This is a genomic window from Clostridioides sp. ES-S-0010-02 (genome assembly GCA_020641055.1).
In the GTDB taxonomy this organism is placed as follows: domain Bacteria; phylum Bacillota; class Clostridia; order Peptostreptococcales; family Peptostreptococcaceae; genus Clostridioides.
Genome location: CP067345.1, coordinates 2,158,502 through 2,216,172 on the forward strand (window position 1 = coordinate 2,158,502; position 57,671 = coordinate 2,216,172).

Sequence of the window (57,671 nt, forward strand, 5' to 3'; positions counted from 1 at the left end):
ACATAATCATCCATATTTGTAACTTTTGCAGGATAACAATCCATTCTATACTGATCTAATTTATCTGTTAAATTAACTCCAGGTTTCATATTTAAATTTATGATATACCATAAAATTGTATCTTTTTTGTAAGGTAGCATCGCTTTTGCAGTCTTACCACCATATGTAACATCTTGATAAATGCCACTAACAGTGAGAATTAGTTCATTATCTTCTTCTGAAAAAATGGATAAATTATCTCCAACACTTTTCCCTAGTTCATCAGCATTTATAACAGATAGAGCAATCTCATTTTCATTTGTTGGTGCAGAACCATTTACATATTCAAGTGGAAAAGTTGAAAAATCTCCATTTTCTATTTTCATGTTTTCTATCGCCCCATCCTGATTCACTACCTTATAAGAACTCGTTATAAAGGAATCATATTTTTCAACATCATCATCACTTTCAATCACATTCAATATAGAATTAAGATGGTTTTGAGTTTCATTTGTCTGTTGCAAATCAATGCGAATATCGCTTTGACCAGCTCCCATATAAGTAATAAATTCTGGAGACTGAATAGTATTTAGAAAATTAAGTGGTACAATCATGAGGAAGGTGCAGACAGCATAAACAAAGCAGAGTAAGCTATAAATGGTAAATCTTCCAGTTACTTCATTTAATCCTAAAAAGAGATTAACATTTGTTATTTTGCTTTTGTACAGTTTTATATTATATCTGTTTTGTTTAGTGGTCATTGAAGTACCTGTTTTTAATGCTTCTACTGCTGATATTTTATTAAATCTTTTGAGTATTAGATTACAAAAGAATATAACTGCTATAAATACAATAACTGCACCAATTAATGGGATAAAGACACTAAAAGTATTTTTTTCTACTGTACCCATATAAAGATTGATATTCTCTGTAAAAAAAGTTCCAATAAATAATGAGGTTATATAACCAAAAAAACTTGCTAAAGATGCAATCAATAGATATTTTGCAAGATACAACTTTCGGATATTAACACTTTGGATACCAATTGCTTTCATAACACCAATTTCACGATAATCTTCTTCAATAGTTGTAATTAGTGTAAATCGTAAGCATAAAGTAGAAATTATAATAAGTAGAATACTAATTAATATAATAATTGCAACTAAAATTCCATCAGATAATGCATTTAGTACTTGATAAAGAGAATAAGTTATTGATGTTCCTGTTTGTGGAAGATTAGTTGATTGATATAACGTTTCAAATTCACTAATTTTATTTATATCATTTAATAGAAATTCAATAAGGTACTCACTTTCACCTAAGTTAGCATGTAAAGTATTCCAATCATCATTACTGATTAAGAAACGCTTTGAAGTAACAAGGGAAGGGTTCATTTGTACATCACGCACAAAGTCTTTTATTGTAAATTCCATGAAGAAATCACCATTGGCTATTTGTATCTTATCTCCAATATTTAAATTATTTTGTTTCATGTAATAGACAGGAACCCCTATTTCTCCATTTTCTACTTTTAATATAGCATTATTCATGTCTAACAAAAAATCGAACTTACTATTTTGCCTCACAAAACTATTTTCTAAAACACTGTCAGATTGGCTTTTTTTCTCATTTCCTAGAAAAATATTTCTTCCATTGATATTTAGAAGTTCAACCGTTTGTTGTTCTTTTACAGACGGAGTTGAAGATGTAAATTCATTGATTAATTTTTGGTTTAATTCTCCAGAATACATTTGAACATAGTGAGGTGCATGAGATTGTCTAAACAAGGAAGACATAGAACTAGTAAGTTCTATAATGATATTTGTAGCACTAGATACCAACATAGCTGCCAGGAAAATAAATATGAATAATGTGGCTGTTACTACTTTATTTCTTGCTAAATCTTTTTGTAATATTCTTTTTAACATATTTCATCCTCGTTTCTTAAAAATTTTAAAAAATTAAAAATAGCATAAGTATAGCAATGTAAATAACTAAAGTAAGTGAACTGAGTTGAATATAAAAAAACTCAAGAAAGTGTATCATAAGTGATTTTTTTATTAATGTTATATATTGATAAGAGATAACAATAGTTACCACTATTTTCATTAAAATTTTTATTAGTTAGTCTTTATGTACTTTCATAATCATACAAATATATGTAGATTTTATACTTATATCTATTCTATAGACTGACCGTCGGTTTATATTAATGATACAGTGATATACCTTTTTTGTCAAGTAAGCTTTAAAAAATTATGATACCTAAATAGTGTTCAATAATCAAAAAAGAGATATAAGGTATAAGAACCTGTATGAATACACACAAACTTTTTTGTTAATATATATTTATAAAAGTTCCTGTATTAAAGATATAAGAAATTATGAATTTGTCTTTATATCTTCATATTCTTAATATAGAAAAAAGTTTGTTATAAAAAATTATATGTTAGGTAAATTACTATTTTATAGATGATTCATAGAGAATAATACTTTATTTAGTAATATAAAGATATTTTTTATTTATTATTAATTAAAAATTGAATTTATATTTAATTAATATAAAATTTGAGGGAATATTATTTTGTAAATATTTAATTTGTGTTATTATTCAGATATAGGCAATATTAGATAAATCTAATGACGCAAAGCTATAGGGACTAAAATCTTTATATAATAAAGGTCATGTCAGCCAGTTGCCAAAAAGATAATAATTCTTTTTGTTAAATTTATTTTTTAAGAGTTAGGTATTTTTAATAACTTAAAATTTGGCAAGAGGAGGATTTTAAATGATATCTGAATTAATGTTAAAAAACTTTGATGAATCTAACATCAATTTTAAGACTAAGATTAAATTGAATTTAAGAGAGAAACCAGATATAAACAGTATGAAATTAAAAAGCATACCAGAAGGAAAAATGGTTAAGTTAAATTGTGTAAATGGAAAATGGGCAGAAGTTGAAAGTAATTATGACAAAGGTTGGTTACTATATAAATATTTAGAGAAATTGAGCAATGCTAAAAGTAATAATATTCTAGAAAACAGAAAAAGAAATTACATAGGAAATATAAAAACTAATGGTTTAAATCTAGAATTAAGAAATGACAGAACAACAGATTCAAAAATAATAACTACAATTCCTGATGGTTTTAAAGTTGAAGTCTGTTATAGTGTTGGAAAATGGACAAGAATCAATATTCACAAAAATGGGAAAAGATATTCTGGATATGTATATAGTCAGTATGTAGAAGAATATTCGACTTTGACATAATCATATATAATAAACTTTATAAAAAAGAATCCTAATAAATGCAAGATGTCATTCATAAGGGTATATGAAAATATATTGAGAAAAAAGTTTTATACAATAGTTAAAGGTAATAACTAAAAATGAATATAATATAGATAGGCACTTCATATGAGGTGCCCTTTCTATATCTATGAAAGAAGAGTAAATAAAATAAATACAAAACAGTAAACTATGAATTATATGTGGAAAGCCATTATCTACAGTTTTTGCTTAATCCTTACAAACAGTTAATAATTTTTTTGTTCCAGAAATTTCTGCTAATACTATATCTATCATACGTTTTACATTAGCAACATGAAATTCACTAACTTCTTTTTCCCAATCATCATCATCTTTTTGCTTAATTCCTGTTAGATATTGATTTAAAACTTCTAATCGTTTTTCTAAAAGCTTCTTTCTTTCTTCTTTTCCTAGGTATTCAATAAAGAATGCTGTAATAGAAAAAATATTAGTGTCATAATCGAATTTCAAAATAGAATTTCTCAAAGTATCATGAAATTCTATACTTCCTTTTTCTGTGATTGTGTAAACCGTTTTGTCTGGCATATTACCATCCTTTTTAACAGTACCTAAAATCAATCCTCTTTTTTCTAAAGTCTTAATTGTAGTATATACGGTTGAGTCTGCGATATTAAACCAGTACTTTACATTCATGTATTCTAGCACTTTTATAATTTCATAGGCATTAAGAGGCTTTTCATTTATTAGACCTAAAAGCATTGTTGCTGGTTTTGATAACATTATAATTCACTCTCCTTTGTAATATTTATTATTACATAATTATATATATATTAGTTTTATATTAAACTACTACTATTATCTAGCAGTATTATTGTATCATGGAATTTTAATGAAAGAAAGTATGAATATAGATTATGTTACAAATTAATAAATGTATAAAGTTTAAATTAATTATTTCAAAAATTTAAGTAATAAAAACTGATTTATAAGTTTAATTTTCTACTTAATCCATTTAGGAAGGAATATAAGAGACCTAAAGATAACAAAGCAATTGTATATGGTATGAATAATATGATAGATGTTAAAGTATGATTTTTATATGTTGATGTGATAAAATATGACTAACAAATAAATTGAACTTTGAAAGGAAAAATGAATGAAAAATATTTATATTATTGGTGGGACAATGGGAGTAGGCAAAACAACAGTATGCCAATCTCTAAAATTAATCTTGAAAAATAGTGTTTTTCTTGATGGTGATTGGTGTTGGGATATGCATCCATTTCAAATTACTGTTGAAACGAAAAAAATGGTTCTTTCAAATATTTGTTCATTGTTGAATAACTTTATAAAGTGTAGTACTTTTGAAAATATTATTTTTTGTTGGGTAATGCATGAACAAAGTATTATTGATACTATTATATCTTGCCTAGATATATCTGATTGTAGAGTAATAAATATTTCCTTAATTTGTGATGAAACTGTATTGAGAAAAAGGTTGAAGACCGATGTAGAGGAAGGTTTGCGTTTTACTGATGTAATAGAAAGAAGTGTTAACTATTTACCCATGTATGAAATATTAGCAACAACGAAAATTAATGTTTCTAATAAATCTGTCAAAGAGATTGTTGAAGAGATATCTAAATTGTAAAATTTTAGTTTTTAATTTAAAGTTAATGACATTATAGTATTGTTGAACATTCCACTGTTGATTGATAAATATAAAAAAGGAATGCATTGCTTAATTCTATTTGTGTAATTCCTATTGTTCCAGTTAGATTAAGAATAAGGACGAAAAAATATAGTCAAATTTTAATATTCTTCTGATATTATAAAAAATATCTAATATAAAAAAATTAGAAATTTGAAAAAATTTGTAGTTTTTGAGTGAGTATATATTATAATAAAATAGATATAAATTTTTTATGAGGGGAAAGTAAATGAAAAAAAAGAAAAAATTGATTAGGATAATTATATGTTTTTTGCTAGTAATCAGTATTGTAAATCCGCTACAAGTAGAAGCTGAAATTATTAACGATTTTAGTACATCTGTTTACTCAACACAAACGAACTATACATCTACTAATGCTAAGTTTAAGACTATTAAATCTAGAAAAAGACATAGAGGTAGTAGGTCAAATAAAAGTAAAATAAAACTAAAAAAACGAAGTACAAGTAATAAAAGGTATAGAAATGGAATTATAAATAGACATAGTAACAGAAGTATAAAAAAACACAATATAATATCAAAGTTGATATTGTTAGTAATAGTGATATTTATCATTATAGCTATAGTAATAGTAATATTAATTAAAAGAAATAAGAAAAGATTTTATTAGAATATAAAAATAGAATTATTAAAGCCTTATTAAGACTAATTCAAAAATTACATAAAATAGCTAGATAAATAATAAGAAAATAAATTAAATTATTGAAAATAAAATTTAAAAAGTTTGAATTAGGTATAAAATTTTAAGAAAGAAATTAGTATTGATTTTTATTAGTATTATTTTAAAAAAATAGTTTTAAAAGAAGTATATTTAAAAAGCTATAAAAATATATTGACATTTTTTAGAAAAAGTAATATGATTATTTCAATGGCAAAACAATATATAATAAATTAAATCCTATGACAAGGAAGAGTAGTTAAATTTAGGTTCAATATAGAGAGCCAAGGATGGTGGAATCTTGGTAAGAAAAAATTTGATGAATGGGCCTTAGAGGAGTAAATCGAAATCATATTTTTGAGAGTAGACTTTATCGTTAGTCGTACGTTATAGCGAATAGGGTATGTAAGTACCTGATAATGAGATATATAAAAATTGAGTTTTATATTAAGTTTTTATATAATTTAGGTGGCAACGCGGATAATCTCCGTCCTATTAATTTAGGACGGAGTTTTTTATTTTACGAAAAATTCGATATGTAGAAGGTGGTGAAATAGATGTTATGAATTTCTAAAGCTAAAGATGATGATTTAGAAAACTGGCAAAAAAATAAATTGAAAATTAAAAAAATTAGGAGGAAATACAAAAATGAAAACAAATACAAAAAAACTAACTTTAAATGCAATACTTTTAGCAATGGGATTATTAATACATCAAATTACACCTGCTATAGGATTACCAATGAAACCAGATGTACCACTAGCAATGCTGTTTGTGATATTAGTTTTAAATAGAGATGACTATAAAACTTGCTTAATAGCAGGAATAGTGACAGGTATATTTACAGCACTTACATCAAGCTTCCCAGGAGGTCAAGTTCCTAATATAATAGATAAAACTCTTACAGCCAATATAGTATTTTTATTAATATATGTTAGCTATAAAATGCCTTTTATAAAAAACTTATCTAAAAAAACACAGGATACTATAGTAGTTGCAATTATAATGCCAATAGGAACACTTGTAAGTGGAACAATATTTTTGTTAGCTGCTCAAGCTATAGTTGGTCTTCCAGGAGCTTCTTTTACAGCGTTATTCTTAACAGTAGTATTACCAGCTGTTTTAATAAATTTAGTTGCAGGAATATTTTTATTCAAGATTGTTAATTTATCAATAAGAAGGGTTAGTTACCAAAGTTAAAATTTGATTAGATATATGGCTTATAATATTTAATTTGAGATATACTTGATATAATAAAAAGTTTATTTTATAAAGATATTATGATTATTTTATTTTCTTAAATAAGATTAATTTAATGTACTTGTATAGTATAAACTTAGTAAATTATTAGATATCAATAGAAATATATTTTGTAGAATTGTAAATGGATTGATTTAAAATCTATTTTTATATAAAAGTAAAGTATAATATAATAAAGGACAGCGATTTGGCTGTCTTTTATTATAGTTAAAACTTTAATAATACCTTTAAAAGATTTTTCTTATTTGATATAATTAAGGTTATGTGTAATATAAGAAATTAACTAGGAGGAATAGAAGTGAGCAAAAGAAAACAAGTAACAATACCTATAGAGAAAATACAAGAACAAGATAAATATATAGAACAAATACACAGACAAAATGAAGAGTACTTCAACAGAACTGGAAAAAGAAAACTCGTGTTTACTCAAACCTTTGGATGTCAAATGAATGAACATGATTCAGAAAAACTTTGTTCAATGTTAGAAGAAATGGGATACCAAATGTCAATGATAGTTGAAGAAAGTGACCTAATAATATATAATACATGTGCAGTAAGAGAAAATGCAGAACTAAAGGTGTATGGAAATTTAGGTCAGTTAAAGCATCTAAAAGGAAAAAATCCAAACATGAAAATAGCTGTGTGTGGATGTATGATGCAACAACCACATGTTGTAGAGGAACTAAGAAAAAAATACAAACATGTAGACCTTGTATTTGGAACACATAATCTATATAAATTTCCACAATTACTTACAGAATCAATAAATTCTGACAAAATGTTAGTAGATGTATGGGATGTAGATGGAGAAGTAATAGAAGGCCTTAGAAGTAATAGAAAATTTGAATTAAAAGCATTTGTAAATATAATGTATGGATGCAATAATTTCTGTACCTATTGTATAGTTCCATATACAAGAGGAAGAGAAAGAAGCAGAACACCTGAAGATATAATTAATGAGATAAAAGAGCTTGTTTCAAATGGAACAAAAGAAATAACTTTGCTTGGACAAAATGTAGATTCGTATGGCAAAACACTTGAAAATCCAGTTGCATTCTCAGAACTTTTAAGAAAAGTTAATGATATAGAAGGAATTGAAAGAGTTAGATTTATGACATCTCATCCTAAAGACATATCTGATGAGGTGATATATGCAATTAGAGATTGTGATAAGGTGTGTGAATTTTTACATTTACCAATACAATGTGGAAGTAGTAGTCTTCTGAAAAAAATGAATAGACATTATACAAAGGAATATTATCTAGACATAATAGAGAAAGCTAAAAAAGAAGTGCCAGATATTGCTTTTTCAACGGACTTAATGATAGGTTTTCCAGGAGAAACAGAAGAAGATTTAGAAGATACTCTAGATGTGGTTGAAAAAGTTAGATATGATTCAGCATTTACATTTATTTATTCTAAAAGACAGGGAACTCCTGCTGCTAAAATGGAAAATCAAATACCAGAAGAAATAAAACATGAAAGATTTAATAGAGTATTAGAAGCAGTAAATAGAATCTCAGCAGAGATAAATAATGAATATAAAAATAGAGTAGTTGAAGTTTTGGTCGAAGGAAGAAGCAAAAATAATGAAAATAAATTTGCTGGTAGAACTAGACAAAATAAACTTGTAAATTTTGAAGGTGGAAGTGATGATTTAATTGGAAAATTAGTTATGGTTAAAATCACTGAACCTAGAACATTTTCATTGAATGGTGTACTAGTAAATGATTAGAACTGTATAAAATAATAAAATTATGTAAACTGATTGGAATAGATGTACTATAAAACAAAATATATTAAATTTTTAAATTTTAAGAACATATCATATATATTATGATAATTTCAGTTTCTATTATAAATAAAAATAAATTTGATATAGGATGTAAATTAATTGTACATCTATTTTTTATTCTATTTTATCAAAGCTTACTTAACTATATTTAGTATTTATTATATATTAAAATATCTAATAGACATAAAAAAGCAGTCAATCTTTCATAATTAACTGCTTAACTTACTAATTTTTATTTTTTACATTTCTTGTTAGAGTAATAGATATTGAAAAACACGCTAGCAAGTATAACTATTATAAATATTACAGCAAACGGAAGCATTTTTTTTTCATCCATTTGTCCACTCTCTATTCTATATCCCAAAAATGACATGATAAATAACATTATAGATACGATAAAAGTAACAATGCTAGAACTTCTACATAGTTTTTTTACATCATATCGAGCTTTTTCTTTATCACTCATAGTATTATAACCTGCTAATAGCATACTTGCTTTTCCATTAAATAACAATATACTTAAAATGAAAGAGGCAATTGCAATTATAACTGTGAATCCTACTGCAAACATTATAAGCACCTCCAGATACTCTGATTTATCAGTTTACTTAATTATTAATATTTTACCATAAACATACATTAAAATCATTTATTTCATAGATTAATCTTATTAGATATATTATCATATTATAATTTATTTATAATGTGGTGTTAATACATAGTGCTTAGCTTGAAATTGTATTAAAAATTGTGTAACAATAATTGAACAATAATCAAGCATAAAAAATATTATAAAACATAATTTACTATCTTTTTTAGAATTATAACATTTTAAAGTTAGAAAATTTTAAAAACTTCTTATATAAAAATTTGAATATTTGATTACAAGTATTATTCTGATAAGAAGTTTAAAAAATTTTCTAATATTTTTGCTGTTATTCCCCAAATTACATAATCTTTATATTTATAAAATAGAACAGGGTAACTTCCACTTTCAAATTTATAATCTTTTTGATTTGGAATTGAACCATATGGAAGATTTTCATCAGGAAAAACTTTGACTGTATTATTATAGGTATTTGGAGGATTTTCTAAAAGATATTTTATAGGTACCAAAAAAGTATGGTCAACTTCATCTTTATTTATATTTAAATTATTGATGTTTTTTATATATCCTAAGTAGGGATGTATTATAAATTTTACAGGAGTTATAAGTAAGTCAAGACTTGCTATAACTTCTATATTGTCATTAAAAGTTCCAAGTTCCTCACATGTTTCTCTAATAACGGCTTCATAAGGAGTTTCGTTAGACTCTATTTTTCCACCTGGAAAAGAAATTTCATTGGGTTGATGCTTTAAATTTTTTGAGCGAACTTCAAATAATATATGATGTATGTTATTTATTTCTACTATTGGAATTAATACAGATGCTCTTTTCATATTTTCATAACCGTTTATATATGGTTTGTAATCTTTAAATTTATTTTTAATATTGTTTATCATTTTTTCCTCCTAAAATAATATTATTAAAAAAATGTAGAATTAAATTTTGACAATAACAATATATACGTAATTATATTTATCTAATTCAAGATATAGTAATATCTATATTATTATATAATAAATCAATAAATATATATTAACAAGTATTAACAAATACTAAAGTATTTAAGTTTAGTAATGTTTAAACTAAAGTATTATAAAATAATTTTGTGACCTTTAATTGAAAAATATATTTCTATTTTAACTGACATTCATTTTTTTATTTTTACAATCTCATTAAGGTGAATTTTATTTTAGAATCATCATCAAAAATAAAAAAGTGAGTATTTATAAAAAAGTAAAGTGGTAAGATAATCTTACTGCTTTACTTTTTTATGAATAATTTATCTAAAATATTTATAAATTAAAAATAGAGTAAATTCTATTTTTCTAACTCTAAATATTTCTTAATAACTGACTCTGCTAAACATTTTGACGAATCAATAATGTTAATTGATGGTTGTATATTTTCCAAGACAACATTTAAATCAGTGCAAGCAATCACTATGTTTTCAATAGATTCAAATTTTATACTTTCTAGAAGTTCATTCCAAATATTGATATTTTGTGGATTATTCTTATCTGTTTTTATGTTTTGTATAAGAGCATTTATCTTTTTTTGCCATTCTTCTTTAAATATAAATTCATGACCAGCTTTTGTTATACCTTTTTGATAAATTGTAGATTCAAATGTTGAACTTGTTGAAAGTAGAGTTACTTTTTGTGGCGTAGCAGGTAAATATTTAATAGTTTCTTCTACAATATTTAATAATGGAATACCTATTGATTCTTTCAATTCTTCAAAATATATATGAGCTGAATTGCACGGCATCGCAATAAAGTTTGTTCCAATTGATTCAAGTTTTTTTAGACCCTTAATGATAGTTTTTTTCATAAGTTCATGATTTATTGCGCGGTCAATATAAAATGGAGTAGGTAAGGAATATATCATAATTTCAGGAAACTCTTCATCGTATCTCGCTCCATACTGAGACTGACATTCATCAATAATTAAATCAACAAATGGCGCTGTTGACCTTGGGCCCATCCCAGCCAAAATTCCAATTAATTTTTTATTCATTTAAATAATCTCCTTAGATTCTGTATAGTTTATTTTGTATAGGCTTTATCCGCCAAAAATGAAGAAATCATATGTTTCTTTAATTCTAATATTTGGGTGTCTTTCTGTCAAATGTAGAATAAATCTTTGTAACAATCCTTATAGTCTTTTATACTATTTTTGTATCATTTAACAATTGTAGCGTAATTATGAAAAATATTTGAGTATTCTTTATTTATATAATAGCTCTTGTGGTATTATGTCATGCTCTATGTTACAATCAAAATTATATAAAAGAAGTATTTAAATTTTTATAAAAAAAGATTCGGATGGAATAAAATTAAAACCAACTATGCTTTTTGATAATAGAGGATGACTCGATTATGTCTTAAAAGAGATAAAAGAAAAGCTATACCTAAAAGTCATTATCCTATTTAATTAAATTTAAGTATGTCAACTGTCAAAAGATATTGGAATTTTTAACTGGTGTCATGAAGGAATTCTTTGTATTAAGAAAGACATAGTCCTGTTGCTATTTTTATATTGGTGCTTGTTTTTTAAATATTCCACAATTCACTCTAGAATAAGGGGGTGAAAATTTATGATTTCAATTTTAAACGATTTTTTTAGAACCGTTTTAGTAAGTAGTTTATTTATAGTTCTCTTATTAGTTTTTAGAATGACTATTTTTAAAACTTTCAGTAGAAAATTTAACTATTATATATGGTTTATTGTCATTATAAAACTATTATTACCATTTACATATTATACTTTTGCATTTAATGAATTGAAATATCAACACAATATTAATAAGGTAAATTTAGAAGGTTTTAACAATATTTCTACTTTGTGTACTATTATTTTAGTGTCTATTTGGATTACTGTTACGATATTTTATTTGATTTCTACTTTATGGAAATATATTAAGCTTAAAAATCTGATAGAGGATTTGTCCTATGATGTTGATGATGAAGACATAAACAATCTTTATGATAGTTTATTAAAAGAGCTTAATATAAATAAAAATGTAAAGATTAAATATTCTCATGAAGTTGAAACTCCGTCATTTTTTAATTCCTGTGTTCTTTTACCACCATATGATTATAAATTAAAAGAACTTGAATGGATATTTAGACATGAACTTATGCATTTTAAGAGTAAAGACATTTATATTAAATATTTAGTATTATTCTTAAAAATAGTATATTGGTTTAATCCTTTTATGTACATTATGGATAAAGTTATAGATTTAGATTGTGAACTTTATTGTGATGAAAGAGTTTTAAAAAATCGTAGTATAGAAGATAAAAAAGAGTATGCTTTGACTATTATAGGTGCAATGAAAAAAGATTTAAATTCTTCAAATAAATTTGTAGCTGGACTGCATAAGAAATCAGATATAAAAAAAAGAGTATCTAATATGTTTAATGAAAAAAATAGAACAGGAAATTTAATGGCATTAATTTTATGTTTATTATCATTGATTACATATTTTAAAATAGATGTAATTGATTCTAAATCATTAATTTATTCATTACCAAAACAATTAACTATTGAAAATAAGAATTCTAATTTTAAATACTTAGGACAGGTTAATACAGATGAGTAATGTAAATTTTAAATAATACATTTAGAGATTTATTGTGAATAAATTAGATTATTAATTACGCTAATATATATTTTAGTGTAAATTAGTTTGTTAGTTCAACTGTTATACTTTATGTATATTAAGTTTTATAGGGGGATAAAATGAATTTTAAAAGTAAAGCCAAAGTATTAAGTTTATGTTTAATCTCAATTCTAATGATATTGACAGGTTGCACTAATTCTAAAAATGATAAAATCACTGAAATCAATATATTAGCAACTACAGACTTACATGGAGAAGTTACCTATAATGTAGCTGAAAAAATAAACGAAGAAAGAAAAAAAGACTCTAATATAACATTAGTAGATGCAGGAGATTTTTATGATTCGGATGGTTTAGGAGCAATGGAGCAATATCTTAGTGAGGCTCGAGATGCTTACGAAAAAGATGAAGTAATTAAAAAAGAAGTACCTATAGTTAGACAAATGAGTGAAGTTAAATATGATGCAGTAGTGCTTGGTAATCATGAGTTTGTTTCTAGCTCTAAAAAAAATTTAGATAAAATGATAAATGAATTTAATAGTGAAAATATAGAAGTTTTATCTGCGAATACATATAATAGTAACAGTTCAAGTTATGTTAAACCTTACACAATAAATACAATTGAAACAAAATATGGTGAAGTTAAGCTTGGTATACTTGGTCTTACAATCAAAGAAGTCAGATAAGGATGGGATTTTGATGAAAACGAAAATAAAATTAAGGCTAAGTCCAGAGATTTAAAAGATATGGCTACATACCAGGATTTATATATGAATGATATGATAGATGATGCTAAAAAATGGGTGAAGGAAATAAAAGAAAAAGAAAATCCAGATATACTATTAGCCATAGTACATAGTGGAGAAAAACCTAAAAAGCCTAAAAAGCCTAAAAATCCAGGTAATAGAATACAAGAACTAGCTAAAGAAGTTGATGGAATTGATGCGATAGTAGCAGGGCATACTCATAAGGAAATTGAACAACATGATTATACAAATAATAAAGGTGAAAATGTGATAGTTACACAACCAGGCAGTCATAACTCTTGTATATCAAAAATAACATTTGAATTAGAAAAAGGTAATAATACTTGGAAAGTACAAGATAAATATTCAAAGTTAACTAAGATAGAAGAAGATAAAAGCTTAGAAAATTTTGGTGATTTGATAACAAATTTATCTGAGCTAAATGATAAAAAGAGCGAAGTGAATTTGTCGTCATTAAGTAAATTCAAATGGGACAGAGCTTATTTATTTAGCAATGATATTAGTGTTGAAAAGATGTACAATATAGTTGGTTATAAATGGAAAAATCTTGCAGATATAGAAAATGATAATAGAATTAAGATGGTATTTATGAATGGTAAAAAGGTTTCCTCATATGCTTGTTTTAAGGGAAAAGACTTTGGGATAGGTTTAAAAGTAGATAAATCTAAATATCAAGATGGTGTACTAGAGATACTACCTAAAAAGAATGACAAATTTGAAGTAAAGAAAAATAGTGAAGGATATGACATTCAATTAGTATATAAATAACAATCAGTAGTTAAATTTAGTTTTATGGACTGTTGTTACATATTTAGAACAAAAGAAAAGCCCTTAGAATCCAAATAAATACGTTCTAAGGGCTTTTTACTAGATATTTTTAAATAAGTTAAATAAATTTTTAGAAACTAGTTCAAGTTTCTCTTTTAAAAACGGCTAAACCTTCAATCAAATGTATATGAACTAATTACCAATCTTTTCTACCTAATGAATTGAAAAGTTTTTCTAGTGGTTCTACTTTATTTTTATTTGCTGATTTTTTATCAACGTCATTTTGAACATATAACTGTATAAAGTTATATTAGAATTTTTTCATTTGCTATCTTTTTTTATCAATTTTATATCAATAATACATTTAAAATGTAGATAAAACTAAAAAGGGTTTTCTAGAAAATAAAATCCATTTAATTATACTTACTTACCAATACCATCACTTGATGTAAACAAGATTCCACAACATTTTCACCATACTCTAGTATAAAATCGTTTAACTGCGTATCTATAAAATTACAGTAGTCATATGAACTACATATATAGGCAGTTAGTATATGTGTACATCTATCTATTTTATTCATAAACATATATTATTTATCCCCCTAAAAAACTTTCATAAAAAACAAAAAGAAAATATCTTTTTGGCAACTGGCTGACATAACTTATTTTATAAGTGTTAGTCCCTATAGCTTTGCGTCACTAAATTTCTCTAGTTTTGCCTAGTTAGTTTTATTCTACGATTATAATATTACAGGAAAACGTTTTATTTTTCAATATATAAACTAAAAAAATTAAATATAAAAGTTATTTTGTCCTTTAAAAATAAAACATACAAGTAAATTATGTAATAAAGCTTGTTGTGTAAAAGGAACTGTAAAGTTATATTATTAATTTATTTGAATTATATTGATGAAGTATCACAAAATTAATCAACAGGAAGTGTTCAATATATTAAAAAGAGTATAGATAATAAATATATGTGTATAAAAATCTATTATATCAAAAATAATAGCATTAACAGAATAAAGCTATAGTAAATAAAAGATGGTTATTGAAATTTTAAAAAATTAGTGGGAATAAAGACAATAAATCATAAACTACTATAATAGTTTTGTAAATTTTAATACAAATAAAATATATGATATAAATAAAAAATTTGTTAAAATATGATAAGTGTAGTATAATCAAGTAGAAAAGATATAATATATTTCGGGGAGCTAATATGCTGAGAGGAGATTTTATCTCGACCCTTTGAACCTGTTTGGATAATGCCAGTGTAGGGAGACCAGTAAAGATAAAAATAAGTCTTATCCTATTTTGGATAAGACTTTTATTTTATTTAAATATACTATGTTTTTATCTATAAAATATTTTAATAAAAAACAAAATATACCTAGTAGGTATTAATTATTTTAAAAGGAGTGATTTAAATGGTAATTGCAGACATAGCAGTAATGCCACTAAGACCTTACAAAGGTGAAGAAGAAATGTATAAAGTAGTAGATGCTTGTATAGCAGAAATTGAAAACAGTGGTCTTAAATGTGAAATAGGAGCAATGAGTACTACTGTTGAAGGTGATTTTGATGAAGTTTTTGAACTGCTAAAAAAAGTACATAAAATCCCTTTTAATCTTGGATGTGAAAGAGTTATAACAGTAGCTAGAGTAGATGAAAAAGCTGGAGGTTTAACTATAGATGATAAACTTAGAAATCATAGATAAAGTCAAAAATAGTATATATCCAATAGCAACATTTTTGTTTATACTTATTTTTTGGCAATCTGTGGTAGAAGTTTTAAGAGTTCCTCAATATATACTGCCTACACCAATAGATATAATTAATGTATTTTTTAAAGATTATCAAAATTTATCCATGCATGCCATGGTTACTATAGGAGAAGCAATATTTGGCTTTATAGTTGCAATAATAATATCTTTAATAATTGGAATATTAATGGATTTTGTATTGATAATAAAAAAATGTCTTTATCCTATTATGTTAGTGACTCAAATGATACCTACAATAATAATAGCTCCACTTTTTATGATTTGGTTTGGCTTTGGAACAATGCCAAAAATATTGATGGTAACACTTACGTGTTTTTTCCCTATATTAATAAGTTTTGTAGATGGTATTGAGAATATTGATAAAGATTATTTAAATTTGTTTAAGACTATGAATTCAAATAAGATTAATACTTTTATTCATCTCAAATTTCCTATGTCAATGGATAAATTTTTTTCTGGACTTAAAATATCTTCTACTTATGCTGTAATGGCAGCAACTGTTGCAGAGTGGTTAGGTGGAACTAAAGGTCTTGGTGTTTATATGCTAAGGTCAAAAAGTGCATATGCACTTGATAAAGTATTTGCATCTACTATATTAGTAGTTATATTTAGCTTAATATTTGTAGGAATTGTACAAGCTATAAAAAAAGTTGTTATAAAACATAGATTAGAAGATTAAATGTACTTGAGGGAGGATATTATGAATTTCAAAAAATTAGGAATATTAGGTTTAGTAAGTGCTCTTACATTAGCAACAATAACTGGATGTTCTTCTGGAAATAATAGTGATAAAGACAAAAAAAATAGTAAAGATACTTCTTCTAAAAAAGTGACTGTTGTACTTGATTGGACACCAAATACTAATCATACTGGATTATTTGTGGCGCTTGATAAAGGTTATTATAAAGAAGAAGGCTTGGATGTTGAAATAGTACAACCACCTGAAAGTGGAGCTGAGACTTTAGTAGCAACAGGAAAGGCTGACTTTGGTATAAGTTATCAAGAGCAAGTTACTTACGCAAAAACTAGTGAAGACCCACTTCCAATAAAAGCTGTAGCTACTGTTATACAACACAATACTTCTGGATTTGCATCTCCAAAAGAAAAAAACATAACTACAGCAAAAGATTTTGAAGGAAAAACTTATGGAGGTTGGGGTTCTCCATCAGAAGAAGCTGTTTTTAAAGCAGTTATGAATAAAAATGGAGCTGACTTTAATAAATTAAAGATAGTTAATACTGGTCAAGATGATTTCTTTGCAGCTATGAAAACTGTAGATTTTGCATGGATATTTGAAGGTTGGGATGTAGTTAAAGCTAATTTAATTGATTATGATTTAAACTTTATACCAGTAAAAGACCTAGATGAAAGATTAGATTATTATACACCACTTATAATTTCTAATGAGACTGTACTTAAAGACAACCCAGAACTTGCTAAGAAATTCTTAAAAGCTACAACAAAAGGTTATGAGTATGCAATAAAAAATCCTGAAGATGCTGCAAAAATTTTAGTAAAGCATGCTCCTGAGGTAGATGAAAAACTAGCAATAAAGAGTCAAGAATATTTAGCAAGTAAATATAAAGATGATGCACCAAGATGGGGAGAAATGAAAGATAGTGTATGGAATAACTATACATCATTCTTAAAAGAATATAAATTAATAGATAAGGATATGAAGGCAAGTGATGCTTACACAAATGAATTCTTACCACAATAAAAAGGCAAAAATATCTATAAAAAATGTATCAAAGACATATAAAGATGTAGATGTTTTAAAAGATATAAGTATTGATGTTTATGAAGGCGAATTTGTTTCTATATTGGGACCAAGCGGATGTGGAAAAAGTACTATCTTTAATATTATAACTCAATTGACAGACTATAATAGTGGTATGGTAAACATAAACGGTAATTATAGCTACATGTATCAAAAAGATTTACTTTTACCATATAAAACTATAATAGATAATGTGTCTCTTCCATTGGTACTAAAAAAAGAAAAAAAGAGCAAAGCTAGGTCTATGGTAAAACACTACTTTGAGGTTTTTGGTTTGGAAGGGTATGAGTATAAATATCCATCAGAGCTTTCTGGAGGTATGAGACAAAGAGCTAATTTTTTGAGAACTTTTATAAATTCTAATGACATAATGCTTTTAGATGAACCTTTTGGTGCACTCGATTCATTAACTAAAACATCTATGCAAAAATGGCTTTTAGAAGTTAAGAAAAAAGTAAATTCAACGATACTTCTTATAACTCATGATATTGATGAAGCTATAATGCTATCAAATAGAATTTATGTTATTTCAAAAAAACCATCAATAGTAAAAAAAGAATTTATCATAGATAATAGAAATATAAATGAAGATAATCTTGAGTATGTTATTAAACTGAAAAAAGAGATAATATCTTTATTATAAAATTCTATACGTTTTTACCTAGTGATTATTAAACTTAACAATCCAAAGTGCAATCAGCATTTTGGATTGTTTTTTAGTTATACGTCAAAATTTTATATATTATGTTAATAATAATCAAGTACTATGATATAATATTTAATTAGAAAAGAAGGAGGTTTAATAATGCAAATAGATATGAATAAATTAACTCCTATGATGAAACAGTATCTTGAAGTAAAAAATAGATATAAAGATTGTATACTGTTTTTTAGATTGGGAGATTTTTATGAAATGTTTTTTGAAGATGCATTAGTAGCTTCAAAAGCTCTTGAAATAGCATTAACAGGGAAAGCCTGTGGTTTAGAAGAACGTGCTCCTATGTGTGGAGTACCATTTCACTCAGCCAATTCATATATATCAAAGTTAGTAGAAAATGGATATAAAGTAGCAATAGGTGAGCAAATGGAAGACCCATCTACTGCAAAAGGAATTGTTAGGAGAGAGGTAATAAGAGTTATTACTCCTGGAACAGTTCTAGATGGAAATTTACTTGAAAATAAAAAGAATAATTATTTATTATCTTTATATAAAGATGACGCCAATATAGGTTTAACTTATGTAGATATAAGTACAGGAGAAGCTAATGCAACTTGTCTGAATGAAGATAAAGTAATAGAAGAAATTGCAAAAATTCATCCTACAGAAATAATTATAAATGATTTGAATTTTATAGAAAAACTTAGAGATATAGCTACTGTAAGCAACATATACATAAATGAAAGTTTTAGCGACAACTATTTAGATATAAATATATTAAAAGAGTATTTTCCAGAGGTTTATCTACAAAAATTAAAGTTTGATGATAAGGGTCTTATAAAATCTAGTTTATCAATTCTTCTAAACTATATATATAACACTCAAAAGCAGATAACATCCAATATTAATAATATAAATATATACAATTCATCAGAGTATATGGTCTTAGATATGTTTACTAGAACTAATTTAGAACTTACTCAGACTATAAGAGGAAATAAAAAGAAAGGTTCACTATTACATGTTTTAGACAAAACATCTACTGCAATGGGAGGAAGACTTCTAAGAAAATATGTAGAAGAGCCTCTGATAAATAAACCTAAAATTGAAAATAGATTAAATGTAATAGAAGAAATAAAAGATGATTTTATACTAAGAGAAGATTTAAATGATATACTTAAAAATATATATGATATAGAAAGAATATGTGGGAAAATAGCATTTGAAAGAGTAACACCAAAAGAATTAGTTCACTTAAAAAATTCAGTAGAAAAATTACCAAATCTAAAAGACACAATAGACTTATCAAATGCAAATAGATTAAAAGAGTATGTATCAGAAATGGACAAGTTGGACGATATATACAGTTTAATAGATGAAGCCATTTTGGAAGACCCTACAATAACTATAAAAGATGGGAATATAATTAAGTCTGATTTTAGTGATGAACTTAAAGAATTGAGGGATATTTCTAAAAATGGTGCTTTTCTTATAAAAGAAATAGAAAATAGAGAAAGAGAAAAGACAGGAGTTAAATCATTAAAAATAGGATTTAATAAAGTATTTGGATATTATATAGAAATAACAAAGGCTAACTTTAAACAAGCAAAACTAGATGAGACATATATAAGAAAGCAGACACTTAGTAATGCAGAAAGATATATAACTCCAGAGTTAAAAGAAATAGAAGAAAAGATACTACATGCTGAAGAGAAAATTAAATCTCTAGAATATGAGATATTTGTAAGTATAAGAGATACTATATATAAAAATATAGACAGAATACAAAAAGTAGCTAAGATTATAGCTAATATAGACGTTTTTGTATCTTTGGCAACAGTTGCTCACATAAACAACTATATAAAACCACAGATAAACGAAAATAATAAACTCGATATAAGAAATGGTAGACATCCAGTTGTTGAAAATATAGTAGGTGAAGAAAATTTTGTTCCAAATGATACATATTTAAATCGTGGAGAAAACATCATTAACATAATAACTGGACCTAATATGTCTGGTAAGTCAACATATATGAGACAAACTGCTATAATAGCACTTATGGCACATATAGGTTCTTTTGTTCCAGCAGAATATGCTAATGTACCGATATTAGATAGAATATTTACAAGAGTAGGGGCTAGTGATGATTTATCTCAAGGACAATCTACTTTTATGGTAGAGATGAATGAGGTATCTCTTATATTAAAAAATGCTACTGAAAGAAGCTTAGTTATTTTAGATGAAATAGGACGTGGAACTAGTACTTATGATGGTATAAGTTTAGCATGGTCAATAGTAGAATATATTCAAAAGAATATTAGATGTAAGACACTATTTGCAACACATTATCATGAACTTACTGATTTAGAAGAAGAATTTAAAGAGGTTAAAAATTATTCAATAGCAGTTAAAGAAGATGGAGAGGGAATAATATTTTTAAGAAAAATAATTCCTCAAGGTGCAGATAAGAGTTATGGAATCTATGTTGCTAAATTAGCTAAATTGCCAGATGAAGTCATAGATAGAGCAAAATATATACTTAAGGATTTAGAAAAAAATCATGTTTATAACAGTGTAGCAATAAATGGAGATAAAGAAAAAACTATTGTGATTAATAATGATTTAGATGAAGAACTACTTAAGGTAAATCAGAGCAATTTTAAAAATAAATACGAATCTCTAAAAATAGAGCATGAGCTTATAGTAAAAGATTATAAACACATGAAAAAGGATTATGATAAACTAAATTCTAAGTTTAAAACGTTAAACGATGAAGTTATTTCAATGAAGAAAAAGGATAGTAAAGAAGAAATTGATAAAGAAGATTCTGTAAAGGAATTAGCACTAACTCAAATATCTTTTGATAGTGTAAAGAGAGATATATTGTCAGAAGAAATTTTAAACTTAGATATTTTAAATATGACTCCATTAGATGCTATAAATTCTCTTTACAATCTTCAAAAAAAAGCAAAAGAAATAAAATCTTAGAGGTGTAAAAATGAAAAATATAATTAACATCCTAGATGATTTGACTATAAATAAAATAGCAGCAGGAGAAGTAGTAGAAAGACCGTCTTCTGCATTAAAAGAATTAATTGAGAATTCTATTGATGCAGGTGCAAATAAGATTTCTATAGATATCATTGATGGAGGAAAAACCTTAATTAAAATCACAGATAATGGAATAGGAATACCTTCAAGCGAAGTTGAGAAATCATTTTTAAGACATGCTACTAGTAAAATTAAAAAAATTGATGATTTATATGATTTGTACTCTCTTGGATTTAGAGGAGAAGCATTAGCATCTATTTCAGCTATATCAAAATTAGAAATGATTACTAAAACCAAGGATGAAATGGTTGGAACTAAAATATTTGTAGAAGGTGGAAAAATAGTTTCAAAGGAGCCAATTGGTTCCACTAATGGTACAACAATCATTATAAAAGAGATTTTCTTTAATACACCAGCAAGACAGAAATTTTTGAAATCTACCCATGCTGAAACCATAAACATAAGTGATTTGATAAATAAGCTTGCAATAGGCAATCCTAATATCCAATTTAAATATACAAATAATAATAAACAAATGTTAAATACACCAGGTGATGGAAAGCTCATAAATACTATTAGGAGTATATATGGAAAAGAAATAACGGAAAACCTAATAAATATAGAATTTAAATGCAATCACTTTAAAATTGATGGATATATAGGAAATAATAACATCTATCGTTCCAATAAAAACTTGCAACATATCTATATAAATAAAAGATTTGTAAAAAGTAAAATAATTATAGATGCAATAACTGAAAGTTATAAGTCTATAATTCCAATAGGTAAGCATGCTGTTTGTTTTTTAAATATAGAAGTAGACCCAGCAGGTATTGATGTAAATATACATCCTAATAAGCTTGAAGTTAAATTTGAAAAAGAACAAGAAGTGTATATAGAGCTAAGAGATTTTTTAAAAGTTAAATTAATACATTCTAACCTTATTGGAAAGTATGCTACATATAATGATAAAAAAACGCAGCCTCGAATTGCTATCAATAGTAGAGAAAAAAGTACAGATTATGAATTTAAAAATAAGAACTTCATTGAAGCTAATTCAAAAAATAATAATACAACTAAAGAGAAAGATGAATTCATTGAAGTTGTAAGTTTATCAAGTGAAAAACCAATAGACGAATTTCCTTCTGTAAGCGAAGTTTTAAATGCAAATATAGAAAATGAATTAAAAAATACGGGCTCTTTAGAAGAAGAGGTTGTAAATGACAATATACAAGAAGAATTTCAAGTTGATAGGCCTAAACAAATTGATAGTTCTAAAAATGAAGATAGTAATTATTTAGAAAGAAGTATTAAAGACAGCCAAGAGGAATATTTAACTAATTCAAAACAAAGATTTTCTTTATATGGATATTCTGTAATTGGAGTCGTATTTAATACTTATATAATTCTAAGTAAAGATGATTCTATGTATTTGTTAGACCAACATGCTGCACATGAAAGAGTTTTGTATGAGAGATATATGGATAAGTTCTATAGACAAGATATCAATATGCAAATACTTTTAGACCCAGTAATTCTTGAAGTATCAAATGTAGATATGCTTCAAATTGAAAATAATTTAGAGTTATTTATGAAATTTGGTTTCGAATTAGAAGTTTTTGGCAACAATCATGTAATGATAAGATGTGTTCCAACTATATTTGGAATTCCAGAAACTGAAAAGTTTATACTTCAAATAATTGATAATATAGATGAGATTACAAGTAATTATGATTTAAAAGGTGAGAGATTTGCATCTATGGCATGTAGGTCTGCTATAAAAGCAAATGATAAAATATATGATATTGAGATAAAAAGCTTATTGGAACAATTAGAAAATTGTGAGAATCCATTTACGTGTCCTCATGGCAGACCTATAATGGTTGAAATTTCTAAGACCGAAATAGAAAAAATGTTTAAAAGAATTATGTAAAATATTTTGGATATTTAAAATATATGGAAAGGAATGTTATGAAAAAAATACCACTTATAATACTTACAGGTCCAACTGCTGTTGGAAAGACTGATTTGTCAATAAAGTTAGCAAAAGATATGGATGCAGAGATAATTTCAGCAGATTCTATGCAAATATATAAATATATGGATATTGGAAGTGCAAAAGTTACATCTGAGGAAATGCAAGGAGTAAAGCATTATCTTATAGATGAGGTTAAACCTGACTATCCATTTTCAGTTTCAGAATTTCAACAAAGGGCAAAAAAATATATATCTGAAATAAATCAAAAGGGAAAGTGTGTTTTAGTGACTGGAGGAACAGGTCTTTATCTCAATTCTTTAATATACAATATGGATTTTGCAAAATCTGATGCTAATAATGAATTAAGAAAAGAACTTCAAAAACAACTTCTTGAGAATGGAATAGATTACATGCATGATAGATTAAAATTACTTGATGAAGAAGCTGCTGATAGAATTCATAAAAACAATACAAAGAGAGTTATAAGAGCACTTGAAGTTTGTTTAAGTGGTAATAAAATGAATGATTTTTCAAGTGACTTAAAATTTAATGACGATTATCAACCTATAATAATAGTTTTGAATAGAGATAGAGAGCATTTGTATGAAAGAATAAATATGAGAGTCGATATCATGATAGAGAGTGGTTTAGTTGAAGAAGTTAAAAAACTCCTAAATATGGGATTTAAAAAAGATATGATATCAATGCAAGGTATAGGATACAAAGAGATGTTGAAGTATCTAGATGGAGAATATACATATGAAGAGGCCATTGAAATAATAAAAAGGGATTCTAGAAGGTATGCAAAACGTCAGATAACTTGGTTTAAAAGATATGAAACAGCAAAATGGTTTGATTTGGATAAATATGAAGATATAGATTTATTAAAAAATGAAATAATTATATATATTAAAAATTCTATAAAATAATATATATAAATTTTTAAGTATACAACTTCATATTGAAAATTTATCATAACTTATATAGAATATAAGATAGGAATATTTTAGATGTTCAATTTAATCTTGGGAGGGTACAAATCTAATGAAAAATACAGTTTTAAATTTACAAGATTTGTTTTTAAATAATGCTAGGAAAGAAAGGATACCTGTTACTATATATTTAGTCAATGGAGTTCAAGTCAAAGGGCTTGTAAAAGGATTTGACAGTTATATAATATTGATAGAAGGGGACAATAGACAACAAAACATGATTTATAAACATGCTGTTTCGACTATACAACCTGGTAAATATATTAATTTAACTAATCAAAATCAAAATAATAACAACAATAACAATAGATAACTAATTTAATTTAAGATAATTAAAAGGAGACTTATGCTAACTTATAAACTACAATTTATTTGTTTTAGTAAAATAGTCTCCTTTGATATGTTTAAATAAAATAACAAAGAGACAGGTGATAAAATGCTTAATGAGACAAAAGAATTATTGAAAGGTTACTATGGTATAGATGATGATACTTTTAAATTATCACAAGAAATAATGGAAGATATAAAATATAAGTTTGAGGAAATAAAAGAAATAAGAGAATACAATCAATATAAAGTTTTAAAAGCTATGCAAGAATCTAAATTAAGTGACATGCATTTTAATTGGACTACAGGATATGGATATAATGATATTGGACGTGAAAAAGTAGAGGAAATTTATTCAAAAGTTTTTAATACAGAAGATGCTCTTGTAAGACCAATAATTGTAAATGGAACACACGCACTCACTTTATGTATACAAGGAATAGTCAGACCAGGAGATGAAATTCTATCTGTTACTGGAAGACCATACGATACTTTAGAGGGTGTTATAGGTATAAGAGAAGAAAAAGGCTCTTTAAAAGAATATGGTGTTACATATGATGATGTAGATTTTTTAGAAGATGGAAATTTGGATTTAGAAGGAATTAAAAGAAAAATAAATGATAAAACTAAACTTGTTATGATACAAAGGTCAAAAGGGTATTCTTGGAGAAAATCACTTTCAATTAGTGATATAAAAGAAGCCATTGATGTAATAAAATCTGTTAAACCAGAAGTTATAGTAATGGTTGATAACTGTTATGGTGAGTTTCTAGATACTAAAGAGCCAACTGATGTTGGAGCAGATGTTATGGCTGGTTCTCTAATAAAAAATCCTGGAGGTGGACTTGCATTAACAGGTGGGTATATAGCTGGTAGAAAAGATTTAATTGAGCTTATATCATATAGAATGACTTCTCCTGGAATAGGTAAAGAATGTGGTCTTACTTTTGGAACTACTAGAAATGTTCTTCAAGGATTTTTCCTAGCACCATATGTAGTATCTCAAGCTGTGATGGGAGCTATATTTTGTTCAAGAGCTTTTGAAAAATTAGGATATGATGTATTGCCAAAACATGATGATTTAAGAAGTGATATTATTCAGTGTATTAGACTTAATAATGCTGATGAAGTCATAAGTTTTTGCCAAGGAATACAAGAAGCTGCTCCAGTTGATTCTTATGTTAAACCTGTACCTTGGGATATGCCTGGATATGAAAGTGAAGTTATAATGGCAGCAGGAGCATTTATACAAGGTTCTTCTATAGAACTAAGTGCAGATGCTCCAATAAGACCTCCTTATAATGTTTACTTCCAAGGAGGGCTTACATTTGACCACTCTAAAATGGGTACTTTAAAAGCAATTGAATTTATAAAAAAACTAAAAAAGTAAGCATATTTTTCTTTTAAAAGGTCAAAATATTTACTAGTATATTATGATGAGAATTGAAGGGTGATAATTATGAAAGAACAAATTAAAGAAAAAGTGAGTTCTCTACAAGATGAAATGATTTCTTCAATACAAGAAAGTGTAAAAATACCTAGTGTTATATCTGAGCCAACTAAAAATTTCCCATTTGGAGAAAATATAGATAAGGCTTTAAGAGGTATTTTAGACTTATGTAAATCTTTAGGGTTTAAAACAGTATATAAAGATGGATATTATGGCTATGCAGAAATAGGACAAGGTGAAAAAATGATAGGTATACTTGGTCATGTTGATGTAGTTCCAGAAGGTGACTTAGAAAGCTGGAATTATCCACCATTTGAAGGTGTTTTAGAAGATGGTAAGTTATATGGAAGAGGAACACAAGATGATAAAGGACCTACAATATCAGCAATTTATGCAGTAAAAGCTCTTATGGATTTAAATATAGATTTAAATAAGAGAATAAGATTCATTTTTGGAGCTGATGAAGAAAATCTTTGGAGATGTATAAATAAATACAAAGAAAATAATGAAGAAGTACCAGACTATGGATTTACTCCTGATTCTAGATTTCCAATAACAAATGCAGAAAAAGGTCTTTTACAAGTTCATTTAACATGTGAGAGTAAAAGTGATATAGAATTATCAGTTGGGAAGGCTTTAAATGCAGTTCCAGGAAAAGCAGTTTATATTGGAAAATATTCTGATAAGTTAAAAAAAGAATTAGATAAATTAGGTTTTGAATACACTGTTGAAGGCAATAAAATATGTATAATAGGAAAAAGTGTTCATTCAGCAGCTAGTGATACTGGTATAAATGCAGTAGCTAGACTTTGTATAGCTCTTAATAATATAGGAATAGATTCTAATATAATTAAGTTTTTAGCAGAAGTTATTGGTGAAGATGCTAATGGAAACAATATAGTTCCTAATTGCAAGGATGATGTATCAGGAAAATTAACAGTAAATATAGGTAAAGTAACTATTGATAGTAAAAAAGAATTTGCTGGAATTGATGTAAGAATTCCTGTAACATATAAAAAAGATGATTTTGTAAAAGAACTAAAGAAAATAACAGATAAATATAATTTAGATTATAAAGAATATGATTTCTTAGATTCAATTTATGTTCCAGAAGATACACTTCTTGTTAAAACATTGAGAAAAGTATATGAAGAGGAAACTGGTCTTGATGGAACACCTCTTTCATCTGGAGGAGCAACTTATGCAAGAGCTTTAGACAATTGTGTTGCCTTTGGAGCTATTTTCCCAGGGAAACCAGAAACTGAGCATCAAGCTAATGAACATTTGATAGTAGAGGATATTGTAAAAGCTGCTCAAATATATGCTCTTTCTATTTATGAATTATTAAAGATTTAAATATAAATATAAAGCTGTCTTGTAATAGGATTTTTTCTAGTAAAAGACAGCTTTATTGTTGTATTATTAAATAAGTTAATAAGATAAATATTTAATAGATATAAAAAATAATAGTAATGTTTATATAGGAGGAATTATATGAAAATAGCTATATTTTTGGGAGCAGGAGCTTCAGCTGCAGAAAATTTACCCATTCAAAATGAATTATTTAGTGAATACTTTAAGAAATTAAAACCTAAAAATTATGATACTGATATGAATAGAGAATTGTATGCCTTTTTTAAACAAATGTTTAATATTGACATAAGAAAAGATAATCTAGATAATGCAAATTTTCCAACATTTGAAGAAGTTTTAGGGCTTTTAGATTTAGCAGAACAAAGAAGAGAAGCCTTTAGAAATTTTGGACTTGAAAATTTAAATAATAGAAGTGATAGTATACGTTTTTTAAGACAGTATTTAATACTATTGATGGCTGAAGCAATTCATAATACACCTAGAACAGATAATAAATATCACAAACTTTTAGTTGAAAATCTTTTACAAAATGATTTACTCCTTGATACAACTTTTATTAGTGCAAATTATGATATACATATAGACAATACAGTTACTGGCTTAAGAGATAAAAATGATTTGCCTATTATGCTTGATTATGGTGTAGAATTTACTAATTTTAAGGAAGAATTAAACTGGAGAAAACCAAAAGAACCATTAATTAAACTCTATAAGATACATGGTTCATTGAACTGGCTTTACTGTCCTATTTGCAATAGTTTAACTCTTACACCACATGAAGGTGGTGTTATGAAACTAATTGAAAATAGTTCAGAAACAAAATGTTTGGAGTGTGGAGAACTGACAGAACCAATCATAGTTCCACCAACATATTTTAAGAATATGTCAAATATATTTTTAAGTAATGTTTGGAATGAGACAGAAAAAACTTTGAGAGAGGCTGACCTTCTGGTATTTTGTGGGTATTCATTTCCAGAGGCTGATATGCATATAAAATATATGTTAAAAAGAGTACAAACAAATGGTGGAAAAACACCTCTTAAAATAATGGTGTTTAATAATCATTCACAAAAACAAAGGATTACTTTAAAAAAAGAAGAAAGAAGATATAAGCGTTTTTTAGGAGAAGATGTTATATTTACTGATAATTCTTTTCAAGATTTTTCTATGAACCCATTAAATTTTATAAAAAGTATATACTAATTTGGCAATAATAGGATAAAATCCAATAGAAATAAAGTGAATTTAGGTATATAATAGAAAATAAAACATAGGGGGTATAAAAAATGAAGGTTTTTGATTTAACTCATGTGACACATAATGATATGCCTGTATATGCAGAGACTAATAGACCTGATATAAAAAAAGTAGCTATTATTGAAGAAAATGGATATCAAGAAACATTAATCAGTGTATTTTCTCACAATGGAACTCATATGGATTCACCAAAACATATGTATACTAAAGGTGAATCCTTAGATACATTGGATATAGAAAATTTTGTCGGTAAGGCTTATGTATTAGAACTTGAGCAAGGAAGCAAAAACATAGAATTAGAATATCTAAAAAAATATGAAGATGAAATAAAAAGTAGTGAGTTTATAATATTTAAATCAGGTTGGTCAAAGTTTTGGGATAAAAAGCAATATTATGTAGGTTATCCTACATTAACAGAAGAGGCTGCAAACTATATAGCTGATAGTAATCTAAAGGGAATAGGAATTGATATGTTATCTGTAGATAGATACGACACATCAGCTTTTAAGGTACATCACATTTTATTTGAAAAAGGTAAAATAATAATAGAGAATCTTACAAATTTAGAAGCTGTGCCAGAAAGATTTCTATTTATAGCAGCTCCATTTAAGTATAATGACGCTGATGGTGCTCCAGTAAGAGCAATAGCCATAGTAGAATAATATTTACTATAAAACAGGAGAAGTGTAATATACAAAGTATTAAAGGAGAATATAGCATGATGAGTGATGTAAAAGATAAAATAACAGAATTATCAGATGCAACTGAAGTAAATTTAAATGAAACTAAAATATACAATATTTTAGATAAGTTAAATATTAAATATGAGGTAGTAGAACATGAAGCTGTATATACAGCAGAGCAGTTAGTAATTTTAAATGATATAACAAAAGGATGTCAGTGTAAAAATTTATTTTTAAGAAATGCTAAAGGAAACAAATACTATCTAATTGTAGTTAGAGGGGATAAACATGTTGATTTAAATTCAGTTAAAGAAAAAATAGGAAGTTCTAGGTTATCATTTGCTTCGCCTGAAAGATTATACAATGTACTTAAACTTCTTCCTGGAAGTGTAAATCCTTTTTCATTAGTAAATGATACAGAAAGAAAAGTAGAGCTTTACATAGATGAGGATGTAATTAAAGAAGAGTATTTAAATTTTCATCCAAATATAAATACTAAAACTGTAAATATATCAAAAAAAGGATTTGAAAAATTTTTGGAATATTTGGAATATCCACTACAAATCATTGACATTTAAGTTTTTAATGAACTTAAGCAAAATTTAATTAACTAATCGAGGGGAGAAAAAATGTTTGGAGTAATAGCAAATAGTCTAGCAATCGCAGGTGGGTGTATAGTAGGTCTTATAATCAAAGGTGGTTTACCTCAAAGAGTAAGTGATACTATAATGAATGGAATTGCCCTATGTGTATTATATATAGGGATATCAGGAGCACTAGAGGGAAAGAATACACTAGTGACAATAATATCTATAGCTTTAGGAGCTTTAATAGGAGAGTTAATAGATATTGATAAATGGGTAAATAAATTAGGTGCATTTTTGCAGAGTAGGTTTTCTAAAGGCAATAAAAAGGATTCTATTGCTGAAGGTTTTATATCATCTAGTTTGTTATTTTGTATAGGGGCTATGGCAGTAGTTGGTTCGTTAGAAAGTGGACTTACAGGAAGCCATGATACTTTATTTGTAAAATCAGTAATAGATGGGATAGCTTCTGTTATATTTACAGCTTCTTTAGGTATAGGTGTAATGTTTTCTGCTGTATCTGTATTTTTATATGAAGGTATTATATGTTTAGGGGCATCATTTTTAAATGGATTTTTAAGTGACCCTGTAGTTACAGAAATGACAGCTGCAGGAAGTTTATTAATTATAGGACTTGGTTTAAATGTACTTAAGCTAACAAATATAAAAGTAGCAAATCTATTACCAGCCATATTTATACCAATATTATTTGGTGTATTTGGAGTAATTTAGAGATTAAAAACTTAAAGTTTGTCTAATTTTTTTAAAAACTTTAGACAAATTTTTTATTTAGAAGGAAAATGGCTTTCATCATCAAATTAATAATTATAGTAGAAATAAGTTTAATATTATGATTATAAAGTTTATATTAAATTTATTTTATTGATGAAACTAATGGGGGAGGTTAAAACTCAATGATTACATTTGATGTAAATGGAGCTATTATCAGGTTTGATGATACAAAAAATAATTATAATAAGATAAGAAAAATTTTTAAATTGTATGCTTTAGAAATTTCTAAAAACTTTGAGAGAGATTGTTTAAATAATTTTCAAAATCTAAAACAAATATCAGATAGAGGTCTAAATCTAGGAGAAAAATATATAGAGGAATCTTTTAAGAAAGGAATCGAGACTATAGTGAGTTTTGGAATTATAACTATAGATATTGATACCTTTAAAAGTGTTTATTGTGAAAAATATTTAGATTTTAAAAGGCTTTTTAATAACTTAAATAAAACTTTTATCATACCAAATAAGAATAAAAAAAATAATCATGCAAATTTTTTAGAAATAGAATCTACAGTAAAAAAAATGAGCAATTATTTGTATAATGATTGTTTCAAAATTCATTATGCTGTAATAGATGCGCTTATAGAAAATAGAGTCAGTGAAGTCCATTCTTATATTGATGAAGAATCTATAAAAAAATCTAATGCCTTGTTTAATAATTACAAAGATGGTTTTATTGGAAAAGCAGATGAGTGTAAGGTTGTAAAACAAATAATAACATTAAATCCATATAGAGAAGATGTATACGAGTTTTTGGTAAAGGAAGATGGAGATTTTAGTAAGGAGATTGAAAGATTAACTGAATTTTTAGGATATAATATAAAAGAATATAAGGCTTCTTTAATGGACCTTTATATAAATGAACTAGTAGAGAGCGATGAAAGTGATGCTGAAAATGCAAGAGAGAAGATTGAAAAGTATGCTAAATATATTGGTTGTAGTGATGAAAATCTATATATAGCAAGGGTTAATGCCATATACACTTTTGCCAATGCATAAATTTTGTAAAATTTATAAATAAAGAAATACATGTTTGTACTAAAATTTTAAATAAAAAATACTTATTAAGCTTACTAAAAAATAATTTATATTTTCTAGATAAAACCATTTCTTTAAAGGAGTGGTTTTATTTTTTCTATCACTCAATATAAGCAAAATTTTAAATTACGAATAGCTCATATTACTAAAATAATTTTAAGTAAATAGAAAAGACAATATATTGACTAAATTGGTTCGAGTTGATATAATGAAATAGTCAACATGATGTCTTATATTTGGATTATTCATAGCTTGCTAAAGAAAGCTATTTCAAATATATAAATCATGAGCAATAATTATTACATGGAGGAATCAATTATGAAAGTAAATATATACAATGCAGAATCACTTGTAGATGATAAAATTAAAGTTATAGTTTCAGGCTTAATTCCAAATAGTAAATTAAGAGTATCTATGAAAATGGAATTTCCATGGTGTAAAGGAGAGGAATTCTCATCTTATGGGGTATTTTATTCAAATGAAAAAGGAGAAGTGGATTTAGATTCAATTGAACCTGTAGAAGGGACTTATAAAACTACTGACTGCATGGGGTTAATATATTCTCTGAAAAAATCAAAAACTGAAGGTGAAAATTTTGCAGAAAATATATCTATTGATAAACCAATAATCATGAATATGATATTTGAATCTGATATTGAAAGAAAAGAAGTTAAGTTGAAGAGATTGTTCAAAACAGAAGATATTATCACAAAAGATATATCTGATGAATTTATAGGAAAATTATTTTATAAACAAAACTCTAGTAATAAAACAATTTTAGTTTTAGGGGGTTCTGATGGAAATTTAGATGCTTTAGAACTCCTGGCAGCTCCACTTGCATCTAGAGGGTTCAATGTACTAGCAGTTGCTTATTTTGCTCTAGAAGGATTGCCAAGTAAGTTAGAAGAAGTACCATTAGAATACTTTGAAAAAATATTTAAATGGATTAGTGAAGATGAAATCACTAATACTAAAGAAATATTTGTACATGGGACATCAAAAGGTGGTGAGTTAGCACTTTTACTTGCTTCAAGATATAAACAAATTAAAAAAGTAGTAGTATCACAGCCTCATGCGTATTGTTTTCAAGCACTTGATGGACAAATGAATGGAAAAGATACTTCATCATGGTCATATAAAGGTAAGCCACTTCCATATATCAAGGTAGACAATAATATATTCTTTGAAGACCAGAAAAAAGATATAGAAAAAGGAATTCCATTTGGATTTGCCAGTACTTATAAGAAAAGTATTGAAAGGGCAGACAATAAAGAAGAGGCTAGGATAAAAGTAGAAAATTCTGAAGCTGACATTCTTATGATTTCTGGAAAAGAAGATAATATTTGGAATAGTTATGATGGTTGTGTAGAAATCATAGAAAAACTTAAAAGAAATAACTACCAATATAATGTGGAACTATTAACATATGATAAGATGGGACATCCTTTACCAATTCCATATATTGTACCTCTAAGTGAAACTTTATCTATGAATATGGCTGGAGGAATATTTTCTTCAGGAGGAACTGTAAAAGGTAATGCAAAAGGACAGTTTGAATCATGGAAAAGAACTATTGAATTTTATAAAGAACCTTTATCAATCGATATAAAAAAATAAAAATGGATATATCTTTATATATATGCACAAAATCTATCAATTTTACAATTTTAATTTATTGTTTATGTAATTTATATGTTATATACTAGTTTTAACAAGATTGATAATTTATAAACAATTAATAAGAGTTATTGAAAGGTGGAGTGAAATTATGGAAAGACTCACTAGAAGTGAACAGCCTCACATAAAATTTGGAATGTTTAAGATACGAATTCCGTTTATACATTACAGATTTGAGAAACCGGAAGCTATTCAAGGCATAATATCAAGTATGACAAGCTTAGGAACTATTGGACTTAGCACGCAAATATTAGGATTACCCTATGAAGTAGCATGGAGTATGGCTATCATTAACTCAATATTGTATTGCCTGCATGTTTTTATGGGAGACCCAGTAGTTCCTGGCTGGATTACAGCTTCTATAACTCTTACAACTGCATATTTGTTAAAGTTCAATATTGGTATTGAAAGAATACAAGCATTAACAGCTTTACAAATAGATTTAGGAATTATATTTATTTTAATGGGTATAACAGGTATAGCTGGAAAACTAGTAAATAGAATCCCAAATTCCATCAAAGGTGGAATACTTATGGGAGTTGGTATATCAACTGTAATAGCAGAATTTAGCCCTAAAGGCAGATTTGAATCTTATCCAATATCTATAACAGTTGGGATTTTAGTTGCTTGCTTTGTAATGTTTTCTGAAAAATTCGATGCTCTAAAAGTAAAGAATAAGTTTTTATTTCGATTAGGTCAATATGGAGTAGTTCCAGCTATTTTAGTGAGTTTAATTATAGGAATATTTAGTAAAGAAATAGGAATTCCTAGCTTTAATTTTGAAAATATTATTTATATAATGGATTTTCAAAAATTAATAGATACAGTATCTCCTTTTGGAATAGGTTTTCCAAGTCTAATATTATTTATACAAGGATTGCCAATGGCTTTCATGATATATATAATTGCATTTGGTGATTTTATAACAGGTGAAAATTTAGTTCTTTCTGAAAGTAAAAACAGAACAGATGAGTATATTGATTTTAATTCTAATAGGTCTAATATTATAAGTGGGATAAGAAATATTGTTATGGCAGTTATTTCTCCATATATAGCTATGTGTGGTCCATTAGCTGCAACTCTTACTGGAAGTGTTGCTCAAAGATATAAGGTTGGAAAGGAAGCAATGCAGTCTATTTTTAGTGGTATGGGTACGTTGGTATGGGTTTCAGCTATTTTTATCTGCTTTTATCCAATTGCCCAAATAGCTACGCCTCTTATACCATTAGCATTATCAGTGACACTTTTAGTTCAAGGTTACTTATGTACTAAACTATCAATGGAACTATGTGATACTGGCGTAGAGAGAGGATTAATTGGGCTGATGGGTGGCGTGATTGCTGCTAAAGGTGGAACCTGGGGACTTGTTGTAGGTTTTATACTATATTTTGTCTTAATTGATTCTAAAAAAAGAAAAGAAAGTAATATTAATTCAAAAGAAAGTGATATTAATTCATCAGAAGATTATGTATATGAAATATCATGTAAAAAGAAAAGTATTTAAAGTAAAATATGAGTTGCAATCGTCTATTAATAGATTAATTGCAACTCATATTTTATTTGTCAGCTTCAGGAATGATAAAAAATGCAAAACTATTTCTTGACATAATTTTTTTAATGTGCAACAATTGTTATATAACGTATGTATTTTATAAAAATTTAATGGAGAAGTGAATTTATATGCCACCTAAAGCAAAAATAACGAAAGAAATGATTTTGAATATTGTCTTGGATATTACAAGAGAAACAGGATTTGAAACTGTAAATGCAAGGAGTATCGCAAGTAAATTACAATGTTCCACTCGACCAATTTTTACTTGCTATGAAAATATGGATGAATTAAAAGGTGAATTTCTTGCTTTTGCATATGAATACTATAATCAGTATGTTATTAATTATCATAATTCTGAAAATGTCAGTCAATATTTATTACTTCCACTTTCATACATTGAATTTGCTCAAGAAGAAACACATTTATTTAAGTTGTTGTTTATAAACGATTTAGATTTGATGATGGAAGATCCAAATGATTTCTACAAAGAAATTGATAATGAAAAAAAGGCAAGGCTTTTTTCTGAAAGTATTGGAATAGAGTTAGAATGTGCAAAAGTCATATTTTTAGATTTATTTCTTTATACTCATGGCATAGCTGTCTTAACAGCAACGAAAAAATTGACATTAGATAGAAATAGTGCCGAAAAAATGTTGAAAAATATATTATCAGCTTTTATAAGACAAGAAAAAAAGGATTGGAATTTATCTATTTGATGTTTACTAACTAATACATAAGGGGGTGCAATATGAAAATAAACCAATACTTAATTGATTTTTACAATAATTACGACGAAGATAGTCGGTTGGCATTAAAGCATGGAACAGTTGAATTCCTAACTACTATGCATTATATTGAAAAGTACTTAAAACCTAGCGACCGTGTGCTTGAAATTGGTGCTGCAACTGGTCGATATTCTCACACGCTGGCACGTCAGGGATATGACGTTGATGCAGTCGAATTGGTCGAACATAACATAGAAATTTTCCGTAAAAATATTCAATCAAATGAAAATATAACTATTACTCAAGGTAATGCTATGGATTTGTCTGCTTTCTCAGACAATGAATATGACATTACATTGTTGTTAGGTCCGTTGTATCATCTTTATAGCAAAGAGGATAAACAACAAGCTCTACATGAGGCTATCCGTGTAACAAAACATGGTGGTGTGATTTTTGCTGCATATGTTATATCTGATGGCTGCCTTATTGATGAAGGGTTCAACCGAGGAAATATCAATGTAGCTGAATATATTGAAAAGGGCTTGATTGACCCACAGACATTTGCTACCAAGTCAGGTCCTAAGGATTTGTTTGAACTTGTCCGTAAAGAAAACATTGACGATTTGATGGCTGTTTTTCCTGTAACAAGACTGCATTACGTCGCATCGGATGGTTTAGCCCTATGTATGCGTGAAGCAGTCGATGCTATGGATGATGAAGAATTTGAGTTATATTTGAAATATCACTTTGCTACTTGTGAACGCGAAGATTTAATAGGCGTTACGAGTCATGCTATTGATATATTCAGAAAATAAATAATAGAAGTTAAAAAACAAACAGAGGGTCGTAAAATCAAAGTTTTCAGACCCTCTAAATCTTGAAAATCTATGTTGAGTGTAGTATAAAAGTAGCTATTTTTATATATATTTTTATTGAGAGCGTAAACGTTTTGTAATTGATTGTTTTTCTAGATTTCTTATAAGGAATTCAATTATTAATATTTGCATGCCTATTAATATAAATGAAAAAATTAAAATAGAAAGTATAGAGAAATTGAAACTAATGAAGTCTAATCTAACAACATCTTTTATAAAAAAGCAGAGTAATTTTGAACCACAATAACCCAATGTAATTGATACAAATACAGCTTTAATACTCAAATTTAAACCTTCTCGATAGAGCATTTTGCGCAACTGTTTTTTTGTCATTCCAACCGCCTGAAGTAAGGCAAACTCTTTTTTTCTAGTTAATACACTATTTACAAGGATATTTGTCATATTAAGGATACCAAAACAGGAAATTAAACCAACAAATACATATGCAGCTATAATCATATACTTAAAAGCTCTAGTTAGCATTTTATAATCGCTATCATATGAATAAAGGATTAAATTTGAATTATTTTGAATAATATTTAATAGTTTTTCTTCAACTTCTTTTGAATACTTTTTATCGGATAAAATTGAAAAATGTAAATTTGTATTATATGGTGTTATTTTATCTAAAGCCTTGTCTGAAGTAAAGAACATGCATCCTGTATTTGAATTATCAATTATTCCAACTATTTTCATTTGTTTTTTGATGATGTCATTTCCACTAAATATATTAAATGTAATTGTATTTCCAATTTTCAAATCAACTCCATAAGATTTTGTCCTATATTTATTTACAATCAAGCTGTTTGAATCCAATTGCTTATAATCAACTTTACCATTTACAATATACTTTTGGAATGATTTTGCAAGCTCTGGTGTGACACTTTCAATCAAAGTTGTAACATTACTTCCATCTTTATCCTTAATAGAAGGGTATATAACTTCACATTTTATTCCTTTAGATTCAATTACTTTTTGTACTCCATAAATTGATTTGATTTCATTTCTAAGAGTGTTTGTAAATGGATTATTTTGCTGAATTTGTGTAATTCGTTCATACAAATTGTCAATTTTATTTCCAATAATATAATTTTCATTATAAACGAATGTCTGAGACATCTGTTTATTAAAATCTATAGAATTAGACAGACTAGCAATTGAAATAAATAATATTCCACTAATACTCAATGAAATCAATGCTATTAAATTTTTCTTTCTATTTACCTCAATATTTTTTAGTGCTAAATTTTTAATATTTATATAATTAAGTGTTTTAATTTTATTTCTAGATTTAATTTCTGTGTATTGCATAGCTTCAATAGCGGAAGTTTTTGAAATAATTCTAGCTGGCTTATTTAAAGAAATTCTTACAGTCAAAAATATTACTATTGATAATACTAGAATAATAAATAAGTCAGTAGTCATTTGCCATGCTAAAGGCTGAATTATATATGTAATTATGCAGGAAGATATAATGCCTATTGGAATAAAAATAATAGATAAAATATTTCCTTGTAGGTAAATAATCTTTTTCAACTGAAAAGAAGTCATACCAAGTGCTTTCAACTTTGCATACATTTGAACTGAATTAACAACTGAAATATAAAAAATACTATAAATAACAAACAAACTAGAAAAAAGAATAATTACTCCTACTATTAAAACTGTAATAACTTGTTCACCATCAATTAAATTTGATTCAATATAATTATCATTTAAATATATATTATGTTTTTTAATATTTAAAGAGGAACCAATTTCACTTAATTGAGTCTTAATTAAAGTAGGGGATTTTTCTGTATTTTCTTTTGATAATCTAACTAATACATCTACAGTGTTTGGAGTTGCTTCATTAAAATTATTACTTTTGATTTGTAAAGGTGTAGAAGCCATATCCTTGAGATAATCATTGGAAACAACTGTATAGTATTGCTTAGCATTATCTTGATAGTAATTTTCTACAAATCCAACAATAATAAAATCGTTTTGTATTTCTTTGTTAGTAATATTGTCGCGATATTTTAATGTAATGCTATCTCCAAGGTCTTTATTCAAGCCAAGTTCAGATAGATATTTTTCTGAAATAGCAATTTCATATTTATTTGTTGGCATACCGCCCTTTAATAGTTGAAAATTCAGAAGCTCAATTGCAGTGTTATCTACATATATCATTGACATTCTATAATCTGATTTTATCTCACTACCAAGTGACTTATAAACTCCTACACTACTAAAGTTTTTATTTTGCTGTAATAATGTTTTTGATTTTTCATTTACAGATTGATATCTCGCATGATAGGGAGATGAATTAACCAAATCCATAGAGCCATTATATGAAACTAAAGTAGTTGTTAATAATAAACATGTGGAAATCATTATAATAATACCTGAAAGAAAAAATTTAAGTTTATTAATTTTTAAATCATTCAATGCTATTTTTCTAATGAAAGCACCATTATTATTTTTAAACATATATTTCACCTCCTAGTTATAAATTTTTCCATCTTCAATACGAACGATTCTATCTGCTAATTGTGCAATTTCATTATTATGGGTAATCATTACAATTGTTTGGTTAAATTTCTCACTTGTCATCTTAAGTAAGCCTAATACATCTGCACTCGTTTTGCTGTCAAGATTACCTGTTGGTTCATCAGCAAGTATAATAGCAGGCTTCGTCACAAGTGCTCTTGCAATAGCAACACGTTGCTGTTGTCCTCCAGAAAGATTACCTGGTACATCATATAATTTTTCATCTAGTGCAAGTAAACTTATAATTTCATTTATAAAGTCTTTATCTAGTGTTTCACCATCCAATCCAATTGGTAAAATGATATTTTCATATACATTAAGTAAAGGAACAAGATTATAATTTTGAAATATAAAACCTATATTTCTACGTCGAAAAATTGTAAGTTGTTCATCATTCATAGTTGATAAATCCTTTCCTCTTATAATGACATTTCCAGATGTAGGATTATCTAAACCTCCCATAATATTTAATAATGTAGATTTACCACTACCAGATGTACCTACAATAGAAATAAATTCACCTTTTTCAACAGATATGCTCACACCATCAAGAGCTTTTGTAATGTTTGAATTTCTCCCATAATATTTTTTTAAGTCTGTTACTTGTAAAATACTCACTATAAAGACCTCCTTTATATATTGTAAATACAGTATATAATCAAAATGTTGCAGAATTATCACAAATAAAATATTTAAAAATTTATTTATTAGGTAAAAATATAGAAAAAGTAGAGCCTTCTTCAATTTTTGATGTAACTTTGATATATCCACCTTGAAGAGATACAATTTTTCTTGAAAGATATAGACCAATTCCAATACCATCTATATCATGTACATCTTCCTCACGATAGAATCTCTTAAAAATTTCTGCTTGGTGACTTTCTGATATGCCTTTTCCAGTATCAGTAATATCTATTTTAGCATACATAACCCAGCATTCTGTAGATATATGTATCTTACCTTTAGGACTTGTGTACTTCACTGCATTGTCTAATATATTGAAAATAGCTTCAGAAGTCCATTTTTTGTCATGACATATATATAAGTTTGAATCACAATCAACTGTAACTTCAATGTCCTTTTTTTCAGCATCAAATAAAATTCCACTAAGTGAAGTCGCAATTGTTTCATAAATCGAATTCTTTTTTTTAGATAATGAAATTATACCTGTCTCTAGTCTTGAAGTTTTTATCATAGACTGCATTAAAAATTCTAATTTATCTAATTGACCTTGCATATCCATCAAAAACTCATTTTGAATTTCAGTTTTAAGATTCTGATTCAGTAGAGTATTATTAATTATCTTTAAATTTGCAATAGGAGTTTTGATTTGATGAGAGATATCAGAAACTAATTCTTGTAAATCAGCTTTTTCCATAGCAATATTGTGGCGATTTTCTTGAATGACTTCATACATTCTAATCAGTCTATGATTAATACGTGACAAAAGTGTTTCTTCCTCCAAAGTAATTTCCAGATTATCTTTACTATTCATCATCTTATCTAAGGTTAAACATATCTCAGAGCAAAATAGAGTTATTTTTTTATGAAGTAAGAGCATGATTAATAATATAAAACCAGAGAATATTATTGTGTATATCAATAATAGAACAACTATTTTAAAATCATTAGTTATTATATAAATTGCTATATTGAATAGAATAGCTGTAAGAGCCATACTAACAGCAATTATTAAATAAATAGTATTAAAAGAAAAATTTTTAAAATTCATTTTTTTCACCTATCCACATGTATCCCATACCATATACTGTTTTAATGTATTGAGAGCCATCTTTTTCAATTTTACTTCTAATTCTACTTATAACAGATGTCAAAGTATGTTCATCTACAAAATTAGCATCTATATCCCAAAGTTTTTCTAAAAGTATTTTTCTTGTTAGAATGTTTTTGGGATTCTCAATAAATAGTTTTAAAGTACGATATTCTAATGGTGTAAATACAATTTGATTGTCATTTATATATGCACAGAACTCAGAAAAGTTAATCTTGAGATATCCATCATCATAGCAATCTTGTTTTGTTTTTGTTGTAATATGATTTAAAAGTGCTCTTACTTTTTGTTTAAACACATTGATATTAAATGGTTTTGTTATATAATCCAAAGCTCCAAGTTCATAACCTTTAATCATATCATATTCCATATCATTGGCAGTTAAAAAAATTATAGGGATATCATAATTTTCTTTAATTTTCTTGCACAAATCAAATCCACTTCTATCTGGTAGATTAACATCTAAAATAATTAAATCAAATTTGTGTTTAACAATAGATTCTAAAGAAGATATAGCTGTGAATTTTGAAATAACCATATATCCCTCTTCATTTAAGTTGTACGATAGTGTTTTATTTAATATAGTATCATCTTCCACTACTAATATTTTTTTCATATATTCACTCCTTTTATGTTTAATATTCTATATAAAGCTAATTATATAATCAAAATGTTGCTAAATTATCATATTATATTCATATAAATAAAATACTTAATAAATAATCTGTCCTAGAATTTATCATGGGACAGACTATTTATTAAATATATAAAATTATTTTAACCAAGATGGATTTCCAGGTACAAATATTCTTTTACCAAATTTTGAAGTATATTCATCCAAAGCTTTCTCAATAAGCTCATTATTGCCTTTAAAAGAAGTAGTGTTTTTTATAGTTTCAAGGTTTTGGCTAAATGGGCAAGCAGATATACACATACCACAGTCTGTGCCTAAATATCTCCATTTAATGTAACATGTTTCATGTTCAATCACCCAATTATATTTTCCATCATCACCAATTTTAATATCATTAGAAAGTGAGTGAGAAGGGCAATTAAAAGAACATTTTTTACATACTTTGCAAAAGTCTTCAAGTCCAAAATCAACATATTCATCTTCTATAAGTGGAATATCTGTAGTAACAACCCCTAGTCTAAGTCTAGAACCATAATCTTTATTTGTAAGTATTGCGTTTCTTCCTATATCACCCAATCCAGCATCACGAGCTATAAAAACAGGCATTACTAGATAATTAGCATCCATATGATTTCTAGCATCATATCCTAGGTTTCTTATGTAATAACTTAAAATCATGCCAACAATAGATGCATCTACATAACATTTTGAAGTTTCTATAACTTCACATATCATCGGGGCTCTGTTTATCATTTCTTTATCCATTTCACATCCAAATACAATTGCATATTTGTGAGATAGATTAACTTCCTCACCATAGTTTTCTTCATGTCTACCTCTATTTGTATAAATATGATAATCTTTTAATCTAGTTATACCAACCACAGAAGCTCCATATTGCTTTGCAAACCCTTTTATCTTTTTAGTCATAGATTTTGCATCTACATCCACTTTATTGTCACAAACTTTTCCTTCACATAGTGATTTTATATCAGATAAAAAGTCAAATGCACTACTTGCCATTGGAGAATTTATCTCATTATAAGTCATAGTTCCTTCACTACATAAATTTGGTCTACTTCTTATACTATCATCAACTTCTTTTTTTTCAGGATTTTTCTCATAATAGTCATTATAAGCAAAACCATTTTTTTTATAATTTGCTCTTGCAAACATAGTATTTCTTTCATCAACCCTTTTCAATTCTATTCCCCCTAGTAAAAGTATAATTAAATCATATAACCTTATCCTTACATAATTTAATTATATAAGAATAAGGTTATATTTTCAATTTAAGCGTCATTAAATTAAATAATATGTATTTATATATGTTTTATAATATTTTTACATATAAATTATATTAATGATAAATAATAAGAAATTTAAGAATAAATACGATTTGTTGTCTTTAAATGGTGTGTATTGACATACTGTAAAAAATCTTATTATAATAAATGTATGAACAATTAATATAAATTGATAAAGAAAGAAGTGAATTTATATGTCAAGAAATAAACATTCTGACAAGATGAGAAGTCAGATATTAGACGTTGCGTGGAAAATATTCGAAGAAAATGACTATGATGATGTAACTATGCAACAAATTGTGGATACTCTTGATATATCTAAAGAATCTGTATACTACCATTTTAAAGATAAAGAACTCCTGTTCGAAGAGATTATATCAAGTAATTTAAAAGTAGAGATGGAAAATTTAAAGTTAATATTAAATAATCCTAACTTTACGATTAGAGAAAAAGTGTCTGAATTTATCTTACACATATCTAGTTCAGAAATAAGGAAAAAATTGATTGATTATATGTGCCTCCAAAAAAAACCTATCTTATTTATGAAGAGTATAAGAGCATCTACGCTTGAAATGACCCCTTTACTATCTTGCTTAATAAAACAAGGTGTTGAAGAAGGCATTTTTAAAACTGATTATCCAAACGAAATGTCTGAAGTATTTATAATATTAATAAATATTTGGTTAGACCCAGTATTGTTTAATGAGAGTACAGAAAAACATTTCAAACGTATTGAGTGTCTTGCTAATTTATTAAGTGCAAGTGGTGTACATATTATAACTGATAATGATTTAAAATCAATTAAAGCCTTTTATAGAGAATGTTCTAAAGGTGAATAGTCTATAAATAAAAAACTGTAACTAGATTTGAGAAAAAACAAATTTAATTACAGTTTTTTTAGTAAAATAGGTGTATCAATATATTTTTAACAAAAGATAAGAAGAAATACTATTTTAAAAGTTTAAAAATAAAAGGAGTAGAAAATTGAATTTATTAATTATTGAAGATGATACAAACTTAAATGAAGGTCTTTTTTATGCTTTTGAAAGTGAAGGATTTAATGTTTTAAAAGCTTATACAAAACAAGAGGGCTTACATATATTTAATAATAAAAATATAGATTTTATAATTTTAGATTGTAATCTGCCAGACGGAAATGGATTTGATATATGTAAGCAAATACGAGAAATGTCAGATATTCCAATTATAATGCTTACTGCAAGAGATTCAGAGATTGATGAGGTAACAGGATTAGAAATAGGTTTAGATGATTATATCACAAAGCCGTTTTCTTTGTCTGTATTAAAAGCGAGGGTTAAAGTAGCAATAAGAAAAAAATCAAATAATAAAGTGCTGTATTCTAATGGTATAAGATTAGACCAAAAGTTATTAAAGGTGTATAAAAATGAAGTAGATTTGGAACTTAGTGCTGTAGAATATAAGCTTATTAATTATTTAATTGAGAATAAAGGACAAATATTATTGAAGGAACAAATTTTACATCATATATGGGATAGTGAAGAAAATTATGTTGATGAGAATATTATATCTGTAAATATAAGAAGACTTAGAATGAAGGTAGAGGATAATCCATCTAATCCAAAGTATATAAAAACAGCTTATGGAATGGGCTATCTATGGAATGAGGTGGAATAAATATGTTACTATTATTTGTTGCAATATGTATGATAATTATAGCTATAATAACTATTAAAAAAAGTCAAAATACATGTGACGAATTAAGTCTAATGCTAAATCAATTATTGGAAGGTAAAGAAATTTCTTATCCAGATACAAAAGATACAAGAATATCAAAAATTTCTTACCAAGTAAAAAAAGTTAAAGATATGATAGAGATAGAAGTAGAGCAGTCAAAATCAGAAAAGGAAGCAATTAAAAGTTTAATTTCAAATATGTCACATCAATTAAAAACACCACTTTCAAATATTACCATTTACTGTGAACTTTTAGAAAATAGTAATCTTCCTACATCAAAAAAAGTAGAATTTTTACAAAAAATGAAAAATCAAACTTTTAAAATTGACTGGTTATTAGAGTCTCTATTTAAGATGACTAAATTAGAAGATGGGGTTATCAAATTTGAAGCAGAAGAACTACTAATTAAAGACACTATTGTTCAAAGTATTAGTACTGTTTTTAATAAAGCAGAATCTAAAAACATAAAAATAAATTTAGAAATATTTTCAGATATAAAGTTATTTCATAATAAAAAATGGACTATAGAGGCAATTGTAAATGTCTTAGAAAATGCAATAAAATATTCACCATCAAATAGTATGATTACTATTTCTGTAGAAAAAATGGAACTATATACTAAAATTATAATCAAAGATGAAGGAATAGGCATTGATGGTAAAGAGTTGAACAATATTTTTAAACGATTTTATAGAGGTAAAAATGTTGAAAATCAAAATGGTACAGGAATTGGTCTCTATCTTACAAGATTAATTTTAGAAAAAGAAAAAGGGAATATTATAGTAGAATCCAAATTAGGAAGCGGAAGTTGTTTTAGTATCTTCTTACAAAATTGTAAGAGTTTAAATTAACTTTGTAGGATGGGTGTAATTATCGTCACTTACAATATCTTATAAGAACTTATATTTTAAGTTATGTTGAAAGGAGAAATAAAATGAGTATATTAGTGACGAATCATTTAGTAAAACATTATGGAGAATATGAAAACAAGGTCAATGCACTAAATGGGGTAAGCATAGAAATTGAAAAGGCTACATTTACTGCTATAGTTGGAACTTCTGGGTCTGGTAAAAGTACATTATTAAACATTATAGGTGGGTTGGATAGCCCATCATCAGGAGATGTAATAATTAAGGGTAAAAACATATCTAAATTAAGAAAAAAGGATTTGACTGTATTTAGAAGAAGGAATATAGGTTTTATATTTCAAAATTACAGTTTAATACCAGTATTAAATGTCTATGATAATATTGCTCTTCCTGTTACATTGGATAAAGGAAATTATGTAGATCATAGCTATATTGAAATGTTAATGAATACATTAGGTATTTGGGACAAACGTCTAAAATTTCCAAGTGAACTTTCTGGTGGACAACAACAGAGAGTAGCAATTGCTAGAGCCTTAGCAAATAAACCTGCACTTATACTAGCTGATGAACCAACAGGAAATCTCGATAGTAAGACTACAATGGAAGTAGTATGTTTACTAAAAGAAAGTAGTGCAAAATTTCACCAAACAATACTTATGGTAACACATAATGAAAATATAGCACAAATATGCGATTCTATTATACATATTGAAGATGGAATTGTAGTAAATAATGGTGGTGAAATACTATGATATCTTTAATGAAGTTTGCAATTCAATATATTAAACATTATAAAAAACAATCTATATCTATAATCTTAAGCATCGTACTATCAGTAGCCTTATTGACAGGAATTGGTTCTTTAGTAAATAGTGCAAATAAAAGTAAAATTGAGAAAATAAGAGCGGATAATGGAGATTATCATTTTTATTTTAAGGTAGATAATAAACAACTACAAAAAATTAAGAAAGACAAAAAATCAAATGAATACACTGTAAATAGACTTGGTATCACAAATACTAAAGGTTCTATAGATGAACCTTTCATTATGAATTTTTTAAATGTGGATTCATCTTATTTAGATATGACAGGTAGAAAATTATTGAAAGGAAAGCTTCCTAGCAAAGAAGGAGAAATAGCACTTGATACCTATTCATTAAATAATTTAAATATAAAAGAAAAAATTGGAACAGAGATAAATTTAGACGGAAAAACTTATAAGTTATGTGGGATTTTATCTGATATTTTAAATCCAGAAACTGCTTTAGAGGGCTTTGTAGATAGTTCTACATTTTCTGAAGAAAATGGTAATTATATGGTTTATGTAAAATTTGATGAAAATAAAAATATAAAAAAACAGAGTGCTAGATTTATGAGAGAATTTAGTATATCGAAAAAAAGTTCCTATGTAAACTGGAATTTATCAAGTGAATTTGGTGTAAAACCTCCAATAACTTTTGAAAGATATAGTGTATTTCAATTTTTAAATTCTTTAAAATTAAATACAAATGCAATTGTTTTGATTATTGGAATATTTAGTGCAGCAGCAATATATAGTATTTTCCATGTTTCGATACTTCAAAGAATATCACAATATGGCGTTTTAGAAGTGTTAGGTGCTAATAATAAGCAACTTTTACTACTCTTGTTTTTAGAATTATTTTTACTTTTTATCATAGGTTTTCCTATAGGATGTATTTTAGGCATAGGAGTAGCTTCAACAATACATCAACAATTTCCTCATATATTCTTAGGTAGTGATATTATTCCAGGGTCATTTTTTATAAGTGAAAAATCTATTTACTTAGGATTTTTGTTTTTAGCATTATTGTTAATTTTAATCACTGTACGAGTTGTATATAAGCTAAGCAAATATTCTAGTATTGAGTCAATGAAAAATTTTGAAGTTATTAGTAAACAGAATAGAGAGATAAAAAGTATAAAGTTTTCTAACATTACAGCAGTATTATCTCATAAATATATGACTCAAAAAAAAGGAATGTTTATAGGGATTTTGTGTTCATTAGCACTTGGGGGAATTATTTTTCTATGTTCTAGCTATTCTATACAACTTACTAGAAATAATAACGAGCTTACAATGAAGGCTGATGATGGTTTAAATTCTGATTATCAAATAGCTATGCAAACAACTGATTTTGATATAGGAATACCAAAAGATAAAATTTCAAGACTAAACGAAGTAGAAGGTGTATCAAGTATTCACCCAGTAAGGTATTTTTTTGGCGGTATACACATTAGAGATGAACAATTACTTTGGAAAAATTTCTTTAAACCTCTTGAAAAAGATTACAGAATAAAGAATTTTTTCAATGGAATTTGCACTAAACAAAGTGATGGGGGATACCTTTTAAAGACAAATATCTATGGATATAATGCTAACATGTTAAAAGGATTAAATCCTTATATTATTGATGGAAAAATTGATAATTCTGACATGGTTAAAAATAATAAAGTGATTGTTAGACTTCCTATGGATGGTACTGGTATATATGGTGCAGTTGACATAAAGCCAGGAGATACTATCAAAGTTAAAGTGCCAAAAACAATGAAACCTACTGATGAGACTATTAAGTTTAAAGAAGAAGATAAAAATGATTATACAGTAAAAGAATTTGTAGTTGCTGCTACTGTAAAACGTGTAATGGCAAATAATATATACTTTATTGGCGATTATGGCATGGATATAGTTATGACAAATGAACAAATGGAAAGTAATTTTAATATCATAAATTACAATATGGCCAGTATAAAAAAGACGAAAGAAAGCAATAGCATGGAAGTAGCTAAAGAAATAAAAAATGTTATACATAATATAAAACGATGTATTGTGACAGATTATACTATTGCTATTGAAAAAAATAATATTTATTTAAACCAGAAATTATTGTTTATATATGGTATCGTATTTGTACTTCTAAGCATAAGTTTGTTTCATATTATCAATACAGTGAGTTATTTAGTTTTTTCAAGAAGACATGAATTTGGAATTTTAAGAGCTATGGGAATCACAGATAATAAGTTTTTGATTATGATGATGAGGGAAGGTTTTTTATATGGACTATATGCAAGTATTATAATGGTAATTGGAAGTATTATTGGGCAATCTATGATTTATTTTATAGTAAAACGCGTATATTTATATATAAATCCAGTTTTCAATATAAATATGTCTCTATATGTGGGTATGATTATTTTAAATATTACTATTAGTATTATTGCAGTTATCATTCCAGTAAAACAAATATTAAAGAGTGATATTATTTCAGAAATAAATAGAGATTAAAATTCTTAATAAAGATTAATAAATTAAACTATGTAAATATTAAATAACCTCTTAATTGATATACAGTAAAGTTATGTCAATTAAGAGGTCTATATTAGTTTTTAATCTAAATAAATTACATAAAATGCTTTAAAATATATTATTTTGTATAGTTATCAAAATAACCTTGTATGTAAATAATAGGAGTACCTTTATCTCCACTTCCAGAAGTTAAATCTGCTAAAGAACCTATAAGGTCTGTAAGTCTTCTTGGAGTAGTACCTTGAGAAACCATATTTCCTGTTAAATCATCAGATTTATTATCTTTTTCAACTATGTATTTTGAAATTGCTTCTTTTAACTCATCTCCAGATAAGTCAGCAAAATCATTATCAGCTAAATATTTTAATTTCACCTCATTTGGAGTACCTTCTAAGCCTTTTGTATAAGCAGGAGAAACTACTGGGTCAGCTAGCTCCCATATTTTCCCTACAGGGTCTTTGAACGCTCCATCTCCATAAACCATTACCTCTACATTTTTACCTGTAATTTCTTTTATATTGCTTTGAATTTTATTTACAACTTCATCACAATTTATAGGGAATAATTTTACAGTTTCTTCTGTAGCTTTGTTTGAACCTAAAAGTCCATATTGGTCATTATACCCACTACCATCTACACTTGATGTCATTATATCATCAAGAGAATATACCTTTTTAGCACCATTTTGATTTAAAATTCTCTTTGTTCTTTGTCTTGTATGTATATCACAAGTTAAAACACTTGTTGTGTAATTAAGTATAGTTTTTGGATTGTTAGCAAAAACTATTTCTACTTCTGCACCACACTCTTTAATTAAATTTTTATAATAATCAACATAATCAACACCAGTAAATGTATGTTTATTATATCCAAATAGTTCTCTATATTTTTCTTCTGTTAACACATCTGACCAAGGGTTTATTCCTTTGTCATCAAGTTCATCAATACTTATCAAGTGATTTCCAACCTCATCAGAAGGGTAGCTTAACATTAATACAACTTTTCTACATCCTTTTGCAATACCCTTTAGACATATTGCAAAACGATTTCTACTTAAAATTGGAAATATAACACCAACAGTATCATCTCCAAATTTATCTTTTACATCTTTCGCTATATTGTCAACATGAGCATAGTTTCCTTGTGCTCTAGCAACAACAGCTTCTGTAACAGCAATTACATCTTTGTCTCTAACTTCAAAGTTTTCACTCTTTGATGCATTTAAGACAGAATCAACAACTATTTTAACTAAGTCATCTCCTTGTCTTATAATAGGTGCTCTAACACCTCTTGAAACAGTTCCAACTAATCTATCCATTATTTAAAATCCTCCTAAAGAATTAATATTGTCATATTAGTACCATGTATATTATAATTCAAATATAATCATAAGTAAAATAAATAATACTAATATTTGATATAAGGAGTAGTTATGTATGAACGTAAAACTTGAATTATATAAAGTTTTCAATGCAGTTGTAAGTCATAAGAGCTTTTCTGTTGCTGCCAAAGAATTATTTATGTCACAGCCAGCTGTAAGCCAATCAATTAAACAATTAGAAGAACAATTAGATACTATATTATTTTATAGAAATAATAAAGGTGTAAAGTTAACTCCAGAAGGGAAAATTTTAAGTGAACATGTTGCTACTGCATTAAACTTAATCGCATCAGGAGAAGATAGAATAAATAAATTTAAAAAATTGGAATATGGTTCATTAAAAATTGGAGTAGGAGATACAGCAGCACGTTTTTTTCTATTAAAGTATTTGGAAATTTTTCATAAGAAATACCCACATATACATGTATCTACAATAAATAGAACTAGTAGAGAACTTATATCCTTACTTAAAGATGGTAATATTGATATAGCAATCATAAATATGCCAATAGAAGATGAAACATTAAATATCGTTGAATGTATTGAGATACATGACATATTTGTATGTGCAAATGATTACATAGAATACAAAGGAAAGCAAATATCTTTAGAAGAATTAAATTTGTTACCTTTGATAATGTTAGAAAATAAAGCAAATTCAAGGCTTTATGTAAATGAATATTTTTTATCAAAAGGTATAAAGCTAAATCCAGATATAGAATTAGGCTCTCATGAATTACTTTTAGAATTTGCATATATAAATCTTGGAGTATCTTGTGTTATAGAAGAATTTAGCATAGATTACTTAAATAGTGGAAAATTATTCAAATTAGACATAAAAGAGCCAATACCTAAAAGAAGTATAGGTTATTGCCATTTGAAAAATATCTCTCTATCACTAGCAACAAAAGAGTTTTTAAGTATGATATCTAATAATATGTAAGTTTATATTTGGCATTTCTAAAATAAGATGTATCTTACAATAAATAGAACTAGTAGAGAACTTATATTATTACTAATAATGTTGTAGATTTGAGAGATTTATAATAAGCTAATTTTTATTAAATTAGAAATAAGGTTAATTTGAGCACATTTATATAATTAATATCGTATTTTAAATATGAACAGTATATTAGATTAATGTATAAAGGAGGATTAGAAATGTCTGATTCTGAATATCCTCAAATGAAAACCTTAGAAACTAGAAACTGCATACTAAGACCTGCATCATTAAATGATACTGAGGATTTTTTTGATTGTTATAAAAATAAAGTAGTAGTAAAACATTTACCATTTAATGAGCATAAGTCTTTAGAAGACACAAGAAAATTTATAAAATCATTTTTTTTAAATCCATATAAAAAAGGAAAAATAGGTCACTTTGCAATAGTGTACAAAAGAGATAATAAAGTTATTGGGAATATGGGGTTTAATAATATAAATCCAAAGGCATTGGAAGCTGAAATTGGCGTATGTATTAATCCCAATTACTGGGGTCATGACTTTGCTACTGAGATAACTAAAAGAGTAATACAATATGGATTTAGAGAACTAAATCTAAATAAAATCATTGCGATAACCTATGAGGAAAATGCGAATTCTACAAAATCATTAGATTTATTGGGTTTTAAATGTGTAGGAAAATATATCAAAAAAATTCATACTGGAAGCACAATAAAAAATGTCCCATGTTATCAGTATGAATTGAAAAAATAATGAGTATTTAGTGTTCTAATAAATGTTAGATAAAAACAATGCCAAAATCATATTATATCTACTAAAAAGGTTTAGTATATTAATTAATATACTCACACTTTAATATGATATGATTTTGGCATCTATAAGTTATTAAAAACTATATAAACAAAGTTATAAAACAACTTATTAATTTTCTAAGTTTTTAAATCCTTCTCCAAGAACCTCATGTACATCTGTAACAATAACAAATGCAGTAGGGTCAGTCTTTTTAACTAATCTCTTAAGATAAAGTTCTTGCTTTTTAGAAACTACAACAAGTAGTACTTCCTTGTTTTCTCTAGTGTAACCACCTTTACCATCAAGAATAGTAAGACCTCTATCAAGTTCTTTTGTTATGGCTTGTCTTAAACTTTCAGGTTCTTCAGAAATAATAAAAAATGCTTTTGAATGATCAAATCCTTCCATTATCATATCTGCTATTTTTATTAAGACACAAAGTGCTATCCCAGAGTAAAGGCCTGTTTCTATACTACGATTTACTATACCAGAAGATATAACGACCATTCCATCTAAACAAGACATAAATTTTGTAGCTTTTATCCCTGGAAACTTTTTACTAAGTATAAGTGCAATTAAATCTGTTCCTCCAGTAGAAGCATCTGATTTAAACATTATTCCTAAACCTATCCCAACTAAAATTCCTCCTGCAATAGCTGATAGTAGTAAGTCATCAGTTAATCTCAATTTTGATAGTGGGTCTGTCAATTGGACTATAGCAGAGAATACTATTGTCCCAAATAACGTTTTTAATGAATTTTTTGTACCCATAATTCTGAAAGCAAGTATTACTAATGGAACACCTATGATTAACATGATAGCTGATACTGGAAGTCCTGTAACTTTATTTAACACTAAAGATAGACCACTAAGCCCTCCAGGAGCAATTGTATGTGGTTTTAAAAACATATTTATACCAATACTCATTGATATACAACCAAAAAATAACCCAAGCATTTCAAGTAAAATTGGCGACTTTTGTTTTTTCATATAAACACCTCCATGAACTTGTCACAATTTAATATTATAACATATTTGACCAGTTTATATTATATAAAATTTCTTGACATAAGCAATTTCAAGTGTTTTATTATTCTTAATATTTGTGAAATATTTCCAAAATACATGATTTTCTGTCATTCTTCTAACACGATTATTTTTTAGTGGAAATTTTTTATATGTTATAATTTTTAATTCTTTTATTAAAGTATCCCCTATAAAAGTGGTTCTATGATATGCTTTTCTATTTTCATTAATATACACATATTATTTTGTATCCAGATTTAGATAGTTTAATATTTAATAAGTAATTTTAAACTGTTTTATATATCATCACTGTTTTGTATATTGTTACAGTGCTTTATTAAATAACAGATAACTTGATAATATAAAACTATACACATATAATTTAAGATAGTATCATATTTAATAAGATTTACCTTAAAAATAGTTAAAGAACACAAATATATAAGTTTTGGAAAAGAGTTGATTAAATGCGTAAGTCTGGATACAGGACAATACTTTACTCGTACATTATTTTTTTCTTAGTGCTTTTCTGCCTGGCTTTAACTGCAATAGGAATTTTCTTATCACTTATTAATGTCCAGCATCCAAATGGAAAAAGCATATGTAGTGACTGGCCTCAAAATTTTATGGAAAGTTTTACTGAGCAAATTATATTTATAGATAATAAACCACAAATAAAACAATCTGGTTTGGAAAAGCTTCGGGAAAATCAATTATGGATACAAATCTTAGATAGTTATGGAAATAGAGTTTATGGATTTTCAGAACCAAAAAATCATAAAAATCATTATTCTAATTCTGAGTTATTGGAATTAGCCAAGAAAGATACTCCAAATGCTGATACGGTATACTTGAGTACTATTAAAAATAATGAGGATGAATTTATTTATATTATACACTTTCCACTTAATATTTCTAAAGTAACAATGTTTTTTGATGGGACTAAATTTATAGGTGGAAAACCTATTGTGCTTTCAATAATAGGTATTATATTTTTAATAGTTTTAATTTCTGGAATTGCCTATGGATATTGGATAACAAAATTTATTTCACGAATCACGTCTTCTGTTAGTGATATTGCAAAGAGAACATATCTTCCAACCAAAGCGAAAGGAGCTTTTGCTGATGTCTATGATAGTTTGAATACTCTTAATGAAGAAATTCATATCAGTGATGAAATGAAAAAGAAAACAGATATTATACGAGAAGAATGGATTTCAAATATAACTCACGATTTAAAAACTCCCCTTTCGCCAATAAAAGGATATGCAGAGATACTTGTAGACACTGATAATATTCTTTCATATGAACAAGTACATAAATATGCTTCTATCATGCTTAAGAATATAGAATATACAAATACACTTATTAGCGATTTAAAGTTAACATATCAATTAGAAAATGGTATCATTCCGTTGAATAAGCAAAATAGCAACTTGATAAGGTTTTTGAAAGAGTTAGCTATTGATATTTTGAACTATCCAGAATATGGAACTAATACAATTGAATTTGACAGTAACATTGACAATATTAAATTTACTTTTGATTCTACACTTCTAAAGCGTGCATTTAGTAATCTGATTATTAATGCTTTTATGCATGGAAGCCAAGATACCAAAGTTTCTTTGAATGTAATGATATATGATAAAATTAATATAACTGTTTTAGATAATGGGAGAGGAATGACAGAGGAGGAAGTATCAAATTTATTTAATCGTTATTATCGTGGCACTAATACAGAACAAAAAACAGAAGGAACTGGTTTGGGATTGGCAATAACAAAGCAAATTATTGAGCTTCATAGAGGAACTATATCGGTCGAGAGTATTTTATCTTTAGGAACTACATTTCATATTTCCTTTCCTATCAATTAAGGTTAAATAAGGTTAAATAAAAGATATATTAAGGTTGATAAATTATCATATTTATATGGTAGTTATCAACCTTTTCTTATTTAGGAGAAGGCTTAATTTTAGGAGGAAATTTAATGAAAATAAAAAAATTCTATGATTATCATTACATAAGTAAAAGCTTTTTTATCTGACTTTATTTATGGAGTATTAATTAGCATTAAGAAACTTTAGAGTTACATTAAATCAAGAAAGTAGGTGTAAATTTGAAAATTATATTAAAATATATCCTAACAAACATTAAAGAACGAAAAATAAGAACAGCAGTTATGTTGCTATCCGTAATTTTATCAACAGTTTTACTTTTCGTTTCCTTTTCAATTGGATTGTCTTATGAAAGTGCACAGAGAAAAATGGCAAGAGGTATGGCTGGGACTGCAACAATAGCTGTTCAAGGTACAGGTTCAAATAAATTAATTAGTTTAGAAGATATACCAGATTTACATTCCATAAAATCAAAAGTCGGAATATTAGAAAGCTCTGCTGTTTATCATGAAGATGGATATTATGAATCATTCGATATTATAGCAGCAGATTTACCACAACTAAACAAAATTAATAAACCACGATTGGTAAATGGAAATAATATCACTGATTTTTCTGGTGATAAAATTATTCTTCCAGACCGTTTCACATCAAAATATAAAATTAAAAAAGGTGATTTAATCAATTTAGAAATTTATAGTAAGCCTTACACTTTTGAAGTGGCTGATATTGCTGCATATGACACAGTCTTTTTGAGACATACAAGAGGGGTAAATGCATTAATACCTAAAGACACGCTATCTAAAATTTTAAATAAAGAAAGTGGATATACAAAAATTTTGATAGAGCCGAAAAACGGCATAACAACAGAAAATTTGATAAATGAATTATCAGAAAAAATTTCAACTAAAGAATATAAAGTATCAAATACTGTAAATGAAACTCAGATAATTGCAGATGCTAGACAGAAAACAATGCCATTTTTCCTAATAAGTTTTTTTGCATTAACTATGAGTATTTTTATTATATATAGTAGTTACAAGGTAATTACATTAGAGCGTCTTCCAATCATTGGAACATTTCGAAGTATTGGTGCTAATAAAAAAACAGTAACTAATATTTTACTATTTGAAAGTATATTATATGGAAGTGTTGGAGGGTTACTTGGAATTCCGATTGGTATAGTTGTTTTAAATTTTATGCTTCATGGTCTTGGTAATTCTCTTGAACAAGGTATATCAATTCCAACAGTAATATCTCCAATAGTAATTATTTCTTCTTTTTTAGTAGCGATAATTGTTTCTCTACTTAGTTCATATATACCTATAAAAAAGACTAGTAAGTTATCAATAAAAGATGTTGTTTTGGAAACGGTGGAAGAAAAGAATATTTCAAATCGTACTATATTTTGTATAGGTTTTATAGTACTTTTTTTATCTATTCTACTTCCAAGGATAACAACTGAAAATACTTTGTATTTAGCTGGAGGATTTTCGTTATTAGGACTGATTATATCTACTATTATTCTAATTCCTATTTTTACTGATACTATGTCTACAGTATTTGAATTTATTTATGAAAAGATTTTGGGAAATGAAGGTAAATTAGCTGCCAGAAATATGAAGAATAATAAAAATATCACACAAAACATTACATTACTATTTATAAGTATTTCTGCTGTAATTGCAATAAGTGTTGTAGGAAGTTTTGTCAAGACATATATAGGCGATGTATTTCGTGATGCCAAGTTACAGGGATTCGCAGATGGAAATATGAATCAAGAATTTATTGAAAATGTTAAACACATGGATGGAATTAAAAAAGTTTTACCTATCTATGTTATGAACAATGAAATATCTTGTGACAGTATAAAATTTTCAAGAGTAGAAGCAACTGATAATATAAAATCATATAGTTCTATGTTTGCAATAAATTATACTAATTCTCATATGAAGGAAGTAGCAATTAAATCTTTTGAAAAAGAACGCTCTATTATTTTAAATGAAGATACACTTAAAAAAACAAGTTTCTCTGTAGGGGATAAAATAATTGTATCTGATGGTGATAAAAAGGTTTTTTACACAATAGTTGGAAGTTTTAAATCTCGCGCAAATGATGTAGAAGCTGTTATACCATCTCGTTATGCAGTTAGTGATTTCGATAAAACTACATATGGATTTTTAGCTTACACAGCAGTCAATCCAGATGTGATTATGATTCAGATAAGAGATTTATTTGGAGATACATCTAATTGGAGTCGTACTGTTGAGGAATTCAACAATGACTCTTTAAATACTATAAATAGCTTTTTATCTCCTATGAATAATATGACCTATTTTATTTTACTGCTTGCTACAGTAGGTATAATTAATAATCTATTGATAAACTATATTC

The 57,671-nt window shown here is 26.6% G+C and carries 47 protein-coding genes, 1 pseudogene, 3 riboswitches and 1 other annotated feature (2 of these 52 running past the window's edge); of the genes and pseudogenes, 35 read left to right on the forward strand and 13 right to left on the reverse strand.

The annotated features are described in order from the left end of the window. Positions 1-1,907: the 5' portion of an FtsX-like permease family protein gene (locus tag JJC01_09785; protein ID UDN56491.1), read on the reverse strand. 427 nt of this gene lie to the left of the window's left edge; the window shows 1,907 of its 2,334 coding nt (coding positions 1-1,907); the start codon lies at positions 1,905-1,907; its stop codon lies off the left edge, out of view. Between the two features lie 682 nt (positions 1,908-2,589). Beyond that, positions 2,590-2,683: riboswitch (cyclic di-GMP riboswitch) on the forward strand. An 85-nt stretch (positions 2,684-2,768) separates the two neighbouring features. Between JJC01_09785 and JJC01_09790 the strand changes: the two genes are divergently transcribed. Continuing rightward, positions 2,769-3,251: an SH3 domain-containing protein gene (locus tag JJC01_09790; protein UDN56492.1), complete on the forward strand. Its 483-nt coding sequence runs from the start codon at positions 2,769-2,771 to the stop codon at positions 3,249-3,251. Positions 3,252-3,500: 249 nt separating this feature from the next. Here the strand turns inward: JJC01_09790 and JJC01_09795 are convergent, their stop codons facing one another. Continuing rightward, on the reverse strand, positions 3,501-4,031 hold the full coding sequence (locus JJC01_09795) for a PadR family transcriptional regulator (GenBank protein ID UDN56493.1): 531 nt from the start codon (positions 4,029-4,031) through the stop codon (positions 3,501-3,503). A 376-nt stretch (positions 4,032-4,407) separates the two neighbouring features. Between JJC01_09795 and JJC01_09800 the strand changes: the two genes are divergently transcribed. From JJC01_09800 to miaB, 4 genes are all read left to right on the forward strand, one after another. Continuing rightward, positions 4,408-4,902, forward strand: coding sequence for an AAA family ATPase (locus JJC01_09800; GenBank protein ID UDN56494.1), 495 nt, complete (start codon positions 4,408-4,410; stop codon positions 4,900-4,902). A gap of 289 nt (positions 4,903-5,191) precedes the next feature. After that, a complete protein-coding gene (locus tag JJC01_09805; protein ID UDN56495.1) occupies positions 5,192-5,590 on the forward strand; it encodes a hypothetical protein in 399 nt (132 codons plus the stop codon). Between the two features lie 281 nt (positions 5,591-5,871). Beyond that, positions 5,872-6,136: a binding site (T-box leader), on the forward strand. Positions 6,137-6,286: 150 nt separating this feature from the next. Further along, entirely contained in the window at positions 6,287-6,838 is a 552-nt protein-coding gene (locus JJC01_09810) for a tryptophan transporter (GenBank protein ID UDN56496.1), read from the forward strand. A gap of 358 nt (positions 6,839-7,196) precedes the next feature. Beyond that, complete coding sequence (gene miaB / locus JJC01_09815) at positions 7,197-8,633, forward strand: tRNA (N6-isopentenyl adenosine(37)-C2)-methylthiotransferase MiaB (GenBank protein UDN56497.1); 1,437 nt, start codon at positions 7,197-7,199, stop codon at positions 8,631-8,633. Positions 8,634-8,925: 292 nt separating this feature from the next. On the opposite strand, the gene JJC01_09820 is transcribed toward miaB, so the two are convergent. The 3 genes from JJC01_09820 to JJC01_09830 form a co-directional block, all read right to left on the reverse strand. Beyond that, positions 8,926-9,264: a DUF3784 domain-containing protein gene (locus tag JJC01_09820; GenBank protein UDN56498.1), complete on the reverse strand. Its 339-nt coding sequence runs from the start codon at positions 9,262-9,264 to the stop codon at positions 8,926-8,928. Positions 9,265-9,584: 320 nt separating this feature from the next. Beyond that, positions 9,585-10,196, reverse strand: a complete 612-nt coding sequence (locus JJC01_09825) for a CoA pyrophosphatase (protein UDN56499.1) — start codon at positions 10,194-10,196, stop codon at positions 9,585-9,587. 421 nt (positions 10,197-10,617) lie between these two features. After that, a complete protein-coding gene (locus JJC01_09830) occupies positions 10,618-11,316 on the reverse strand; it encodes an amino acid racemase (protein UDN56500.1) in 699 nt (232 codons plus the stop codon). A gap of 580 nt (positions 11,317-11,896) precedes the next feature. On the opposite strand from JJC01_09830, the gene JJC01_09835 reads away from it, so the two are divergent. Beyond that, on the forward strand, positions 11,897-12,904 hold the full coding sequence (locus JJC01_09835; protein ID UDN56501.1) for a M56 family metallopeptidase: 1,008 nt from the start codon (positions 11,897-11,899) through the stop codon (positions 12,902-12,904). Positions 12,905-13,044: 140 nt separating this feature from the next. Beyond that, positions 13,045-14,460 (forward strand): annotated as a pseudogene (locus JJC01_09840) (metallophosphoesterase). A gap of 413 nt (positions 14,461-14,873) precedes the next feature. Here JJC01_09840 and JJC01_09845 read toward each other — a convergent pair. Beyond that, on the reverse strand, positions 14,874-15,050 hold the full coding sequence (locus JJC01_09845) for a hypothetical protein (GenBank protein ID UDN56502.1): 177 nt from the start codon (positions 15,048-15,050) through the stop codon (positions 14,874-14,876). Between the two features lie 53 nt (positions 15,051-15,103). Then, a riboswitch (cyclic di-GMP riboswitch) is annotated at positions 15,104-15,193 on the reverse strand. A 470-nt stretch (positions 15,194-15,663) separates the two neighbouring features. Further along, a riboswitch (TPP riboswitch) is annotated at positions 15,664-15,763 on the forward strand. Between the two features lie 130 nt (positions 15,764-15,893). Here JJC01_09845 and JJC01_09850 point away from each other — a divergent pair. From JJC01_09850 to JJC01_09940, 19 genes are all read left to right on the forward strand, one after another. Further along, the gene (locus JJC01_09850) at positions 15,894-16,184 is read left to right on the forward strand and encodes an MTH1187 family thiamine-binding protein (protein UDN56503.1); all 291 of its coding nucleotides are present in this window, start codon (positions 15,894-15,896) and stop codon (positions 16,182-16,184) included. Then, positions 16,159-16,929, forward strand: coding sequence for an ABC transporter permease (locus JJC01_09855; GenBank protein ID UDN56504.1), 771 nt, complete (start codon positions 16,159-16,161; stop codon positions 16,927-16,929). Before JJC01_09850 ends, JJC01_09855 begins: the two co-directional genes overlap by 26 nt. Positions 16,930-16,950: 21 nt before the next feature. Then, entirely contained in the window at positions 16,951-17,970 is a 1,020-nt protein-coding gene (locus JJC01_09860) for an ABC transporter substrate-binding protein (protein UDN56505.1), read from the forward strand. Continuing rightward, positions 17,939-18,673 carry an ABC transporter ATP-binding protein gene (locus tag JJC01_09865; protein UDN56506.1) on the forward strand — a complete coding sequence of 245 codons (735 nt, stop codon included), beginning with the start codon at positions 17,939-17,941 and terminating at the stop codon, positions 18,671-18,673. The genes JJC01_09860 and JJC01_09865 overlap by 32 nt, the downstream gene beginning before the upstream one ends. Before the next feature lie 162 nt (positions 18,674-18,835). After that, the gene (mutS, locus tag JJC01_09870) at positions 18,836-21,679 is read left to right on the forward strand and encodes a DNA mismatch repair protein MutS (GenBank protein ID UDN56507.1); all 2,844 of its coding nucleotides are present in this window, start codon (positions 18,836-18,838) and stop codon (positions 21,677-21,679) included. Positions 21,680-21,689: 10 nt separating this feature from the next. Continuing rightward, positions 21,690-23,675: a DNA mismatch repair endonuclease MutL gene (gene mutL, locus JJC01_09875; protein ID UDN56508.1), complete on the forward strand. Its 1,986-nt coding sequence runs from the start codon at positions 21,690-21,692 to the stop codon at positions 23,673-23,675. A gap of 38 nt (positions 23,676-23,713) precedes the next feature. Next, complete coding sequence (miaA, locus tag JJC01_09880) at positions 23,714-24,649, forward strand: tRNA (adenosine(37)-N6)-dimethylallyltransferase MiaA (protein UDN56509.1); 936 nt, start codon at positions 23,714-23,716, stop codon at positions 24,647-24,649. A gap of 115 nt (positions 24,650-24,764) precedes the next feature. Then, positions 24,765-25,025, forward strand: coding sequence for an RNA chaperone Hfq (hfq, locus tag JJC01_09885; GenBank protein ID UDN56510.1), 261 nt, complete (start codon positions 24,765-24,767; stop codon positions 25,023-25,025). A gap of 123 nt (positions 25,026-25,148) precedes the next feature. After that, on the forward strand, positions 25,149-26,429 hold the full coding sequence (locus tag JJC01_09890; GenBank protein UDN56511.1) for a methionine gamma-lyase family protein: 1,281 nt from the start codon (positions 25,149-25,151) through the stop codon (positions 26,427-26,429). 69 nt (positions 26,430-26,498) lie between these two features. Next, positions 26,499-27,845 carry a Sapep family Mn(2+)-dependent dipeptidase gene (locus JJC01_09895; GenBank protein UDN56512.1) on the forward strand — a complete coding sequence of 449 codons (1,347 nt, stop codon included), beginning with the start codon at positions 26,499-26,501 and terminating at the stop codon, positions 27,843-27,845. A gap of 138 nt (positions 27,846-27,983) precedes the next feature. After that, complete coding sequence (locus JJC01_09900; GenBank protein ID UDN56513.1) at positions 27,984-29,066, forward strand: SIR2 family protein; 1,083 nt, start codon at positions 27,984-27,986, stop codon at positions 29,064-29,066. 83 nt (positions 29,067-29,149) lie between these two features. Continuing rightward, the gene (locus tag JJC01_09905; GenBank protein ID UDN56514.1) at positions 29,150-29,782 is read left to right on the forward strand and encodes a cyclase family protein; all 633 of its coding nucleotides are present in this window, start codon (positions 29,150-29,152) and stop codon (positions 29,780-29,782) included. Between the two features lie 59 nt (positions 29,783-29,841). Beyond that, a complete protein-coding gene (locus JJC01_09910; protein UDN56515.1) occupies positions 29,842-30,381 on the forward strand; it encodes a prolyl-tRNA synthetase associated domain-containing protein in 540 nt (179 codons plus the stop codon). 51 nt (positions 30,382-30,432) lie between these two features. Further along, a complete protein-coding gene (locus tag JJC01_09915) occupies positions 30,433-31,119 on the forward strand; it encodes a DUF554 domain-containing protein (protein UDN56516.1) in 687 nt (228 codons plus the stop codon). A 182-nt stretch (positions 31,120-31,301) separates the two neighbouring features. Continuing rightward, a complete protein-coding gene (locus JJC01_09920; protein ID UDN56517.1) occupies positions 31,302-32,177 on the forward strand; it encodes a kinase in 876 nt (291 codons plus the stop codon). Between the two features lie 357 nt (positions 32,178-32,534). After that, a complete protein-coding gene (locus JJC01_09925; protein ID UDN56518.1) occupies positions 32,535-33,833 on the forward strand; it encodes an acyl-CoA thioesterase/BAAT N-terminal domain-containing protein in 1,299 nt (432 codons plus the stop codon). A gap of 151 nt (positions 33,834-33,984) precedes the next feature. Then, positions 33,985-35,397, forward strand: coding sequence for a hypothetical protein (locus JJC01_09930; protein UDN56519.1), 1,413 nt, complete (start codon positions 33,985-33,987; stop codon positions 35,395-35,397). 176 nt (positions 35,398-35,573) lie between these two features. Continuing rightward, entirely contained in the window at positions 35,574-36,161 is a 588-nt protein-coding gene (locus JJC01_09935; protein UDN56520.1) for a TetR/AcrR family transcriptional regulator, read from the forward strand. 32 nt (positions 36,162-36,193) lie between these two features. Continuing rightward, positions 36,194-36,985 carry a class I SAM-dependent methyltransferase gene (locus tag JJC01_09940; protein UDN56521.1) on the forward strand — a complete coding sequence of 264 codons (792 nt, stop codon included), beginning with the start codon at positions 36,194-36,196 and terminating at the stop codon, positions 36,983-36,985. Between the two features lie 114 nt (positions 36,986-37,099). Here JJC01_09940 and JJC01_09945 read toward each other — a convergent pair whose 3' ends face one another. From JJC01_09945 to JJC01_09965, 5 genes are all read right to left on the reverse strand, one after another. Next, a complete protein-coding gene (locus tag JJC01_09945; GenBank protein ID UDN56522.1) occupies positions 37,100-39,517 on the reverse strand; it encodes an ABC transporter permease in 2,418 nt (805 codons plus the stop codon). A gap of 12 nt (positions 39,518-39,529) precedes the next feature. Beyond that, the gene (locus tag JJC01_09950) at positions 39,530-40,195 is read right to left on the reverse strand and encodes an ABC transporter ATP-binding protein (protein ID UDN56523.1); all 666 of its coding nucleotides are present in this window, start codon (positions 40,193-40,195) and stop codon (positions 39,530-39,532) included. Between the two features lie 82 nt (positions 40,196-40,277). Beyond that, positions 40,278-41,309 (reverse strand): HAMP domain-containing histidine kinase, encoded by a 1,032-nt coding sequence (locus tag JJC01_09955; GenBank protein UDN56524.1) that lies wholly within the window; start codon positions 41,307-41,309, stop codon positions 40,278-40,280. Further along, on the reverse strand, positions 41,299-41,985 hold the full coding sequence (locus tag JJC01_09960) for a response regulator transcription factor (protein UDN56525.1): 687 nt from the start codon (positions 41,983-41,985) through the stop codon (positions 41,299-41,301). The genes JJC01_09955 and JJC01_09960 overlap by 11 nt, the downstream gene beginning before the upstream one ends. Positions 41,986-42,141: 156 nt before the next feature. Beyond that, a complete protein-coding gene (locus tag JJC01_09965; GenBank protein UDN56526.1) occupies positions 42,142-43,206 on the reverse strand; it encodes a 4Fe-4S ferredoxin in 1,065 nt (354 codons plus the stop codon). A 298-nt stretch (positions 43,207-43,504) separates the two neighbouring features. Here JJC01_09965 and JJC01_09970 point away from each other — a divergent pair, with 298 nt between their 5' ends. The 5 genes from JJC01_09970 (at position 43,505) to JJC01_09990 (ending at position 49,199) form a co-directional block, all read left to right on the forward strand. Further along, positions 43,505-44,149, forward strand: a complete 645-nt coding sequence (locus JJC01_09970; GenBank protein ID UDN56527.1) for a TetR/AcrR family transcriptional regulator — start codon at positions 43,505-43,507, stop codon at positions 44,147-44,149. Positions 44,150-44,294: 145 nt separating this feature from the next. Continuing rightward, positions 44,295-44,966: a response regulator transcription factor gene (locus tag JJC01_09975; protein ID UDN56528.1), complete on the forward strand. Its 672-nt coding sequence runs from the start codon at positions 44,295-44,297 to the stop codon at positions 44,964-44,966. Positions 44,967-44,968: 2 nt separating this feature from the next. Next, entirely contained in the window at positions 44,969-45,877 is a 909-nt protein-coding gene (locus JJC01_09980) for a HAMP domain-containing histidine kinase (protein UDN56529.1), read from the forward strand. A gap of 83 nt (positions 45,878-45,960) precedes the next feature. Continuing rightward, positions 45,961-46,647, forward strand: a complete 687-nt coding sequence (locus JJC01_09985) for an ABC transporter ATP-binding protein (protein ID UDN56530.1) — start codon at positions 45,961-45,963, stop codon at positions 46,645-46,647. Next, entirely contained in the window at positions 46,644-49,199 is a 2,556-nt protein-coding gene (locus JJC01_09990) for an FtsX-like permease family protein (GenBank protein ID UDN56531.1), read from the forward strand. The genes JJC01_09985 and JJC01_09990 overlap by 4 nt, the downstream gene beginning before the upstream one ends. 139 nt (positions 49,200-49,338) lie before the next feature. On the opposite strand, the gene JJC01_09995 is transcribed toward JJC01_09990, so the two are convergent. Beyond that, entirely contained in the window at positions 49,339-50,538 is a 1,200-nt protein-coding gene (locus JJC01_09995; protein UDN56532.1) for a coenzyme F420-0:L-glutamate ligase, read from the reverse strand. 118 nt (positions 50,539-50,656) lie between these two features. Between JJC01_09995 and JJC01_10000 the strand changes: the two genes are divergently transcribed. Further along, on the forward strand, positions 50,657-51,544 hold the full coding sequence (locus tag JJC01_10000) for a LysR family transcriptional regulator (GenBank protein UDN56533.1): 888 nt from the start codon (positions 50,657-50,659) through the stop codon (positions 51,542-51,544). Between the two features lie 218 nt (positions 51,545-51,762). Then, positions 51,763-52,317 carry a GNAT family N-acetyltransferase gene (locus JJC01_10005; GenBank protein UDN56534.1) on the forward strand — a complete coding sequence of 185 codons (555 nt, stop codon included), beginning with the start codon at positions 51,763-51,765 and terminating at the stop codon, positions 52,315-52,317. Between the two features lie 168 nt (positions 52,318-52,485). On the opposite strand, the gene JJC01_10010 is transcribed toward JJC01_10005, so the two are convergent. Then, on the reverse strand, positions 52,486-53,346 hold the full coding sequence (locus JJC01_10010; GenBank protein UDN56535.1) for a YitT family protein: 861 nt from the start codon (positions 53,344-53,346) through the stop codon (positions 52,486-52,488). Positions 53,347-53,849: 503 nt separating this feature from the next. On the opposite strand from JJC01_10010, the gene JJC01_10015 reads away from it, so the two are divergent. Then, positions 53,850-55,256 (forward strand): HAMP domain-containing histidine kinase, encoded by a 1,407-nt coding sequence (locus JJC01_10015; protein UDN56536.1) that lies wholly within the window; start codon positions 53,850-53,852, stop codon positions 55,254-55,256. Positions 55,257-55,498: 242 nt separating this feature from the next. Continuing rightward, positions 55,499-57,671: the 5' portion of an ABC transporter permease gene (locus JJC01_10020; GenBank protein ID UDN56537.1), read on the forward strand. The gene runs 308 nt beyond the window's last position; only the first 2,173 of its 2,481 coding nucleotides appear in the window; the start codon lies at positions 55,499-55,501; the stop codon falls past the right edge of the window.

Excerpts from the sequence above, each read along its gene's own strand:
- JJC01_09925 (UDN56518.1), top strand. The coding sequence starts at position 32,535 with ATGAAAGTAAATATATACAATGCAGAATCACTTGTAGATGATAAAATT.
- JJC01_09790 (UDN56492.1), top strand. The coding sequence starts at position 2,769 with ATGATATCTGAATTAATGTTAAAAAACTTTGATGAATCTAACATCAAT.
- JJC01_09895 (UDN56512.1), top strand. The coding sequence starts at position 26,499 with ATGAAAGAACAAATTAAAGAAAAAGTGAGTTCTCTACAAGATGAAATG.
- miaA (UDN56509.1), top strand. The coding sequence starts at position 23,714 with ATGAAAAAAATACCACTTATAATACTTACAGGTCCAACTGCTGTTGGA.
- JJC01_09990 (UDN56531.1), top strand. The coding sequence starts at position 46,644 with ATGATATCTTTAATGAAGTTTGCAATTCAATATATTAAACATTATAAA.
- JJC01_09915 (UDN56516.1), top strand. The coding sequence starts at position 30,433 with ATGTTTGGAGTAATAGCAAATAGTCTAGCAATCGCAGGTGGGTGTATA.
- JJC01_09890 (UDN56511.1), top strand. The coding sequence starts at position 25,149 with ATGCTTAATGAGACAAAAGAATTATTGAAAGGTTACTATGGTATAGAT.
- JJC01_09935 (UDN56520.1), top strand. The coding sequence starts at position 35,574 with ATGCCACCTAAAGCAAAAATAACGAAAGAAATGATTTTGAATATTGTC.
- JJC01_10005 (UDN56534.1), top strand. The coding sequence starts at position 51,763 with ATGTCTGATTCTGAATATCCTCAAATGAAAACCTTAGAAACTAGAAAC.
- JJC01_09905 (UDN56514.1), top strand. The coding sequence starts at position 29,150 with ATGAAGGTTTTTGATTTAACTCATGTGACACATAATGATATGCCTGTA.
- JJC01_09955 (UDN56524.1), bottom strand. The coding sequence starts at position 41,309 with ATGAATTTTAAAAATTTTTCTTTTAATACTATTTATTTAATAATTGCT.
- JJC01_09945 (UDN56522.1), bottom strand. The coding sequence starts at position 39,517 with ATGTTTAAAAATAATAATGGTGCTTTCATTAGAAAAATAGCATTGAAT.
- JJC01_09920 (UDN56517.1), top strand. The coding sequence starts at position 31,302 with ATGATTACATTTGATGTAAATGGAGCTATTATCAGGTTTGATGATACA.
- JJC01_09825 (UDN56499.1), bottom strand. The coding sequence starts at position 10,196 with ATGATAAACAATATTAAAAATAAATTTAAAGATTACAAACCATATATA.
- JJC01_09800 (UDN56494.1), top strand. The coding sequence starts at position 4,408 with ATGAAAAATATTTATATTATTGGTGGGACAATGGGAGTAGGCAAAACA.
- JJC01_09980 (UDN56529.1), top strand. The coding sequence starts at position 44,969 with ATGTTACTATTATTTGTTGCAATATGTATGATAATTATAGCTATAATA.
- hfq (UDN56510.1), top strand. The coding sequence starts at position 24,765 with ATGAAAAATACAGTTTTAAATTTACAAGATTTGTTTTTAAATAATGCT.
- JJC01_09855 (UDN56504.1), top strand. The coding sequence starts at position 16,159 with ATGATAAACTTAGAAATCATAGATAAAGTCAAAAATAGTATATATCCA.
- JJC01_09850 (UDN56503.1), top strand. The coding sequence starts at position 15,894 with ATGGTAATTGCAGACATAGCAGTAATGCCACTAAGACCTTACAAAGGT.
- mutS (UDN56507.1), top strand. The coding sequence starts at position 18,836 with ATGCAAATAGATATGAATAAATTAACTCCTATGATGAAACAGTATCTT.
- JJC01_09810 (UDN56496.1), top strand. The coding sequence starts at position 6,287 with ATGAAAACAAATACAAAAAAACTAACTTTAAATGCAATACTTTTAGCA.
- JJC01_09900 (UDN56513.1), top strand. The coding sequence starts at position 27,984 with ATGAAAATAGCTATATTTTTGGGAGCAGGAGCTTCAGCTGCAGAAAAT.
- JJC01_09860 (UDN56505.1), top strand. The coding sequence starts at position 16,951 with ATGAATTTCAAAAAATTAGGAATATTAGGTTTAGTAAGTGCTCTTACA.
- JJC01_09835 (UDN56501.1), top strand. The coding sequence starts at position 11,897 with ATGATTTCAATTTTAAACGATTTTTTTAGAACCGTTTTAGTAAGTAGT.
- JJC01_09995 (UDN56532.1), bottom strand. The coding sequence starts at position 50,538 with ATGGATAGATTAGTTGGAACTGTTTCAAGAGGTGTTAGAGCACCTATT.
- JJC01_09845 (UDN56502.1), bottom strand. The coding sequence starts at position 15,050 with ATGTTTATGAATAAAATAGATAGATGTACACATATACTAACTGCCTAT.
- JJC01_09805 (UDN56495.1), top strand. The coding sequence starts at position 5,192 with ATGAAAAAAAAGAAAAAATTGATTAGGATAATTATATGTTTTTTGCTA.
- JJC01_10000 (UDN56533.1), top strand. The coding sequence starts at position 50,657 with ATGAACGTAAAACTTGAATTATATAAAGTTTTCAATGCAGTTGTAAGT.
- JJC01_09960 (UDN56525.1), bottom strand. The coding sequence starts at position 41,985 with ATGAAAAAAATATTAGTAGTGGAAGATGATACTATATTAAATAAAACA.
- mutL (UDN56508.1), top strand. The coding sequence starts at position 21,690 with ATGAAAAATATAATTAACATCCTAGATGATTTGACTATAAATAAAATA.
- JJC01_09865 (UDN56506.1), top strand. The coding sequence starts at position 17,939 with ATGCTTACACAAATGAATTCTTACCACAATAAAAAGGCAAAAATATCT.
- JJC01_09910 (UDN56515.1), top strand. The coding sequence starts at position 29,842 with ATGAGTGATGTAAAAGATAAAATAACAGAATTATCAGATGCAACTGAA.
- JJC01_09930 (UDN56519.1), top strand. The coding sequence starts at position 33,985 with ATGGAAAGACTCACTAGAAGTGAACAGCCTCACATAAAATTTGGAATG.
- JJC01_09940 (UDN56521.1), top strand. The coding sequence starts at position 36,194 with ATGAAAATAAACCAATACTTAATTGATTTTTACAATAATTACGACGAA.
- JJC01_09985 (UDN56530.1), top strand. The coding sequence starts at position 45,961 with ATGAGTATATTAGTGACGAATCATTTAGTAAAACATTATGGAGAATAT.
- JJC01_10010 (UDN56535.1), bottom strand. The coding sequence starts at position 53,346 with ATGAAAAAACAAAAGTCGCCAATTTTACTTGAAATGCTTGGGTTATTT.
- JJC01_10015 (UDN56536.1), top strand. The coding sequence starts at position 53,850 with ATGCGTAAGTCTGGATACAGGACAATACTTTACTCGTACATTATTTTT.
- JJC01_09795 (UDN56493.1), bottom strand. The coding sequence starts at position 4,031 with ATGTTATCAAAACCAGCAACAATGCTTTTAGGTCTAATAAATGAAAAG.
- JJC01_09820 (UDN56498.1), bottom strand. The coding sequence starts at position 9,264 with ATGTTTGCAGTAGGATTCACAGTTATAATTGCAATTGCCTCTTTCATT.
- JJC01_09830 (UDN56500.1), bottom strand. The coding sequence starts at position 11,316 with ATGAATAAAAAATTAATTGGAATTTTGGCTGGGATGGGCCCAAGGTCA.
- JJC01_09970 (UDN56527.1), top strand. The coding sequence starts at position 43,505 with ATGTCAAGAAATAAACATTCTGACAAGATGAGAAGTCAGATATTAGAC.